Source organism: Hydrogenimonas thermophila, assembly GCF_900115615.1.
Taxonomy (GTDB): Bacteria; Campylobacterota; Campylobacteria; order Campylobacterales; family Hydrogenimonadaceae; genus Hydrogenimonas; species Hydrogenimonas thermophila.
This window is the reverse complement of the sequence record NZ_FOXB01000011.1, coordinates 1-56,709: the sequence shown is the minus strand read 5'-3', so window position 1 is coordinate 56,709 and position 56,709 is coordinate 1. Positions and strand designations below refer to the sequence as shown.

The window sequence follows — 56,709 nt, the reverse complement described above, 5'->3', positions numbered from 1 at the left end:
GAAAATGCAGGTAAGCAAGTAGTAGCAGTGGATGAGTGGGAGACAGCAGAGCGAATGGCAGAGAACATTAGAGCCATAGCAGGTGGGATTCTTAGCAATGGAGTAGCTGAACGCTCCATATTTGCTAAAGATGATCTTGGTTTTACGCGTAAATGCAGACCAGACTATTACCTGCAAAAAGCGGGAATTGTGATCGACATAAAAACGACCAAGAGCGTGGATCCTTACAGCTTTGAGAAAGCTATCTATGATTACAGATACCACCGTCAAGCTGCTTGGTACCTTGACACTCTTAAATTGGCAGGTTATCCGGCTGAAACTTTTATCATTGTAGCAGTTGAAAAGCAATCACCATACCTAGTACGTATCTATCAGCTTGAACAGGAAGCTATTGAAGCAGGAAGAGAAAACTATCTTTACCACTTGGAGCGATTAAAGAAGTTTTTGGACACTGGGGTTGGACAGGTAGCAGAGCCAATAAGTTTACCTGCTTGGTACTGGAAGCAAGAGAGCGGAGCATAAAACACTAAGAGAGAGCCAAAAAAGGCAATAAAATCAACGAAAAGCGTCAGGGGTATATCTTACTATACCTCAACGCTTAAAACGTCTTAAAATCAATTATAGGAGTAAATGAGATGAGTAACATAATGACCAGAGAGAATGAGTTAAAACAGTTAATCATACCAAAGAGAAAAATGCTTGATACTTTGATGGGCGATAAGACCAGAGGGGCTAAGTTTGCAGCAACACTATTACAAGCAGGGCTAGATTACAATCTAAGAAACTGTTCAACTAAAAGCATTGTTGAAGCAGGTATAGCGGCGGGAATGTTGAAACTTATGCCGGGTAAAGAGCTTGGATTAGCTTATTTAGTACCTTACAAAACAAAAACGGGTGAAACAGTTTGCCAGTTACAGATTGGATGGAGAGGCTATATAACAATGCTTGAACGCATTGGATGGCATCTAAAAGCGTATGCAGTCTATTCAGTAGATGAGTTTGATTACGAGATAAACGGATGGGAAGAGAAGCTTACATTCAGACCGAACTATGAGAGCCGACAGAGTAATCCGGAATGGATATATCAGAACTTGGAGAAAGTTGTAACTATCGTCAAAGCCAGAGATGGAGAGATACTTTACAACGTTATGACAAAGCAAGAGATAGAGAAGATCCGATTAAAGAGCCAGAACCAGAAAGACCACAGCAGACCATCAGGCGTATGGTTTGAATGGTACGAGCAGATGGCAATTAAGAGTGCAATTAAGCGACACATTAAACGTTTACCTATAGCAAATGATGATGTAACAGTAGCACTTGGACTTGATGATATTGCAGAAAGAGGCAGCATACCAGATTATCAAAAGTTCCAAAAAGAGGCGGTAGTTGTTGAGGTAGATGCAACAGCAGACGCACCACAGTTGGAACAGCCAAAAGATGTTAATGCAATGCTTTTAAGTGGGGCAGTAGATACTAACCAGATGACACCAGAGCAGGAACTAACAAAAGCTTTGATAGATAGAGGAGTAGCACGCTCAAAAGCTTTACAGTATGCCAAAGAGAATGCAGAACAGGCTAACTCTTTATTGAGTGATTTGGGTTCATTGGATGCAATATCAGAAGAGTTGAGAGGATAGTAATGACAAGCAAGGAGATTAAATACTACAAAAAGTTTAGGAGAAAAGTAACAAGAGCGAAATATTGTCCATTTTGTGGGAAAAAACCTTTTTTTAAGTGGAAGATATACGATAAAAGTTCTACAGGTGGAGTTTGGCATCACGCTAAGATGGGTTGTAATAAATGCAAAATATCTCCAACTGTATCTGTAGGCTTTTCAGATAATGAGGGTAAACAGAATCCAAAACTTTTATGGAGTTCAATGAGCTGGGAAATAAACGAGTGGAATAAAAGAGCGCATTGGGAGGCTAAGAGATGATAAGCAAAGAGGTACTTAGTGAGGTTTTAGGTGTTGAAGTGGTAAATCTCACTGTCAGAGAGAATAATTACATATACTGGATACCTAATGAACGTTACAAGAATGCTCCATTAATACAAAAACCAATAAACATCTATGAGCTTGTTGATAAGTGTATCAGATGGATGGTTGACAATTTTCCTGAAGATGAAACCATCAATAATGGCGACCATTTTTACATAAATGATGTAAGTGTTTCGTATATAGGGCTTACTTATAATTTTCAGTGTATTGTAGGTTATCGTGGTCTTGATAGAGACGGTGATTGGGCGGATTTAAATAAGTATTTTGATGGAGACGCACTTCAAGAGGTAGTGTTGAAAGCAACTGAATGGGTAAAGAAGCAAACTAAGGGCGACAGATGATAAGCAAACAAGAAGCACTATCAAAGGTAGCCGGAATATGTGGCGAAGATACAGAGGAGTATAACTCTATTAAAGAGTTGTTGAGTGAGATTTACAAAGACCACGAAGAGATAGCCGGTTACTGGATAGCAGGTAACAAGAAGATAGATCAACTTACAGAAGAGTTGAAAGCTAAAGAAGCAATCATACAGCACTATGAGACAAAGCTTTTTAGAGATGAAGTCATAAAATAATTTTACAAACGGGAGGGGCTATAGTGAAATGTTTTAGGCTATAGTCTCACACCGGACACACAGACAAATTTTTACAAAAACCAAAAATAAGGGGTACTTATGAGTAGCCGCTATAATTGGAAAGCTATTGAAAAAGATTACTTAGCCGGAGAGCTTACAATAGCAGATGTAGCCGAGAAACATAAGATTGACAAAGGTTATCTGCACCGAGAAGCAAAGAAGCGTAATTGGGTACGTGCAAAAGTCAAAAAGTCAACAGCACCGAAACTTATTGATAATGCCTTTATATCGGAAATAGCTAAGGAGAAATACGAGGCTATAAAGTCAAAAATGGGCGACACGTTGACCGAGCTTGACGATATAGCATTGATACCACTTTGCAACCAGTACGCAAGGATGATAAATCTTGAACAGGTAGTTTTAAAAGAGGGTGTAACTATTATCAGCTCCAAAGGCGTACCATATGCAAACCCGAATTATAACGCCCTGCTTACAACAGTCAAAACAGTGGTATCACTTAGCAAAGAGCTTGGCTTAACAGTATCGAGCAGAAAGAAAATCGGAGTTGTACCTAAAAGCGACAATAAAAAGGATGATATTTTTGACATTACAAACATAGCGGAAGAGATAGACGTTTAAGGTTTAAAAAATTGATTGTTTGAAAAGTCCACTTTTCAATACTTTTTAGAGTGGTTTTTTAACTCTTTCAGAGCGTTTAAGGTTTAGTAAGCTTAAAAAGTATGTGGATTTTTTAGGATGTGAATAAAATTGCCAATATGTGAATAACTTGATTAAGGTTAGAGTGAAAAATCTACCTATTGTATATAAACCTTAAAAGATTTAACTAATCTATAATTTAATAATAAATATGTAGTTATTAGGTATAATTCTCTACATAGTGTTGATTAACATTTTTAAAAATGTAATCATATCATAAAAAGGAGGTGAATGAAAGCTAAAGAGATGGCAGAAGCAATCAACGTGCCAGAAAATACATTCAGCAGATGGAAGCAAAGCAGACCAGAGCTATATCAACGCATTGTAAAAAGCTTTGAATGTGAAGAGCTGCTTAATAAGCTGGATGTAACAGCGGATGAACTGAAAGAGGCTATCAAGGCTTATAAAGCCAAAGATGAGTAATAAAGCAGTGGGCGTGAGTTGGAAGCCTACCCACTGCAAATAATCCACTAAAAAGGATTAGATTTGAATACTACCAAAAAAGCAGTAAGGATTCAATCCCTGCAGGACCTGCTAGACACAGCTTTGAGAGCTGAAACAGCTGAAGAGATAACCATCACTTTTGATAGTGGTGCTTTTAAAGAGTTGGCTATTAGTATTTATGATGGTGGTTATACAGAAATGGATCTGTTTAAACTATTCAAAGATGCAAAAATTCAAATTACAAAATAAAGAGAGGTGAGAGATGGCAAATAATCAAAACCTAATAACAGTAGAAAGAGAAAGACTACTTAAGTTAGCAGATGAGTTACTAGATGCAAACTTGCAATATACGGCGGCGGCTAGTACATTGGCAATGGCTGAATATATGGAGGAGAATTTAGAACCGGATGAATATGATTCATTTGATCAGATGCAGTTAATCTTAAATGGTATTGGGCGTAATATGAAACAAGCAATGGAAAGAAGCCACTTAGTATATGAAGAGCTTGACAGAATACTTTCAGGTAAATAGTACCTGCTACACCCCGATTGAATGATCGGGGATTAATGCTACCCGTTTGCTACCCTCTTTAATCCCTGCTTGACCTCATCAAAACTTTACTATTACATTGTAACACTATCATTTTATTATCTGCTTGACCTCATCAGGACTGTAAAAACCTTTACAGGGTAGCAAAAAGGTAGAAATCTAAAAGATGGGTAGCAATAGGGTAGCAATCAGTATTACATAGAAAACTTAAACACTTGATTGAAATGGTTATGAAGTCCGATTTTATGGAGTTTTGAAGTGGTGGGCCAACCAGGACTCGAACCTGGGACCATCCGGTTATGAGCCGGATGCTCTAACCAACTGAGCTATTGGCCCTTTGAAAATTAGAGGTAACTAACTTTCGAGCTGGAATTATACAAAAAATTAAATCGAAAAGCAAGTAAATTTTCCAAAATTCCAAAAAGAACCATGAAATTTATAAAACTACTTCCTCCGTGACTTAAAAGAGGAAGCGGTACACCAACCACTGGAGCTAGTCCAATAGTCATTAAAATATTTACACTTGTATATACAAAAATCAAAAAAGCTATACCATATGCAAACACTTTTATATAGTAGTCAGTGTATGGTTGCAAACCTAAACTAAAGATATGCAAAATCAGCATAGCATATAAAAGTATTAAAAGAGCGGCTCCTACAAAGCCGAATCTCTCTACAAAATATGCAAATATAAAATCACTCGATGCAATGGGTAAAAATTTTAGTTGAGTTTGTGTTGCTTCATCTTTTGGCTTTCCTGTTAAGCCTCCTGAACCTATGGCAATGATTGATTGTTGAACGTGGTAACTTGGTTTTTCTGCAAGGAAATCGTGAATACGCTTTTTTTGATAGTCGTGTAGATTACTATAGAGAAATGGTGCAGCAACAGCTAAAGTTATGATAATTCCTGCCCAAATTTTCCAGTGAACGCCAACTACAAATAAAATTCCGTACCCTATTATTAGTAGAACCATAGCTGTTCCTAGATCTGGTTCTTTTGCTATTAGAAAAAATGGAAGCAGAATTATGAATGATAATTTTAGAAAATCTTTTAGTCTATAACCATCTTTTGGTGGAGGATTTTCTTGTATAAGATAGGCAAGCATTAATATAAATGCAGGTTTAAAAAGCTCTGATGGCTGTATAGTTAAGCCTATAAATGGTATCTCAAGCCATCTTTGTGCACCCAGTTTTGTAACCCCAAAAAGATCTACACTTATTAAAAGAAATATGTTGCCCCAGTAAAAATATGGTATTAGCCAACGAATAGAACGCCAGGGTATAAGAAAAAATATGAAAAATACCAAAAAACCAAGACCAATGTAGAAAAGCTCTTTTCTAAAGAGGGCAAAGCTTATTTCGTTAACCAAAACCAGTGAAACAGTTATTATAGGCAAGATAAGTAGCAGTAAAAAAAAATCAAAGTGTGTTAAAATGCGCCTGTCAAATATAGGAGAAAATTTCATCTGTTTACCTGCAGAGTTAATTGGAGATATTTTATCGAATCAATGGAAAGAAATAGTTTAATGCAAACAATTGTTGCTACAAAATCTGAGCGTTTAGACAAATTGCTTCAAAAATCACTTTATGTATCAAGAAACCAGATAGAACAGTTGATAAAAAAAGGTTATGTCAGTGTAAATGGCAAAGTTGTTACTAAAGCAGGATTTAAAGTTCAATTAGAAGATATCATTGAATATTCATTGCCAAAAGTTGAAAAAAGAGAGAGTGAAAGAGTCGATTTTGATGTCGAAGTTCTATATGAAGATGATGATATTATGGTTATTAATAAACCATCACCTCTTGTTGTTCATCCTGCTCCAAGTGTAAAAGAGGCAACACTTGTAGATTGGTTAAGACTTAAAGGTGTTTCACTTTCTACAATCAGCGGAGATGAGCGTCATGGTATTGTTCATCGTCTTGACAAAGAGACCAGTGGTGCTATGGTCATTGCCAAAAATAATGAGTCACATGAAAAACTCTCATTGCAGTTACAAAATAAAAGTATGGGACGCTATTATGTAGCTATTATTGACTATCCTTTAAAAGAGGATATTTGTGTAGAAAAGCCTATAGCAAGAAACCCTGCAAATCGTCTAAAAATGGGGATTGTAAGTGGTGGAAAATATGCTAAAACAGCTTTTAAGAAATTAGCTGTTTGCAAGCAGGGAAATTTTGAACTTATAGCAGCTAAGCTTTATACAGGAAGAACACATCAAATAAGAGTCCATCTTTCTGCGTTGGGAAGGCATATTGTAGGTGATAGTTTATACGGTTTTAAGAGCAAAAACGATACTATCAGACGCATTATGCTCCATGCATATATACTCTATTTGAACCATCCAAAAAGCGGCGAAACGCTCTACTTTGTAGCGCCGTTTCCAGAAAATATATTTTCAGAAATTTCCATGTGTATAGATAAGGAGAAACTTCATGAAATTTTGGATTCAAACAGTTTGCTTAACGCTTTTAATGGTTGCGATGGGTGGATGTGCCGGTAAAAACCTGACATCAAAAACACCTAAAGTTGCTCCAAACTTGCCACCTGTGACATCTATTAAAACATTATCAGATCTTACAAGTGTAGGATTTGAGTGGAAAATGGTACCTTCTCAAGAAATAGAAGGTTATCATCTTTATCGTTTAGAACCTGGTAAAGAGCAAAAGCTTAAACGTGTAGCTACCATTGCAGACAGATATAGTTCACACTATGTTGATACCAAATTAAAACCTGGTCAAGAGTATGTATATCAAATGTCTACATACAATAAAGAGGGGTTTGAGTCAAAACAGTCTGAACCGGTTCGTGTTCGTACCAAGCCAGTGCCTGAGTCAGTTAGTTTTGTTCGTGCTATTGCCAATTTGCCAAAGAGGGTAAAACTCATTTGGCGACCGCATCAAAATTCTCAAGTAAGTGCATATATTATTGAAAGGGCTGTTGTTAGAGAGCCTAATAATTGGACAAAGATTGCTACAGTTGAAAATAGATTGAGTGCTGAATATATGGATAAGGATTTAAAAGATGGTGAAGTATACATATACCGCGTACGCGTTAAGTTATGTAATGGGATCATAACTGGACCAAGTACAGCAGTAAAAGCTATTACAAAACCTTTGCCACTTCCTCCTATGGGACTGCACGCAACAATAGATAAACCTAAAAAAATTCATCTTGAATGGCAGCCAAGCCCTACAAAAGATGTGGTTTATTACAAAGTATACAGAAGTCCTTTTTCAAGTGCATTTTACAGCTATCGTGCAAAAACAGATAAAATAACTTATGATGATATAGTAGATGAAGATGGAAAAATTTACTACTATAAAGTTACAGCAGTTGATAAAGATGGACTTGAAAGTCCAATATCTGAAGTTCCTGTAATGGGAAGCACTCTTTCAAAACCTGCTACTCCAACTATCACAGATGCAAGAGTAGTTGACAATCATGCTATTTTAAGATGGAACTCTAATGATAAGAGAACAAAGAGTTATGTTGTAGTCCGTAATCACTGGGAAGGTTTAATAAAGAGAAAACGAGAGTTTATCAATATATCAAAGACAGACTTTATGGATACTATGATGCAACCTGGTACTAGGTATACTTATCGTGTAATGGCAGTAGATAAGTATGGAATTCGTTCAGAGCCTTCTGAGCCTGTAGAACTATTTATTGAAGATATTCATTAACCCATGCCACACATTAGAGTAGAATCATTTAATTTTCACGAAAAGTTGCCTCTACAAAGTGGAGAGGTCTCTTTTCTTTGGTATGCAAGGAATATGGAACATCTTAATGATGGTCTGTTGGGAGTTGCAGTAGATAATATTCCATTTTTACTGCAAGTTAAACCAAAAAACAAAGAGTTGCTTTTAAAAGCAGAAAAGATTTCGCGGCCATCTCCAAATACACTGATTAAAAGAGCATTACAAGAGTATTTGAATATTACCGGTCAAAAACCAAGTTACTCAAATATTGCAAATGTTGATAATGTACCTCTTAAAAAGCCTTTACCTTCATTGAAAGAGATAGCTACATTTAATGCTGATGATTTGCCTGATAAAGAGGTTTGGATAGAGATAGGCTTTGGAAGCGGACGACATCTGCTGTATCAAGCAAAAGAGAATCAAAATGTTCATCTTATAGGTCTTGAAATTCATCGTCCTTCACTTGAGCAGGTAATGAGAAGAATAGATCTTGAAGGACTCGATAATGTATGGGTTATCGATTATGATGCAAGGCTTTTTATGGAACTTCTTCCAAGTAACAGGATTGAGAGGATCTTTGTCCACTTCCCAGTTCCTTGGGATAAAAAGCCACATCGACGTGTAATATCTGATACTTTTATGAATGAAGCAATGCGTGTTTTAAAGCCTGGTGGAAGACTTGAACTTCGTACAGACAGTGATAACTACTTTCATTACTCTATGGAGGTTTTTACCAGACCAAAGCATGTTAAGTTGACTCTGGAAAAAAATAGTGAAGCAGCTGTAAAAAGTAAATATGAAGAGAGATGGTTGCGATATGAAAAAGATATCTATGAGATACGGGTTGAATCATTGGAAGAGTCTGAACCAAAGAGTATAGATGTATGTTTTGACTTTCCGCAAAACATTGGAATCTCTTCACTATTTAAGCAAAAACCTAAAAGTGCCTGGATAGAAAATGGATGCTTTGCACATATAGAGCGTTTTTATGCAATAAATGAAAATGATGGTTTAATACGTCTATCTTTGGGAAGTTTTGACAGACCCGAGCATAAGTTTATCCTTATTGAAAATGGAAAGATGAAATATTATCCTCATAATCCTGTAAGAACTGAAACTAATCATAAAGCGCATCAAATTATTTTAAAATGGATGCAAGCATGCAAAATGTAATTGAAGCAAATGGTTTAAAACTTGCTTATCCACAGCATGAACCTGTAATAAAAAATGCTACTTTTACAGTAAAATCTAGTGAATTCGTCTTTATTACAGGTGCAAGTGGAAGTGGCAAGTCTACACTGTTGAAATCATTTTATGGTGTTATTCCTCCTTTTGGTGGAAGTTTGATTGTTGGCGGAGTTGATATGGGAAGAGTAAGGTCTTCTAAATTATATAAGCTTCGTCGCCACCTAGGAGTAGTTTTTCAAGACTATAAACTTATTAAAGAGTGGAATGTTGAAAAGAATGTAACTTTACCATTGATGATTGCCGGTTTTTCTAAAGATGTTAGTAGAACTCAAGCTAAAAAACTTCTTGCTCACGTAAAACTTTCACATAAGTCCGATCGCTATCCAATGGAGCTTAGCGGTGGTGAACAGCAGCGTGTTGCAATGGCAAGAGCTTTGGCTCATAACCCTTTTTTGATTTTAGCTGATGAACCTACCGGAAATCTTGATGAATATTCAAGTCAGGTTGTATGGGAGTTGCTTGAGCGTGCCAATCAAGATCTTAAAACAACTGTAGTAGTTGTTACACATCGCATACCAGAAGTTTTAAATATTCCTTATCGTCATTTAATGATAGAAAATGGAGCTATATATGAGATCCATTAGAAACCATTTGGGGTTGATACTACCGCTTTTTGCCATACTTTTTAGTATAGAGTATTTAATGTTTATCGATAGAATTTTAAACTTTTATGAGGATCGTTTAAATAGCGAATACTCATTGATAATAGTTTCTGATAATAATATTACCACTTCAGACATACAGCAAAGTGATACTTTGATTAAAAGTGCAGAGTTAATTAGCATTGAGAAAGTTTTAGATAAAATCCGACAACAGATAAGTTCAAAAAATATTCATAAGATAAAAGATATTGTACCATCCTTTTATACAGTAAAACTAAGACACTATACTGATGCACAAAGAATTGAGATATTAAAAAAGAATTTAATGCGCTTAAAAGGTGTTAAGAGTGTACACGCTTTTGAAAACATGCATGATAAGATGTATGAAATATTGAGCTTTTTTAAAACAAATATATCTATTTTTATAATTATAATTTCAGTTATTTCATTTCTATTAATGATAAAACAGATGACAATTTGGCAATTAGAGCATTATGAGCGTATGCAAATAATGGCACTTTTTGGTGCTCCTGTCTGGCTTAGAAGCACAATACTAATTAAATTAGCAATAGTTGATGCCACTTTGGCTTTATTGTTGACGTTAGGAGTTATTTATTACATTTTAAATCAGCCTCAAGTACTTTCATTTATTTCAGAACTTGGAATGACTGATATTCCATCGTTTTGGCAAGAAGATACATATTTACTTGCTTCTATCTCATATGGTGTAGCACTAACTAGTACTTTATGGGTTATAGTAAGATTCAAGGAACAGTAGTGCGTATATTGTTTTTATTGTTTCTTTCTATATCTTTAATATATGCCAGTTCAATTGATGTAAAGATTGCATCTTCAAAAAAGAAGTTACGAGAAACAAAAAACAGTTATGCATATATGGATAAAAAACTTGCTGGTATTGCAAAAGAGATAAAGAAAAATGAGTCAGAGTTAAAAAAACTTGACAGGATTTTAAAAGATTTAGATAGTGAGATTGAACGAAGTTCAAAAATTCTTTCATCCTCAGAAGAGCGTCTAAAAAAGATACAAAAAGAGTTGAAAATATTGGAAGAGAAAAAGAGGGCTCAAGAGAACCAATTTGCTAAGATGATTGCAAACTCTTATATATTGGAGTATATAAAAAAAGACAAAGGACTTCAAAGTCCTGATGATGTAATTGAAAATGAAGTACTTGAAGTATTGATACATAAAAGTACAGAGCAGATTGGAAATATGGAGAAGAGTTTACTTCAAACTATTAATAAAAAAGAGCAACTTGACAGCGAAGCTCAAAAGCTAATATCAATGATAGACAGGTTGAAGTCAAAAAAAGATTATGCTGCAAAGGAAAAAAAACGAAAGACAGAGCTTCTCTCATTACTAGAAACTGAGAAAAAGAAGTATCAACAACGTTTAGAGCGACTTCAAAAAGAGGAACGTGATTTAAGAAATACACTTGCTAGACTTAACATTATTAAGCGTGAAGAGATAGAGAGAAGAAAAAAGCAGAGTTTAGCTAGTAAAAATAGAAAAAAGATAGATAGAGGAAATAAATTAAAAGTTCGAAAAATAGGATCATCTTTTCAAAAACATGCTATTGGAAGGTATAGAGGACCTAAGACAATATCACCTGTTGGAAAAGCAAAGGTAGTTAAAAAGTTTGGTGTTTATACCGACCCTGTTTATAAAATAAAAATCTTTAATGAGTCTATAACATTAAAACCATATAAAAAGAATGCAAAAGTCAAAAATGTATTAAATGGTCGTGTTGTTTTTGCAAAAGACACCCCTGTATTAGGAAAAGTAGTTATTGTAGAGCATAAAAATAATCTTCATACAATATATGCAAAGATAGATAAAATAGCTCCAACAATTAAAGAGGGAAAAAAGATTAAAAAAGGATATGTAATAGGTCGGATAAAAAAAGAGTTAATGTTTGAAGTAACACAAAAAAATCGTCATATAAACCCTCTTGAATTAATAAATCTAAAATAAGTAATTAACAAAATAGTTAAAAACTTCATTTTAATCTTTAATTCAAAATTTATATTGATCGTAATAAAATAGATTTATGATTAAAATGGAGGAAAGAGATGCATATAAGTTCTAAATTTAAAATATTATTGATTGTTGTTATTGTCCAAATAGCAATTATGCTATCTTTAGGATATGTAACACATAGTAAAGTTTATGATCTTGTAATAGAAAGTAATGTTGATAAAGCTAGAAAATCTGCTCAGCAATTGATTGCAATGAGAGGATATATGGCTTCAATTGCACCATATGTAAAGTTTACAAAAGATAGTATCTCTCATTGGGCTGCAACGCCTGCTTATTCTGGTGGTAAAGTTGCTCAAAAACTCACTAAAACAGCTGGTTTTTATATAAAACAGACATCTTTAAAGTATAGAAATCCTGCAAATAAACCTGATAAATATGAAGTTGAAATTTTAAAGAAGCTTGAAAAAAATAAAATGGATGAGTTTTGGGAAATAGGTGAGTATAAAGGTGAAAGAGCAATAAGATATGCTAAACCTTTATATATAAAAAAGGTTTGTTTAAAATGTCATGGTGTTCCTTATAAAGATGTTCCTGAACATCTTTATAAAAAGCTGGTAAAAGATTATGGAAATGTTGCATTTAATTTTAAAGAGGGTGATTTAAGAGGTATTGTATCTGTTGCAGTACCTTTAAAATTTAGTGAATATGAGATAGCTCAAATTGATAATACTCTTTTAATAGCAAATATAATAGCAGCTTTACTATTTGTTGCGATACTTTATATTTCAATTACATTAATGTTTGAAAAAGAGATAATTGAACCTGCTAAAGAGTTATCCAATACATTACAGACACATGAAAATGACTTAACTATAGAACTGGAAGAAAAGGGTAGTGATGAGATTAGGGGAATTGTAAAAGCTGTAAATAACTTTATTTTCTCAATTCGAGATGTTGTAAGAAATACAAAAGAGGCTGTTTTTGGTACTAATAGAATAATTAGCAGTATAGCTAATACAACAGATGAAATTAATAAAGATATTCAAAACCAATCATATACTCTCAACTCTTCAATAAAAGGGTTAAAAGATGCTAGCAAACTCTTAAGTGATTCAAGTGAGTTATCAAATCAAACATTAGCCAATATAGAAGAGGCTCATAATAACATAATAGATGTTCAAAGTAGTACTTCAAATATAGTTGTTCAAGTACAAAACAGTAGTGAAATAGGTACAGAACTTGCTCATAAAATGGAGAGTGTAAGGGATAATGCTCAAGAGATTAAAAATATTGTAGAAGTTATTCAAGAGATTGCTGATCAAACAAATCTACTGGCACTTAATGCAGCAATAGAAGCTGCAAGAGCTGGAGAGCATGGTAGAGGTTTTGCTGTTGTTGCTGATGAGGTAAGAAAGCTAGCAGAAAGAACGCAAAAGTCACTTAATGAAATAAATTCAACAATAAATGTAGTTGTTCAGTCAGTTAATGATGTATCATCTGATGTTATAAATAATGCTCAAGATATTGAACATATTGCAGAAAAAGTTGCAGAAATCAATAGTAAAATTGCCAATACTGTCTCAATTATGAAGACTACAACAGCCATAACAAATGATGCTTCTAAGAAAGTTGAAAATGCTTCAATAGTAAATGAAAAAGCAACAGAAGATATTGAAAATGTTGGTAAATTGAGTATGGAAAATGTCTCTAAATTGAATAAGCTAAAACAGGATGTTATGCTCTTAAATGAAAGCATGAAAAATGTATTAGTTGATGTTGAAAAATTCAAATCTTAAGTTATTAAGCTGTAGAAAACTTAATTAAAGCAATTTTTAGATAAAATCCACTCAATTTCTAAGGCGAAAAAGGAGTGGCCATGTCGAAACAGCGGGTATTGGTTAAGTTTTCCGGCGAAGCTTTAGCTGGTGAAAGTGGGTATGGTGTTGATACATCTATATTAAAATTTATCGCCGAAGAGATTAAACAGCTTGTCGATAATGGAGTCGAAGTTGGTGTTGTTATTGGTGGCGGAAACATTATACGTGGAGTAACTGCTGCTAAAGATGGCATAATTAAAAGAACAAGCGGCGACTATATGGGAATGCTTGCAACAGTAATTAATGCAGTTGCTATGCAAGAAGCACTAGAGTATTTGGGAATGAAAGTAAGAGTTCAGAGTGCAATAAAAATGGAGCAGATATGTGAAACATTTATTGTACGTAAAGCAGTAAGACACCTTGAAAAAGGTCGCATTGTTATATTTGCTGCTGGAACCGGAAACCCATTTTTTACTACAGATACGGCCGCTACATTAAGAGCCATAGAAATTGGTGCAGATATGATTATCAAAGCAACAAAGGTAGATGGTGTTTATGATAAAGATCCAAATAAGTATAATGATGCAAGAAAACTTTCTCAACTTAGTTATGATGAAGCGTTGGCAGATAATATTAAGGTAATGGATGATACATCAATTGCATTGGCAAAAGAGAACAATTTACCAATCGTAGTATGCGATATGTTTAAAAAAGGAAACCTTCTTTCTATTATACAAGGTGACTATAATCGCTGTTCTATAGTGAAATAATTTTAAAAATAAAAAATAACAGGAGATAAAATGAGACTTGAAAAAGTAGCTGCACTTGCACTTGAAAAAGCAAACTTTAACAGATACCTTCTTTCATCAGCAGTTTCAAAACGTGCTAATGAACTTGCTGATGGTGCTGAGCCAAAAGTTGAAATGGATCCTAAAAAGCATAAATATGCAGATATTGCTATTGTTGAAATAGCTCAAGGATTGATTAAAATAGAGGGGATTGATAATTAAGGCTGCTCTGTGCAACAAATTTTAGAACCTCTAATAGAGAAAATCCGTAATGTTAAGAGTATTGATGAAGCTGAGAGTCTACTTTTTGAAACAATAAAGAAGAGTGAGCAGATAAAAGAGGCTTTAGAGTTTGCAAAAGAGGCTCATACAGGTCAATTTAGAAAAAGTGGTGAGCCATATATAATTCACCCGATTTTAGTTGCTGCTATTACTGCTGCTATAAGTGCAGATGAAACAATGGCTATAGCAGCACTTCTTCATGATGTTGTTGAAGATACTTCATATACAATTAAAGATATTAAAAGTAAGTTTGGTTCAGATGTATCTAATCTTGTTGAAGGATTGACAAAAATCATTGAGATTAGAGATAGTGAACTTCTTCCATCAACCTCAGATGAAAAGCTTCTGACATCAGCATTGACTTTTCGTAAAATGTTGATATGCTCAATAGAAGATGTACGGGTTTTGGTTATAAAGCTATGTGATCGTCTACACAATATGATGACACTAGATGCTCTACCAAAAGCAAAACAGCAAAGAATTGCTGAAGAGACACTTGTGGTTTATGCTCCTATAGCTCATAGATTAGGTATTGCAGCTATTAAAAATATATTGGAAGATTTAAGTTTTTACTACCTTTTCCCTGATGAATATGCAAAGATAGAGAATTTTTTAACATCACACAAGCAAGACTTTCAAATTAAGTTAAATACTTTCATTTCAAAAGTTAAAACATTAATGGTTCATGATGGATTTAAGGCTGGAAGTTTTGAAATTTTTGGTCGTCTTAAGCATCACTACTCAATATATTTGAAGATGCAGAGAAAAGGTATATCAATAGATGAAATACTTGATCTATTGGCTATTAGAGTTTTAGTTAAAGAACCTCTAGATTGCTACAGAGCACTTGGAACATTGCATCTAAATTTTAAACCTCTTATAGCAAGATTTAAAGATTATGTAGCATTGCCAAAAGAGAATGGTTACCAGACACTTCATACGACAGTCTTTGATGATACATCAATTATAGAGGCTCAAATTAGAACATTTAAAATGCATAAAACAGCTGAATATGGCATTGCTGCTCACTGGAAATATAAGTTAGGCAGTTCAAACATAAATATAGAGTGGCTTAAGAATCTGCAGTTTCAAAATGAGTCTATAGAAGAGTTTTATGAACTTGTCAAGAATGATTTATATAGCGAAGATATAAGTGTTTTTACTCCTGCAGGAGATCAAATAAGCTTGCCACGTGGTGCAACAGTATTAGATTTTGCATATGCAGTACATACGCAGGTTGGTGAGCGTGCAAGCGGTGCTTTGGTAAATAAAAAGCAAGCTTCACTGCTTACTGAACTAAAAAATGGGGATTTAGTAAGAATAATTACAGCTGATCATCCAATATACCACTGTACCTGGATTGATGCAGTTAAAACATCACGTGCAAAGAGTCATATGAGGATGAGATGCAATCAGCGTCGCAAAGAGATTGATCGTATGAGTTCAATCAATATTTTAAGTGCAACATTTTCTGTTTCTGTAAAAGAGATAGAAGAGTGGATAAAAGAAGAGGGAATTGAGTCTCAAATATATCGTGTAGCAAGAGAGCTTAGTTTCTATAAAGAGATAATTCATCGTTTTATTGATTCAAAAAAAGTTCGTTCTATATTTCCTGCATTTTTACAAAGACAGCATAGACGGCTAAAACAGTATGATTTTGAAAACTTTATAGTATATTCTGCAGATTATATTGGCAGTATAGAGTTTGATTACTGTTGTCATCCTAAAAGAAATGATCCTATTGTTGCATTCAAAATTGGCAGTAAAGCAGTTGTCCATCATAAATTTTGTGAGAAAGCATATGGGTTGATTAAAGATAATACCCCTATGCTATATATTGAGTGGAGTGATAGTAAAATGCAAGGCTATCGACTGTTAGTAACACTTAAAGATGAAAAAGGTGCATTGGCAAAATTTCTCTCTTACTTAGCAAAGATTGATTTAAATATAATTTCAATAAAACTTGGTGACGGATCATCTGTCAGCAATGTATGTGAAGTCATTTTTGAGACAAAAAGTCATGATCAAAATCGTTTAAAAGAGTTATTGGAGAAAAAATTCAAGTTGATTGAATTGGTTAGTCTTACCGATGCATATAAACAAATCTAAGAAGGGATAGGAATGCAAAAGGATTTGGATATGAAAGATTTAAAGATAGTAGAAGCTTTGAATGAGATAAAACGTGGTTCAGCCGAGATTATCACCGATGAGCAGATTGAAACACTTATCAAACGATATTTTGAAACTGGTGAACCATATTATGTTAAAGCAGGATTTGATCCGACTGCCCCGGATCTTCATTTAGGTCATACGGTATTACTTCAAAAACTTGCCACTTTCCAAAAATATGGTGCAATAGTGCAGTTTCTTATAGGTGATTTTACCGGTATGATTGGAGATCCTACAGGTAAAAGTCAAACACGTAAAAAGCTTACAAAAGAAGAGGTAAAAGAGAACGCTAAAAGTTATGAAGAGCAGGTATTTAAAATTTTAGATCCTGAAAAGACTATAGTTGTTTTTAACAGTGATTGGCTTGGAAAACTCTCTAGCTATGAGATGATAGAACTTGCATCTAAGCGTACTGTTGCAAGAATGTTAGAACGCGATGACTTTGAAAAACGTTTTAAAAATGGTCAGGATATATCTTTATATGAGTTTTTCTATCCACTGTTTCAAGGGTATGACAGTGTAGTTCTTAAGAGCGATATTGAAATCGGAGGTACAGATCAGAAGTTTAACTTGCTAATGGGTCGCCACCTTCAAAGAGCTTACAATGTTGGTAAAGAGCAGGCTGTTTTAATGATGCCTATCTTAGAAGGTCTTGATGGTGTACAGAAGATGAGTAAATCTCTTGGTAACTTCATAGGGGTTACAGAAGAGCCTAATACTATGTTTGCTAAAGTTATGAGTATTAGTGACGATCTTATGTGGAGATACTACGAACTTTTAAGCAGTCGATCTTTAACAGAGATTGAACAGATGAAAAAAGATGTTGAAAGTGGAAAACTTCATCCAAAACGTGCAAAAGAGATGCTTGGTATGGAGATTGTTGAAAGATTCCACAATAAAGATGCATCATTATCAGCTTGTGAAGAGTTCAATAAAGTATTTAAACAAAAAGACTTACCTACAGATATACCAGAGTTTCAGCTAGAAGGTCCAATTTGGATTGCTAAAGCTCTTGTTGAAACAAAGCTTGAGCCATCTACATCTCAAGCAAGACGTGATCTTCAAGCTGGCGCTGTACGGATTGATCAGGTAAAAGTTGAAGATAAAGACTTGCAATTAGAAGCTGGAGATTATATACTTCAAGTAGGAAAGAAAAAATTTGCAAAAGTGAAGGTGAAGTAGTGGAGCTTAAACCTGTAAAAATCGGAAAACATACACTTAAGTATCCGATCATCCAGGGTGGAATGGGGGTCGGAATAAGTTGGGATCAATTGGCTGGACATGTGAGTCTTGAAGGAGGACTTGGTGTCATAAGCAGTGTTGGAACAGGATACTATCAAAATAAAGAGTATGCTGAAAAACTGGTAGCCGACCGTCCTTTGGAAGTAGATAACTTCTACTCTAAAAAAGCACTTTTTAAAATATTTGAAAATGCTCGTAAAATTTGTGGCGATCAGCCTTTGGGGTGTAATGTCCTTTATGCCATAAATGATTATGGCAGAGTTGTAGAGGACTCTTGTGAAGCTGGTGCAGATATGATCATTACAGGAGCTGGCTTACCAACCAATATGCCTGAATTTACGGCAAATTTTCCTGATGTTGCGCTTATTCCTATTGTCTCTTCTGCTAAAGCTTTGCGTCTGATATGCAGACGCTGGGAGAAGCGGTATGGGCGTATTCCAGATGCAGTTGTTCTAGAAGGTCCTCTAAGTGGCGGTCACCAAGGTTTTACGTATGAACAGTGTTTTATGGAGGAGTATCAGCTTGAAAATCTGATCCCTTCTGTTGTTGAAGAAGCAAACAACTGGGGTGGCATTCCTGTCTTTGCAGCAGGCGGAATTTGGGATAAGAAAGATATAGAAAAGTGTATAGAGTTAGGTGCAGCAGGTGTTCAGATAGGTACCAGATTTATTGGGACATATGAGTGTGATGCGCATCAAAACTTTAAAGAGATTCTCATAAATGCAAAAAAAGAGGATATTCTTCTTTTGAAATCACCTGTAGGATACCCTGCAAGAGGTGTTAAAACAAATCTCATTAACCTGGTAGAGAAACGAGAAGGTCCTGCTATTAAGTGTATCAGTAACTGTGTTGCCCCTTGTAAGCGGGGTGTGGAAGCAAAAGAAGTAGGGTATTGTATTGCTGATCGTTTAAGTGATGCATATATGGGTAATAAAGAGTTAGGTCTCTTCTTTACAGGCTCAAACGGTTATAAAATAGATAAACTTATAAGTGTAAAAGAGTTGATGCAAAAATTGGTTAATGGAGAGTAGTTATACGTAAGATTGCCACTTTCTTACTATTTATATTGTCTCTATATTTGAAAGCAGGTGACTACTCTGAACAGATTAACAGAGCAAACAGAGCTATTGCATCAAATGCAAAATCGGTTATCTGGAAAGGGTATCACGACTTTCAGTCCCTTTATATGAAAGGTTTATTGGAAGGCGATAAAAAACTGCAACTACAAGCTTTAAAGGGGCTTATAAAAGCATCAAAAGCATTAGATATTGATGCAACACGCTATAAAAATGCAATTAAAGCTTTAGATACTTCAGAAGATATAAAAGAGTTTGAAAATCAAAATAGTTTTACTGCAGCACCTTCTGAATCTAAATCAATTTCAAAACAATCTTTAAATAAAAGTAGCAAAACAGTTTCAAAAAACAGAACTATTTCACTAAAGAAAACTGCTGTTGAAAACAGTAATCTGATTCTTACATTTAATACTACTTTTTCAAAAAAGAGTATACACAAAATGGTGCTTAAAAGAAGAGGGCACTACTTGTATGTATTTGATATATCTCCTGCAAAAACATACTTTTCAATTAAACGAATTAAAGGTCCAACATTTAAAGAGATAAGAATTGCACAATTTGATCCTAAAACAGTCAGAGTTGTCATTGAAGTATCGCGAAGCTATAAGCCAAAATGGAAAATAAAAGGACGAAGACTTTTTATTACATTACCAAAGGGTACTGTTAAAAGGCATCAAAAAAAAGATTCTGTACAAAAAAATGTAGTGTCAAAAACTAAAAACAGTACTAAAAAAAATAGTTTGAATTTAAGCAAATATATAGTTGTTATAGACCCAGGTCACGGTGGTAAAGATTCTGGAGCAGTTGGATATAAGAAGTTAGAAGAGAAAAAAGTAGTACTCTCTGTAGCTAAAAAAGTAAGAAATATACTGAAAAAAAGAGGTTTTAAAGTATATTTGACACGAAGCAGAGATAAATTTGTTCCTTTGAAAAAAAGAACAAGATTTGCAAATCTTAAAGATGCAGACTTTTTTATATCTATTCATGCTAATGCTGTAGCTGGAAGAAAAAACAGATACAGAAGTAAAGGTATTGAAACATTTTTTCTATCTCCTGCTAGAAGTGATCGTGCCAAGCGTGTTGCTGCACTTGAAAACAGTGCAGATGTAAGTGACCTTGACCGTTATACAAAAGAGACATATTTGAGTGTACTGAATAGAGAGAAGATAATCGAATCAAATAAATTGGCAATTGACCTTCAAAAGCAGATTTTAAGCTCTTTAAGAAGCAAATATAGAGGTGTAGTTGACAATGGTGTTAGAGAAGGTCCTTTTTGGGTTCTTGTAGGTGCTCAGATGCCAGCAGTGTTAATAGAAATTGGTTATATTACACACCCTACTGAATCAAAACGTCTTTTTAATCCTTACTATCAGAAGCTTTTAGCAGAAGGCATAGCTAATGGTATTGAGAGTTATATTAGACACAATAGATAGTTTTATAATACAATATGCAAAAAGCATATTGTATTAGTGTAGATTACTTGTAGTTTTTGATAGATACTTCAAGCAGTTTTGCTGCTTCCTCTTTTCCTTGGAACTCTTTTACTTTAACCCATTTGTTTGGCTCAAGCATTTTGTATGTCTCAAAGAAGTTTTTAATTTTGTTTAGTGTTGCTTTTGGAAGATCTTCATAGCTGTCAATTCCATCATAAGATGGGTCTATTTTGCTTACAGGAACAGCAAGAAGTTTTTCATCCATACCCGCTTCATCTTCCATAATAAGTACACCAATCAAACGACACTTAATAACTGAACCAGCTTGAACAGGATAGTCATTAAGAACTAAAATGTCAATTGGATCGCCATCATCAGCTAGTGTATTTGGAACAAAACCATAGTTTGCAGGGTAGAACATTGCAGAGTAAAGAACTCTATCAACTACAACAGCACCGCTATCTTTATCAAGTTCATATTTAACGTTTGATCCGTAAGGGATTTCTATTAATGCATTAACTTTGTCAGGGCATTCACCACTGCCGATTTTTGAAATATCCATATTTGCTTTCTCCTTGGAAAATAGATGGTGTTATTTTACCAAAACTATATGATACAATTTTGAAAAATTTAAAATGTGAGTTATGAATGCAAAATTTCTATCTAACTGATCTTGATAAAACTTTTCTACGAACAGACTTAAGTGTTAGTGATTTTAGTCGTAATGTATTCAATGTTGCAGTTTCAAATGGAGTAAAACTTTCTGTAGCAACTGCAAGAAGTTATACTGGAGTTTGTAAGCTTCTTAAAGGGTTGCATTTAAAAGAGCCATTAATAGTTTTAGATGGTGTAATGATTACATCTGCTGATGGTGATATCATTTATGTTAGTGCACTAGATCGTGATATTGGTGATGAAATCATAGAAATAGGCAAACAGCAAGCAGATATTTTTCCTTTACTTGTCGGGCTTGATAGTAATGGAGTAGAGAGATTTATCTATCCTAAACAAAGAAACAGGTATCAAGAGGAGTTGTTAAGAACATATCATAATGACCGTAGACTTCTTGATGCAGATCCTTTAAAAGCTATGGAAAAAAACCTCAAAATTGTTTATATGGAGAGCGAGGAGGTAACTGCCCAAATAGAGTTAGCTTTAAAAGAGAAGTTTAAAGATGAGATAGAGATTAAAAGGTCTAAAGATCCTTATATGGATTGCTGGTTTATGACTGTAATGCATGCAAAAGGTGACAAAGCTCATGCACTAAAAAAACTTGAAGAGATTGAAGGTGTTAATAGAGAGCATACTACTGTATTTGGTGACAGTCACAATGATTTGGGTCTTTTTAATGCTGCCGGACGAAAGATTGCTGTTGCCAATGCTATAGATGAACTAAAAGCTGTAGCAGATATAGTACTACCTTGGACCAATGATGAAGATGCAGTAGCAAGGTTTTTAAAAGATGAACTTAAGGGGTGACCTATATAAAATCGTAAGTCAGCACTGCTTCAATTTCTGGAAATTTTGTTTCAAGCAGAGTTTCTATTTTTTCAATTTTAGAGATTGCACTCTGCTCATTTGGAGATAAAAATGAGATAGCAATTTCTGCCTCTTTAGGGTATTCTCCTGAAATATCAAGCAGTGAGCAGTTTAATTTGCTTAAACGCTCTTTTATAGAGTTGATTATAGCTCGTCGCCCTTTTTTTGAAGAGACAAATGGCAAATCAATTCTTAGGTTTGCATATGTCAGGGTCATTATGCCTGTCTCCATCTACCCAGACAATCTTTTGTTTCTTCATAAACTCTATGAATTTTTCATACCATACTTCTACCAAGGCACTATCTTTGTTGCAAAGGCTAATAACAGCTATTCGTTTGTCACCACAAAAAGCTGGCAGTGATGATAGTTCAATCTCTTTAGGAACTTTTTGCATCATTTCGATTAAATCATTTTCACTTACCAATGCTGTGAAGGTTTTTCTGCAAACTGGTTTAGTTTCGTGTAAAATTTTAGATAGAGCCTGTTTTATCATAGGATGTGCCATTTGTGGAAATCCAGGAACGAAGAAAAATCGATTTTCAAGACTAAATCCTGGTACATTGTTTACAGGATTATCTAGCAAATCTGCATTTTCAGGGAGTTCAGCCATATGGATACGATGAGGGTAGGCATCATCTCCAAATTGCTCTAAAATACGCTTTTTTGCTTCCTGATGTGTTGTAAGCGGTTTACCTGTAAAGACTTTTGCAGCTATCTCTCTTGTTAAATCATCTGGGGTAGAACCAATCCCTCCAAAACTAAACATTATGCTTTTTGGATCACTCTTAATAATAGTAAAAACATTTTCTATGAGTTGTCTGTTATCTTCTATAATAAAGGAGGCTGACAGCTTCTCTCCAAGAGCTGTAAGCTCTGTAGAGAGAAATTCGAAGTGTTTATCTTTTCTGCGACGGTTTAGTATTTCAGATCCAATTATGACCTGGTAAAAATTCATTAGATTTTACTTTTAATAAAGCTTTCCATTTCATCAACAATCTCTTCGATTGTTCTTTCACCATTGATTACATGAAGAAGGTTTTTATCTTTATAGAAATTTCTGATTGCATCAATAGGCTCAGTATAAACTTTCATACGGTTCTTAAATACCTCTTCATTATCATCTGCACCTCTAGCTCGACCTAAAACACGCTCTTTTGCTACTTCTTCGCTTACATCTACTTCGATTACTGCTTTTAGCTCAACATAAGGTTCATCTTTTAATATTTTATCAAGTGCTTCCATCTGCTCAACACTGCGAGGAAAACCATCGATTAAAATAACAGGTTTGTCACTCTTTTTAATAGCACTTACAATTGTATCTATTACAATTTCTAGTGGAACAAGATTTCCTTGGCTGATAAATCTATCTATAGTCTGTCCCAAAGTTGAACCGCTTGCAACTTCAGCGCGAAGCAGTTCTCCTGTTGAAAAGTGTGCTACAGTGTCAGTATTGTTTGCAGCAATAATTTCTGCATCTGTTGTTTTACCACTGCCTGGGGCACCGATGATTAGAAACAGTTTTTTCATTATGGTCTCCTAAGTTTAATTGGCTTTATTATAATCTTCTCTGCCTGACCCCGACATAAAGCGAGGTCTATATCTTCATTTTTAATCTCTATAGGACCTAAAAAGGCTTTGGATTTAATTTCTACTATATCTCCTACTCGAATTCCAAGAGAGTCTAGACGACATTTAAAGTCATCACATCCTCCCTCGAATCCTTTGATCTTGACTATATCTCCGGGTTTAGCATCACTGAGCCGCATCTGTCTTTGGCTGCTTCCTGATTCTGATTCCCAATTCTTTAAGTTGAGCTTCATCTACTTGGCTAGGTGCTTGTGTTAATAAACAGGTTGCACTTTGTGTTTTAGGGAAGGCAATGACATCACGAATGCTCTCTTTTTTGGTTAGAAGCATCATTAGACGATCAAATCCAAGAGCAAATCCGCCATGTGGAGGCGCACCAAACTTAAGAGCATCAAGCAAGAAGCCAAACTTCTCATTTGCCTCTTCTTCATCAATGCCTAACATTTCAAATACTTTACGTTGAATATCAAGCTTGTGAATACGAATACTTCCTCCCCCAAGCTCGATACCGTTAAGAACAACATCGTAAGCAATTGAGTCAATCTCTTCAACATCATCTTCATCTATATTTTTAGGCATTGTAAATGGATGGTGTAGAGCTTTTACCTCTCCATCTTCAACTTCAAACATTGGGAAGTCTACAACCCAGACAAACTCCAAGCGATTTTCATCAATCAAATTCATTCGCTTGGCAACTTCTGTACGCAAACGTCCCATATAATCTAAAACAGTTTTTTTGTTACCTGCTCCAAAGAAGACAATATCACCAACTTCCATCTCAAGCCGTGATTTCATTGTCTCAATTGCTTCTTCACTCAAGAATTTTAAGATAGGCCCTTTAAGACCATCTTCTTTAACTTGAATATATGCCAATCCTTTAGCACCAAACTTGCTTACAAAGCTTTCAAGCTCTTTAATTATTTTTCTAGAAAATGCTTTGTCTCCACCTGGGACTTTAAGTGCTTTAATACGGTTAAGTTTTTTGTATTGAGCTATTTCAGCAAAAATTGGACTATCGCAGTTTTCAAAAAGATCAATTACATCTACAAGCTCAAGTCCAAATCTAAGGTCAGGTCGATCGTTACCATATTTTTCCATAGAGTCACGATATGTTATTCGGTTAAATGGTGTTTTTATCTCGTAACCGCAAGCACCAAACATTGCTTTTAGAAGATCTTCAGCTACTTTCATTACATCTTCTTGTGTACAGAAGCTCATCTCTACGTCAATCTGTGTAAATTCAGGCTGACGATCTGCTCTTAAGTCTTCATCACGGAAACATTTTGCAATCTGGAAGTAGCGATCAAAGCCACTGACCATTAATAGCTGCTTAAAAAGTTGTGGAGATTGAGGTAGAGCATAAAATTCACCATTATGAACACGGCTTGGAACCAAGTAGTCACGTGCACCTTCAGGTGTAGATTTTGTAAGAATTGGTGTCTCTACTTCAAGGAATCCAAGAGAGTCCAGCAAATTACGTGCAGCTATTGCAGCTTTTGATCGCAGCTGGAATGTTTCAAACATCTCTTTTTGACGTAAGTCAAGATACCTATACTTTAGTCGGATATCTTCTCCAACATTTTCATCACCTAAAGTAAATGGCATCGGTTCACTTCGGTTTTCGATGGTCAATTCATCGATAACAATTTCGATTTTACCTGTTTTTAGACGAGGGTTTTCAAGACCTTCGCCTCGTTTTCTGACTTTCCCTTTTGCAATGAGAACAAATTCGTCTCTTACTTGGGAAGCAACTTTATGTGCCTGCTCATTATCAGCAGGGTCACATACAAGCTGAATAAGTCCTGTTTTGTCACGTAGGTCAATAAAGATAACACCGCCATGATCACGATAGCTATTGACCCAGCCGGCTAAAGTTACATCTTCACCAACATTATTTTCATTTAAATCGGTACAGTAGTGTGTTCGCAAATCGAATCTCCGTTGAGTTAGTTGCGCGATTATATCAAAACCAAACTTATTTTTTGTTAGAATCAAATTTAAAAATTTAAGATGGAAAATTAAAGTATGGAAGCTGAGTTAGATATTAAGCGTGTCGGTATTGTCCTTCGCCCTTCAACTCCTGAACTTAAAACACTTTTTTTTCAGGTTAAGGGAATATTTGAAAGATATGGAGCAGAGGTTCTTATTGATTCCATAAGTGCTGGAATGATTGGAGTTCTTGGGCAAGATTTCACCTCTATGTGTGAAGCTAGTGATATATTAGTTTGCATAGGAGGAGACGGGACGCTTATCTCTCTTGCTCGCAGAAGTTATAAGTATCATAAACCAATTCTTGGGATTAATGCTGGTACATTAGGGTTTTTAGCAGATATAAATCCATCAGAAATAGAAGGTTTTATAGATAAATTATATTCTGGTGAATATAGAATAGATGAAAGAATGATGATAAAAGGTATTTTGAAAGGGAAAGCTGATGAGAAAGTTTTTTACTCTTTCAATGACATTGTTATTAGTCGTCCTTCAATCTCAAAGATGGTAAAAGTTGATGCATATATTGATAAAAAGTGGTTTAACACATATTATGGAGATGGATTGATAATATCCACACCTACCGGATCAACTGCATATAATCTTGCATCAGGAGGACCTGTTACATTTCCTTTAACAGATGCTTTTATACTTACACCTATATGTCCACACTCTTTAACTCAGCGTCCATTGGTAATGCCGGCTAATTTTGAGATAGAGATTAAGACACCAGAGAAGATATCTTTGGTTATTATTGATGGTCAGGAGAAGTATGAGTTTGGACCAAATGATACTCTTATAATACAAAAAGCCTCAATTGGTGCACGTTTGATTCATAGAATTGAAAGAAACTATTTTGATGTTCTTCGTGACAAACTATCTTGGGGACAATGTAGATGATAGAACGTTTCTATGCAAAAAATCTTGTAGGCTTTGATACACTTGATTTAGAGTTAGAACCGGGTCTTATTGCCATTACAGGACCTAGTGGAGCTGGTAAGTCAGTCTTTATGGGCTCACTTTTGGCTCTTTTTGGTTTATCTAATGTACAGGCAGATATTTCTGAAGTAGTATTAAAAAAAAGTGTTAATTTAAACCTTGAGAGTTTTGATAATGATGAAGCTGAAATTACTATTAGAGCAATAAAAAAAGAGAAGATAAGGTACTTTCTTAATGATTTGACAATATCAAAAAAAAGATTGAGTAATCTTGTTTCACCACTGGTTAGACATATAGCACAAAGAAGTAATAATGAACTCTCAAGCGAACTTTTACTTGAACTTTTAGATGCAGAGGCTGCAAAAAATAGTAAAGATTATGCTGAAACTTTAAAAAACTATAAAAATATGTACGATTTGTACAGGCGTAAACTGCTTAGATTGCAAGAGATGAAAGCTGATGAGAAGAGAGTAAAAGAGTTAATAGAGTTTGCTGAGTTTGAAATTTCAAAGATAGATGAAGTATCTCCAAAGATAGGAGAAGATGAAGAGTTAATGGCTATTAAGCGTAAACTCTCAAAGCGTGAAAAGATAAGTGAAGCTATTTCTAAAGCTTCAAGAATTTTTGAGAGTGAAGATGATGTTTTAGAAGCATTAACTCTTATAGAGAGTGACAGTGTACTTTTTAATGAAGCTATGAATATGTTGCGTAATGAGTTTGAACGCGCTCAGGCAATGCTTGAAGAGTTAGATGAGATTAATGTTGAAGAGGTACTTAACAGGATAGAAGCAATTGCATCTCTAAAAAGGCGTTACGGCTCTATAGAGGAGGCTTTAAGCTATCGTGATGAAAAGATAAAAGAGTTGGAGTATTATAAAAATATAGATCACGAACTTGGAGGACTTGAGCAAGAGGTAGAAGAACTTTTTGACAAAATAGAAAAAGATGCTAAAAAAATAAGCAGTATCAGACAAAATGCAGCTAAAGGTGTTGAAGAGTTTGTTAACAAGCTTCTTTTAGATCTGAGAATGGGAAACATTTCATTTACATTCTCTGTAAAACCTATTGATAAAACAGGTATTGACAGTGTAAATATAGACCTTCAAGGATCAAACATAGCAACTCTAAGCGGAGGAGAGTTTAACCGTATTCGTCTTGCTCTATTGCTTTGTAAAAGTGAACTAGCAGGTGGTAAGGGTATTTTGCTTATAGATGAAATTGATGCAAATGTAAGCGGTGATGAGTCAATTGCAATAGCAAAGCTTTTAAAAAGCTTGTCAAAAAGTTATCAAATTATTGCCATATCTCATCAGCCACACTTAAGTGCTGCAGCAAAACAGCATATAATTGTGACTAAAGAGAGTGGTAAAAGTATTGCAAAAGTTTTAAACAGTGATGAAAGAGTTACTGAAATTTCCAGAATGATAGCTGGTGAGAATAAAATGCTAGAGGCAAGAACTCTTGCTGAGAAAATTTTAGAGGAGTTTTCAAGTTGATTATAGATACACATTGCCATCTTGATGACAGCAGATATGATGAAGATCTTGAAGAGGTTATTTTAAGAGCCAAAGAGAATGGTGTAAAAGCTTTTATTATTCCAGGAGCAGATCCTGACACTTTGCCAAAAGCACAAAAGATTGCACATAAATTTGAAGATGTCTACTATGCGGCAGGAGTACACCCATATGACATAGATAAATATGATGAATCTTTTTTGCGTCAATATTTGAATGATCCTAAATGTATTGCTGTAGGTGAGTGTGGGCTTGATTACTACAGGTTGCCTGAGGATGAGGTAGAAAAAGAGAGAGTAATTGCTAAACAAAAAGAGGTTTTTGCCAGTCAAATAGAGTTGGCAAAGGAGTTTAAAAAGCCTATTATAGTCCATATTCGTGAAGCTAGCAGTGATTCTATGAGTATATTGATAGAGCATAATGCAAAAGAGGTTGGAGGTGTACTGCATTGTTATAATGCTGATGAGCAACTACTAAAGCTTACAGAGCATGGTTTTTACTATGGAATTGGTGGAGTTCTTACTTTTAAAAATGCAAGAAAATTGCCGCAAGTTTTACCTAAAGTACCTTTAAGTCGTCTTGTAATTGAGACCGATGCACCATATTTGACACCGCATCCTCACAGAGGAAAGCGCAATGAGCCATACTATACTGTTTTTGTCGCTGAAAAAATTGCAGAGGTTTTAAAAATGGAAGTTAAAGATGTTGAAAATATAACTACTAAAAATAGTTGTGAGCTTTTTGGGATAGAAATCTTATAAATGGTATACTATCGATTAAAAAATGGAGCAGTATTGAGACAATTACTATTTGTTTGGTTCATGTTATGTGGATTGGCATATGGATCACTATATGTTCAACCTCTTTATCGTGATGATATTGCTGTATTGCAGAGTTTGGATATAAACCCATCTTTTTTACGTGATCCATTATTTATTCAACTTAAAAATGGTTTAGCAACAACAAAAAAGAGGCACTATCTTCAAATGCTTGAGAGAGGATCTCTTTATATTCCTACTCTTAGAAAAATGATCCATGATAATAATATTCCTCAAGTATTTCTTTATATGGCAATGGCAGAGTCTAACTTTAAGACAAATGCTTACTCTAGAGCAAAAGCTTCAGGTTTATGGCAGTTTATGCCTAAAACAGCAAAAATTTACGGTTTAAAGATAGATGAATATATTGATGAACGAAGAGATCCTGTTCGTTCTACAGAAGCTGCTATTGCATATTTGAAAAAACTTCATAAACTTTTTGGAAAGTGGTATCTTGCAGCACTTGCTTATAACTCCGGAGAGGGTCGTGTACTTAGAGCAATAAAAAGAGCCGGTAGCGATGAGTTGCAAGTTTTGTTGGATGAGAAAAAACGTTATCTTCCAAAAGAGAGCCGTAACTACATAAGAAAAATAGTTTCACTGGCATTGATAGCAAATGATCCAGATATGTTTACAACAAAATCACACACTCATATGTTTAACAGAGGCGAAGGTAAAACTTTGGTTCGAGTAAAAGTAAGTGGTGGGGAAACTTTGGAGCATATTGCATCTCAAATTGGTATGAGTGTAAGTGATATGAAAAAACTCAATCCACAATTTAATTATGGTTTCACTCCACCGCAAAAAGGTGCTTATATTAATATACCATACGAAAAACTGGCTTATTTTAAACAGTTTTATAAACCGGGCAAGCAGAATAAAATGTTTTTTGTACATACAGTAAAAAAGGGAGATACTCTTGGAGCAATTGCTCGTAAATATGGAATTTCTTATAAAATGATTCAACGTTTTAACAAAATGAGAAATGCTGTGATATATCCAAAGCAGACATTGGTTATTCCTGTTCCGCGTAGAGAATCGATTCATTATAGAGTCAAAAAAGGTGACTCTATATATAAAATTGCTCGTCTTTTTAATGTTAAAGTAGAACGTATTAAAGAGAGAAATGGACTTAAAAGCAATGTTATTCATGTAGGAGACAAACTTGTTATACCAAATTAAGTTTTTTATATCTGTTTTAGCTATATCCTTTTTTATAATCGGTTGCAGCTCAAGAAGCCAATTTTATCCTGATTATGGATATAGTGTAAGTACACCAGTTAAAACAACCCCAAGATCTTCAGCTGCCATTCACAGAGCTACTTTGCGTCCATACACAATCAATGGAAAAACATACTATCCTACTGTTGTTTCAGTTGGTTGGACACAAGATGGTATTGCAAGCTGGTATGGTCCAAATTTTCATGGTGGAAAAACATCTAACGGTGAACAATACAATATGTATGCTATGACGGCTGCTCACAAAACTTTGCCTATGAATACAATGGTTCGTGTGACAAACAAAAATAATGGAAAGTCTGTTGTTGTAAGAATTAATGACAGGGGACCATTTGTAAAGGGACGAATAATTGATCTTTCATATATTGCAGGTAAAAAGATAGGTATTGACAGAACAGGAACAGCACCGGTACATTTGGAAGTACTTGGATTTGACTCTCTTATAGCTAAAATGGCTAAAAAAGGTGGAACAAAACCTGTTCAAAGAGTAGTACTTGGTGGTTTTGGCGTGCAAGTTGGTTCATTTAGAAGACACCAGGGAGCCATGATCTACAAAAAACGTTACGATAATTTTGAGGGACGGTATAATGCAAAAGTTGTTAAATTTATTGTAGGTGGACGACCTCTGTACAGAGTTTGGCTAATGGGATTTCAAAGTGAGGAAGAGGCGCGTGACTTTATTAGAGCTTGGAATATTCCAGGAGCATTTGTTATTAGGAGCAGTGAATGATTGAGATAAAACGAACAACAAAAGAGACAGATATTTTTTTAAAGTTAGATATAAATGGAAATGGTAAGTCTGAGATAGATACAGGGGTTGGTTTTTTTAACCATATGCTTGAGAGTTTTTCAAAGCATTCTCAGATAGATCTTTTTGTTGAGTGTAAAGGTGATACTCATGTTGATGATCATCATACAGTAGAAGACATAGGTATTGTACTTGGGCAGGCTATAAATAGAGCTATATATCCAATTAAAGAGGTTGAGCGTTTTTCCAATACTGTTATTGTAATGGATGAAGCAGCAGTCAGTTGTGCTATGGATTTGAGCAACAGACCATTTTTGGTTTATGAAATTGATTGTGATGGAAAAATAGGTACATTTGATGTAGAGCTTGCAGAAGAGTTTTTTAGAGCATTGACTTTTAATGCAGCACTCAGTGTACATCTTGTAAAAGAGCGGGGTAAAAATCGCCATCATATTATAGAAGCAGCATTTAAAGCATATGCTGTTGCGTTAAGACGGGCATTGGCTCCTAATGTAAAAGCAGGTGTGCCAAGTACAAAAGGTGTGTTATGATTGAATTGGTAGTTTTAGATATTGACGGTTGTATGACTGATGGAAAAATCATATATACAGCATCAGGTGATGAGTTAAAAGCATTTAATGTCAAAGATGGGTTTGCTATTGTTCAGTGGATTCGTATGGGGAAAAAAGCTGCCATTATAACAGGAAGAAACTCTACAATTGTAGCCAGGCGTGCAAAAGAGTTGGGAATAGAGCACTGTTATCAAGGAGTTAAAGATAAATTAGCTACACTTACATCTTTATGTGAGTCATTGCAAATATCTTTTGAGAATGTTGCAGCTATTGGTGATGATTTGAATGATGCAAGACTTCTTAAATCTGTAGGAATCTCTTTTACTCCGGCAGATGCTATGCATTATGTAACAGAGATAGCAGATGTAGTTTTAAGTAAGAAAGGCGGAGATGGGGCTGTCCGTGAAATGATTGAACTACTTATTAAACAAGAAGGTTTGCAAGAGGAGTATCTTTCACGGTGGCTTTAAATGTAAAGTATTTTTTTATTACACTATTGTTTGGGTCAATTGTAGCAGCTGTTTTGTTAAAGCCTTTTGAAACTATTAAAGTTAAAAAAGAGAATATCCCACAGCTTAAGTTTGTCTCTTTTGAAAGTTTTGAGATAACAAAAAAAGGGGTTGAGTCTATAGGTTTTGGAAGTGAAGCACTTAAATATGAGAAAAGACTTACTATCAAATTTCCAAAATTTATGAGACAAACCAAAAAAGGTATAGAGACAGTTTCTGCAAATAATGGTGTAATTGTTGAAGACTCTTATGTCAGGCTTTATGATTTTGTAGAGCTTAGTCGTGATGATAATTTGACAATAAAATCTTCAAAAATGCTATACGATATGAAAACAAAGCTCTATTCAACAGAAGGGAATAGATTTGAAGCCTATTATGGAAAAAATGTTGTAACTGGAGAGTCTCTGAAATATTATCAAAAAAGTGGTAAAATCTTTGCCGATAAAATATATGCAAAAATCTTTGAAGAGGATAGATAATTGAAAAAGTATTTATTATTACCGCTTTTAGCTATTAGTACACTTTTCTCTTCTCAACAAGTTGAGATTACGGCAGATCATTTTGAAGCTAGTGATGTAAAAAAAGTTACAAAGTTTATTGGTAATGTTCATATGATAAAAGGTGTAGATGAGTTAAATGCATCTAAAGTTTATGTCTATTTTGATGCTAATAAAAAGCCTATAAAATATGAAGCAATCGGAAATGTTAAATTTACTATTACTATGAATGATGGTAAGAAGGTATATAAAGGAGAATCTGGACGACTTGTATACATCCCTAAAACAGAAATTTATGAACTTTATGAGAATGTCAAACTTTTTGATACCAAGTTGGATAGGATATTGATTGGGGAAAAGGTTTTTGTCGATAAGCAAAGCGCCAAAGCAAGAGTTGAGGGCAGTAAAGAGAAGCCTGTTAAATTTATATTTAAGATAGAAGAGAACAATGCCAGTAAGAATCGTTGATGCATCGTTTGTCACTTCGGCAAGCAAGTTGGATGAAGCTCCTCCTGAGGGGATAGGTGAAGTTGCCTTTTTGGGGCGAAGTAATGTTGGAAAGAGTTCACTGTTAAATTCTCTGACACATAGAAAGAGTCTTGCAAAAAGCTCTTCCACTCCAGGTAAAACAAGACTAATTAACTACTTTGAAGTCATCTATAAAGATGATGAGAATGAAGAAAAATATACTTTGCATTTTGTTGATTTACCTGGTTTTGGATATGCAAAAGTTTCAAAGAGTATGAAGTATGAGTGGCAAAAAAGTTTAAATGAGTTTATTAAAAAGCGTCGTACTATCAGACTTTTTATACATCTTCGTGATGCAAGGCATCCAGATGAACCGATTGATGAAGCAGTAAAAGAGTATATTAATGGGTTTATAGGTCCTGATCAGTGTTACATAGAAGTGTTTACCAAGTCTGATAAACTTAAGCAAAAAGATATTGCAAAGATTCGTGCTAAAAATCCAAATGCTCTTTTGGTGTCTAACTTGAAAAAAAGAGGAATAGAACGATTAGAAGAGTTGATTTTTGATATTGTTATAAGAGGAGAGTCGTGCCTGTAAGCAATGAATCGATTGAGTATATCAAGCCTGTTTTGCAAGATATACCAAATATGCAAAAACTTGTCAAAAAAGAGGTAGAAGAGGGCATTATACTACCTAGAAGTGATGATGAAGTAGCTACTAACATTCGTTCATATATTATTGCCAGATTGAAAGAGAGTAAAGAGATTGTTGGTTATGTTGCATTGCACATTCACTCTCAAAGATTGGCTGAAATTCGCAGTTTGGTTGTTGATGCAAAATGTAGAAACAGAGCAATAGGTTCAAATCTTGTTGAGTGTGCTGTTGAAGAGGGACGAAAACTTGGTGTTGAAGAGGTGTTAACTCTAACATATATGGGCAGTTTTTTTCAAAAGCTAGGGTTTGTTGAAATTCCAAAAGAGACAATTCCTGAGCATAAAATTTGGGCGGACTGCATCAAGTGCAAATATTTTCCTGTATGCAACGAGATATCTTTAGTCAAAAAACTTTAAAAATATTTTTGATCGCTTTAGCAGTGATGGTTTATCCATCACTGGGATCAATTTTTCCACTATTTCCTCCGCTTATTGGTGTAGTCTATATACTATGGGCAAATGCAATAAAGGAAAAAGAGTATATCTTTGTATTTCTTTGGATACTTTATACTATTGTATTTGAGTCAATTTGGGGATTGCCACTATATTTTTTAATGGTGACAATGTTAGTTATGTATACTGTTATTGAACCGAAAATATACCATTTATTACATGCTAACATATTTCTTAAGTTAATTAGAGTTGCTATTTTTGATATCTTATATTTCATTTTTATTGAAGGGTATGAGATTTTAATGGGTAAAGATATTATTAGTGAGTCATTTGTGTTGATATATTATCTACTTATAGATTTAGCCGGAGTCATACTGTTGTGAGAACCCGTATTGTATTTGCATTTTTTCTTTTAGTTTGGATTATACTTCTTGTTAGAATTTATCAGATAAGTATTAAGTCAAATACATATTATGAAACATTGGCAAAACAAAATATTGTCAAAAAAGAGTGGATACTTCCGGTACGTGGAGAGATTTTAGATGTTAACGGTAAACCTTTGGCAATTAATAAAATAGGCTTTCAAATTTTAATAGATCCACATCTTAGTTCAAAAAAGATGTTGCCAGAACTAAAAAAAGCTCTTAATAATATAAAAGAGAAGTTTCCAGATGTAAATGTTACTAAGCTGATGCGTCGTTATAAACGTTATGATTCTCCATATAGGCATGAGCCAATAAGGATGATCAAATTTCTTCCATATGAAAAAGTTTTACCTCATTTTACTGGGTTGTCACGTAAACCTCATATTACAATCAAACCTACTACCAAACGATACTACCCATACGGAGAAATAACAGCTCACGTTGTTGGATATGTTGGAAAAGCAAATGAGAAGGATATAAACGAAGATCCTGTAGTTAAACTCATCAAAGTAGCAGGCAAAAGTGGATTGGAGAAAAAATATAATGTCTTTCTAGAAGGAAAGCCTGGTTATAAAAATGTTAAAGTAAGTGCTTTTAATAAGTGCATAGATACACTTGAAGTAATACCTCCTATTGAAGATAGAGATTTAAAACTGTATCTTGACATAGAGTTGCAGTCATATATCTCTAATTTATTTAAAGGCAAGGCTGGTGTAGCCATTGTGATGCGGACAGATGGAGCCATTATCAGTGCAGGAAGTTATCCATCATTTGATCCAAATATTTTTGTAGGTGGAATAAGCCGAACAGCATGGAAAAACCTTATTGATGATTTGAATCACCCATTTACTAACAAGTTCATTCATGGGCTTTATCCACCAGGATCTATTATAAAACCTGGAGTTGCAGAGGCGTTCCTTGATAGTGGAAAAATTTCACCATATACAAAATTCTATTGTAATGGAGCAGTAGAGTTAGGGAGTCATAAATTTCGTTGCTGGAAAAATGTGGGGCATTTAAAAACTGATATGGTTAAAGCCATTAGAGAGAGTTGTGATGTATATTTTTATAAAGGCAGTCTGCTTGTTGGTATCGATAAGATTGCAGCTGACTTAAGAAAAATGGGTCTTGGTGTAAAAACTGGAATTGATATGCCAAATGAATTTATTGGTGTAGTGCCTGACAAATCTTGGAAAGCCTCTAAATACAGACAGCCGTGGTATATGGGTGAAACTTTAAATGCTTCTATTGGACAAGGATATGTACTTATAACACCTATGCAAGCAGCAAGATATACTGCACTTTTGGCAAAAGGCAAGCTACCTGTACCAAGATTGGTTTCATATATAGGAGATAAAAAGGTTGAACCTATTATAAAAGATGTTTTAACTCCTGTACAGAAAAAGTATTTGCCAAATGTTCAAAAATCAATGTATGAAGTTTGTAATCATCCAAAAGGTACAGCAACACACTATCTTAAAGGAATAAAACTAAAAATTGCAGGAAAAACAGGTACTGCACAGGTTATTGGAATTCCTCAGGAAGAGAAGAGGCGTATGAAAGAGCACGAGTTGGCTTATTTTCACCGTTCTCATGCATGGATGACAACATATGGACCATATAATGATCCACAATATGTTGTTACTGTTTTAGTTGAACATGGTGGACACGGTGGTGCTGCTACAGGAAAGATTATAAAAAATATATATAACTGGTTAGTTGATCATAAATATATAAAATAAAATCAAGCCCCTAATGCATGTTGCAAGAATATTGCAAGTACTATTAAAAGCATTACTCCAGAAGCTTTTGCATACAGCTTATTTGCAGTTATAAAAACAAGCATTAAGGTAACGCCTATCATTAAAAATACATCAAAAGAGCTTGATGATAAATTTATTGCAAGGGGCTTTGTCATAGCAGCTGAGCCAAGTACTACAGATGTGTTTGCCATATTTGAGCCTATAATATTTCCTATACTCATATCTGCTTTTCCTTGTCTTGCAGCTTGTATACTGACAACAAGTTCAGGTAAACTGGTTCCAAAAGCGATAAGAATTAATCCAATAATCCATTCACTTATGCCAAATTCTCTTGCAATATTTGCAGCACTCTCTATTGCATAATCTGCTCCTATGACAACAAGAATAAACCCTACTAATAGTAATGCTATTGTTTTAGTCCAGTTAAATTTTTCCTTTTTTAGCTCTTCATCTATTTCAATTACCTGTTCACTTTTATTTGATTGCATTAAAAACATAACATATGCGCCCATCATTGCAAATAGAAGAAAACCATCCAATCTTGAAAGGTGTCCATCAAGAATCATTAATGGAAAAATTATAACAGGGAAAAGAAGCCAGGCACTATCTTTAAAAAAAAGGTCTCTTCCTGGTGTAATTTTAGATGCAATTAAAAAGACAAGTCCAAGAACTAGTGATATATTCATTATATTTGAGCCAAGAACATTTGCAACGGCCATATCACTTTGACCTTTAATGCTTGCACTTATACTAGCAGCCATTTCAGGAAGACTTGTTCCAAGAGCTATTAGTGTAGCACCGATTATAAATTCACTTATATTAAAGTGCAGAGCAATTCGTTCAGACTCTTTAATGATAAAGTCAGCTCCCCATATAAGTGCTCCCATACTTATAATAAAAATGATAAAATCCATTAAGATTCTCCTTCTGTACGTACTATTAGACTCTTTGGCAGTCCAAAATGTTTTATAAGATCTTCCTCTTTTTGTCTCATTTCTCCATCATCAGTTTCATGATCGTAACCTAAAAGATGCAAAAGACCATGAATAAAGAGTAGGGCAATTTCATCATCAAGAGAGTTTTGGTATAGGCTTGCTTGATTTTTTGCATACTCTACGCTAATGACAAGTTCTCCTAAGGGAGCATAAGGTACAGGTTCAAGTGGAAAACTCAATACATCTGTAGGTGCATCAATCCCACGCTGCTCTCTGTTTATTTCTCGCATTGTCGCATTATTGGTCAAAGTGACTTCAATATGACGATTAGTAAGATATTGTGCAATTGTTTTTAGCAAGTTTACATTAGGTTGGTAATCTGTTTCATTTATAATTTCAATCATAGGCGCGATTTTACCTAAACTTTGATAAAATTTTATACTTTTTAAGTAAAAGGTAATATTTTTTTCTTGCCCGATAGGGTAAAGCTTCAGTGAGAGGAGTTTTTGCTGAAGCTTTGCTTTAGTAATAAGGAGATTTTTATATGAAAAAAGCGGTAGTCATTTTAAGTGGAGGGATGGATTCTACAACAGCAGCTTATATAGCAAAGTCAGAAGGTTATGAGATAGTAGCTTTGCATTTTGATTATAGGCAACGTACACAAAAAAGAGAGCATGAAGCTTTTGATGCCATTTGTAATTCTCTTAAAGTTGTAAATAGATATGTAATAGATTTGCCTTTTTTTGAGCATATTGGTGCATCAGCTTTGACAGATGAGAGTATAGATGTTCCAACAGGTGGAATAGAAGCAGGCGTACCTGTTACATATGTACCATTTCGTAATGGTATTTTTTTAAGTATTGCTGCTGCGGTTGCAGAGAAAGAGGGTGCTGAAGCACTATATATAGGAGTTGTTGAAGAAGATAGCAGTGGTTATCCTGATTGTCGGGAAAATTTTATAGATGCAATAGAAAGAGCTATTGATTTAGGTACAAAAGATGATACAAAAATAGCTATTAAAACACCACTTGTACATCTGAAAAAAGAGGATATAGTTAAAACAGCCATAGAGTATGGAGTACCGCTTGAACTTACTTGGAGCTGCTATAAGAACGAAGATGAAGCATGTGGAGTTTGCGACAGTTGCCGTTTACGTCTCAAAGGCTTTGAAAAGGCTGGGCTGAAAGATCCTATTCCTTATAAGGTAAACTAATGGAACAGAATAAAAATCTTGACTTAAGTGTAGAATACATTAAATCACTGCATAAAAAAATCCAAGCACAAGATGATGATATCTATACATTCTTGCAAAAAGAGTTTCCAGATATGGTGGTTGAAGATAGGCTTAAATATTTAGCTACCATTTTAAATGATTTTTTTGATGATTATACTTTTGATGAAAATGATGAAATGCGTAGAGATGGATATATTATTAAAAGATTTTTTCCAAATAAAAAGGAGATTTAAAAATGAAAAAGATTTTACTTGTACCTTTTATGATTATATCACTTTTTGGAAGTAAAGATCATACTTTTTCTTTAAAAGAATTAAGTAGTATTCAACCAGGTATGGGAACAGTGATGATGGAGTATGGATACCGTTTTTATGTTATCTACTATGCAGCTAAGGCCAATAATTGGGATTTAGCAAAATATCAGCTTAATGAACAATTAGAAATTCAAGAAGTTGGTGAAACTACACGCCCTGAATATGCTGAAAAGTTAAAAAAGTTTGAGTCAAAATATCTTACAAAATTAGAGAAAGATATTGAAGTAAAAGATTGGATTAGATTTAAAAAAGATTATAATGAAGCAAGTGAAGCTTGTAATCAATGTCATTATGAAACTGGTCACAAATTTATTCAGTATAAATTACCTGCACATCCACCAACTTTATTAAAAATGAGTTTGTAAACTTTTATAGCAATAGTAGTCTACTAATTGAGATAATAAACTCATCTAAAAAAAATCAATAAATTTCAAGTTTTTTAGTATAAAAAGTTTATTTCTTAATACTTTTAATTATCTATTTTAAGTTTAAACTTGTTAATATATTTGTGTAGATTAATAAAATATATTCAGGCAAAAATATGTCTATAAAATTAAGAATACAACTTATTATTCTTGCAACTATTGTTATTGCTTCATTTATACTTTTGGCAATCAGTACTTTATCTATAAACAATTTATCAGAAAAGAATATTGAAATATATAAAGCAGATATTATAAAAAATAAAAAAGAGATGCTTTATGATAATGTTACTCTTGCTGAAGAGATTATTTACTCTTATTACTCAGAATTAGGAGAATATGGTGATCACTATTTGAAAAAAAGAGTTGATATTTTATTTAATATTATTGAGGAGCAATTTAATAAATATAAAAATAAGATAAGTAAAGATGAAATGAAAAAATTAATTATTAATATAGTTACATCTGCAAAATATGACGGTAATGGATACTTTTGGATAAATGATTTTAATTATAAAATGATTGTTAATCCTGTAAATAAAGAATTAAATGGCAAGTTTTTAGAAGATAATCAAATAGCTCCATATGTAAAACTTGCAGTAGATAAGTTAAAAAATAGTTCTAAAGATATAGTTTTTGATGGGTATACATTTTATTCTAAAGATACAAAAAGATACTTATATAAAAGGTTTGTAGTAAAAGTATTTAAACCATTTAATTGGATTATAGGAACAGAAATTAATCCAAGTAAAATAGAGGAAAAATTAAAAAAAGAGGCTCTCAAAAAAATTTCTGAATTAAGATATGGTAAAAATGGATATTTTTGGATAAATGATACAACTCCTAAAATGATAATGCATCCTTTTAAACTTGAGTTAAATGGACAAAATTTATGTAAAATCAAAGACCCAAATGGTGTATATCTTTTTGTTGAAATGGTAAAGGTAGTATCTAAGATGGGAGAAGGAATAGTTGAGTACCATTGGCCAAAACCAGGAGCTGATAAACCTGTTATGAAAATATCATATGTAAAAATTTTTAAACCATGGGATTGGATAATAGGAGCAGGTGTATATACTGATGATATTGAATCCCAAGTTATTAAAATGAAAGAATTAAGTTCAAAAGTAGTAAAAAGTACAATTGTAAAAATTGTTATTATATCTTTGATTGTTGCTGTTTTATTATTAACAATTATATCTTTTATGGTTAAATATAATATAATACATAAAATAGAGAATGAGAAGAAAAAAATATATTCTATGGCAATTACTGACAGTTTGACAGGATTGTATAATAGACACTATTTGAATGAAATTTCAACTCCATTATTTATAAAATGTCAGCGTTATAATTATCCTATCTCTGTTGCTTATCTTGATATAGACCATTTTAAAAAAGTAAATGATACATATGGTCATGATAAAGGGGATTTAGTATTACAACAGTTTGCTGATATTATTAAAGGTTTAATAAGAGAAAGTGATCTAATTTTTAGACTTGGAGGAGAAGAATTTTTTATTATAATGCCCTATATTGATAAAGAGAGTGCTTATGATATTGTTAAAAGAATACATCAATCTGTTAAAAAACAAGGTTGTATATATTTAGAAAAAGGAAAAATATGCTATACATTTAGCGCAGGTGTTTCTGACACTATAGAGAGTGATTACAGTCTTGATAGTTTAATTAAAACTGCTGACAAAAAATTGTATCAGGCAAAAACTAAGGGACGAGATAAAATTATTTTTTAAAATAGAGGATAAAAATTAATATTTCTTAGGTTTGTAAGCTCTTTTTATGAAGTTTAATATAAAAATTATCAATATTTTTTTTATAAATATAAAGCTCAATATTTGATAGAACCTTTTCCAAAATTAGCTCATCTTTTATACTTTCTGTAAAATTTATGGTTGCTTCTCTTTTTTTATTAAAGTTTTCTAATCTTTTGTGGTAGAAATTGGATGAAATTTCATTTTTGGAAGCTAAAAACATACCTTGATTCCCAACTGCTTTGCAAGATAGATCTACTAAAATATCATCAAAATATGGAGAAATAGGGTAGAGTCTGCACCCTGGAGGTCTTTTGTTATAGATAGTGCATATATTGTTTTTGAAATATTTACATGCTGAATTTTCTTCTGCTAATTGAATAACTGGCACAAATTCATTGCCTAATTTTGCAAAGTAGATATTAAAATTATTAAACACCTCTATGAAATCATCCAGAATCAGGGGCATAAGTTTAAAATTTATGCCACTGCAACAACTTATTTCACATCCAGAACAATTGTCAAAATAGAGCTCTTTGTCAATATCTTTTATAGAAATATAGTTATGCATTCTTTTTATCTAATCGATAGGTATTTACTTTCGCTTATATCACTCCAAGGTTTAATTTGTTTATAGTAACTTTCCATAGAGTCAAATACACGTTTAAAATCACTACTCTTTTTGCTCTGCTCTTCAACAACTTCTACAAGAGCTTTTTTAGCTCTCTCTATAATCTCTTTAGGAAAATCTTTTATCTCTATATTCATCTCTTTTAATTTTTTAAGAGCTTTGGAGTTTTCATCCATAAATTCATGGTACATTTGAGAACTTAGTGCCTCAGCAGCATATTTAATGATTGCTTGATGCTCTGAGCTTAAGCTATTGAAACGAGTTTTATTAAATGTTAGCTCAAGAATCGAGCCTGGTTCATGCCAACCAGTATAGTAGTAGCGTGCTACTTTGTAAAAGCCCATGCGAATATCAAGGGCAGGTCCTACCCACTCAGTTGCATCAATTGTTCCACGCTCTAATGCTGTAAATATTTCACCGGCTGGAAGGAGAATAGGGTTAACACCTAGTTTTGCCATAACTTCTCCTCCCATTCCAGGAATGCGCATTTTAAGCCCTTTTAAGTCGTCAAGTTTCTCAATGGGTTTTCTAAACCATCCTCCCATCTGCACACCTGTATTGCCACCTATAAATGGATAGAGATTGAATTTGCCATAAAGTTCACGCCATAGCTCATAACCTCCACCATAATTCATCCAGCAGTTTAACTCATTGGCATTCATACGCAGTGGCAAACCACTAAATAGTGAGAATGCCGGATTTTTTCCTTTCCAGTAGTATGGACCAGAGTGGAAGGCATCAATCTGACCTCTGCTTGTTGCATCAAATACAGCTAGAGCTGGAACAAGTATATTTTTAGGATATACTTTAATCTCAAGACTCCCGCCACTCATAGCTTTAACCATTTCAGCAAAACGGTCAACACCAGTTCCCATAATTGGGAAGTGTGCCGGCCAACTTGTTGCAAGTTTTAGTTTGACTTTACGCTGTCTGTTTATATTGACACTCTTTTTACCCTCTATCTGCTCTCTAGTACATCCACCGAGTGTTGCAGCTGCTCCAACTACTGCGGCAGATTTTAAAAAATCTCTACGTTTCATTTGAAAATTCCTCTCACTAAAGCTTTGCTCTTCGAGCAAGAATAAAATATTTTAATAATCCTCTTTAATGATAAAATGCTGCTATAACTGCATAAGCTAGGAAAAACATTAAATGAGATATACCTTCAACATAGTTTGTTTCACCATTATCTGTAGTTTTCCAAGCCAGTATAACAGTTAAAATGAGAGCTCCTATTTGTAATGAGTTAAAGTCTAGTGCTAATTCAATACCGGCAAGAGGAGAGAGCATCATTAGAATAGGAACTGTTAACAGTATTGATACAGTAGATGCTCCCATAGCAATGTTTACAACTCTTTGAATCTGATCGGATTTAGCAGCTTTTATTGCTGTAAAGAGTTCAGGAGAGACACTAATAATAGCAATAACAAGACCGGCAAGAGCAGGTGAGATACCATAGTTTTTAGCTATTTGCATACCATCACTTGCAAAAATTTCTGCAATTACACCTATGATAAAAATTAATCCAAAAATTGCAAAGAAGTTGGCAATATTTGGAAGTTTTTCGAAAATATAATTTTCTTCTTCTTCATCCTCTTCATCTTGATCTGCTTTTTTTCGTCTGAGGCGAAAAATACGGCTTCTAGCTGTAGCTTTAAAGAAGTGAATATGTGTCTTTGTTTGAAAAATAAATATTGTTATATAGTAGATCATTAATAAAAAAGAAATTATATAGCTTGCTGTCATTATAGACTCACCACTGCCTTTTGAGTATTGTAAAAGGCTAGGAACCAGTAAGGCTACAGATGCTACTAGTAAAATTGTAGTGTATGTGCTTGATGTATCTTCATTATGTTCTTGCTCTTTAAATCTTAAACCACCAATAAATACTGCAATACCAAGCAGTACATTCATATCTACAATAACAGCAGAGATAATACCACCCTTGACTGTTTCAAGCGCACTTGATCCATGACTGCTTTCAAGCAAAATCATAAATAGAAGCAAAATTTCAACTGCAACTGCACTGAAAGTAAGAACAAAGCTAGCATATGGTTCTTGTAGTCTTTCGGCAAGAATCTCTGCAATTTCAGATACGGTAAATGAGAATGCGGCTATGCCAAGTCCTGCAAATAGTGTTGATAGGTAGATGTGTCCAGTTTTGTGTAGAATAAAAGCAATAATTGCAAAAATAGTTCCTGCAATCAAATCCCAGTAGTTTTCCATAAAGTCTTGGAAATATGATGCTGGTTCCGACGACGAGTCATTCATAAAAAATTCTCCTTTTATTAAAAAAGCCCTTGATTTAAGATAGGCCTATTATTTAAGTTAAAGTTCTCTATCTCTTTAAAAAATATTTCACTTTTTTGTGCAAAAATCAGTATATAACTTCTCTTTTTGATCTGTTGTGTAACTATTTCAAAAAACTCTTTTTTTGATTCCCAAGTAAAATATGGTAATTTTATATCACAATAAAACTTAATTTGGCTTGGCAAAAGAAGTCTAAAATCTATCCATTTGACATTTTCAAATATTTTTAGATGTTTACACTTTAAATCATTTGATGCAAAGATTAAAACCTTGTCACTCTCTCCAAAACCAACCCTTTCACAAGATGAGTTTACAAATATAGGTTCAAGTGATGGTGTAAAATCAATGTGATTCATGGAAAAATTATGATTTAAAGATTTTAATACTCCTATTGCCTCTATTAAAAAAGTAACCATACTTGGAATTAATGGAAGGCGATTATAGTATGTTTCATCTATGATAATCGATGTTTCAAAAGTCCTAGAGTCGACAATTTCATATTTTACTTGACTTATTTCAGGTACAACTTCGTTAGCTCCAATATGATCAAGAAAAATCTTGTCATCACAAAAGATTATATGGTTTTGTGATGAAGATAAAATTTGTTTGCTTTTTTCTTCATCATCCCCATTTAATAGTACGATTGATGAATTTGATTGTATTATTTCTAAAAATTCTAGAACTTGTGTAGAAACATAAAATATGTTTCTTGGAGATTTAAGAAGCCAAAGTCTTAGGAGTTTTACAAGACTCTTTTTGATGTCTTTTACGTAAACCCAGGCTACTTCTTCATCTGTAGTTGTAATGTATAGATCATCAGTTACAATTCCATATGCACCACGACTTAATGCTTTATCTATCTCTTCTGGTGATTCAGCTATAAATAGTGATCCACGAGTTACTTTGGATGCAGTTAATTCAATAGAATCAAATCTTGATATTGAAGGGTTGTTTAGTAGCTTGCCGCCTGTAACGGCAAGCAAATTTTCAAGAAGCATTTAACCGATTGAACTACCAGGTTTTCTAGATTTTTCAGGGCGTATTAGACATAGCCCATCATCATCTTTTGCCGCAAGAAGCATACCCTCTGAGAGCATACCCATCAGTTTGGCAGGTTTCAAGTTTGCTACTACACAAACTTGAGTTCCCTTAAGATCTTCAGGTGAGTACCACTCTTTTATTCCTGCAATGATTTGTCTTGGTTTCTCTTCTCCAAGGTCAACTTGTAGCTTTAGCAATTTTTTAGATTTTGGAACCTCCTCAGCTTCAACAACAGTTCCTACTTTCAGTTGTGTTTGGAAGAATTGATCGATAGTAATAAGATTTGCACCGCTTTCATTTTCATTTTGTTTTTTATTTTCTTCCATTTTTACCTTTTTCTCCTCTTTTACTGTTTCACTTTTTTGAGTTGAAGTCTCTAATAGTTGTTGTTCTTCAATTCTAGGAAAGAGAGGCGGGATTTTTTCTATTTTAAAGTCACCTAAAAGCTCATTATTTTTAATAATTTTATTGTAGCTTTCGGTATTAATTTCAAATCCAATTGCACTTGCAATCTTTTGTGTTGTTTTTGGCATAAAAGGATGCAACAGTACAGCTACTTTTGCCAATATATTGGCAACAAGTGCAATTGTTGCCATTGCTTCATCCTCTTTTCCTTCTTTCATCTTTGCCCAAGGCATACCAGTATCTATTGCTTTATTGGCAATGCGCAAAGTTTTCCACAACTCTTCTAAATATCTGTTTGTTTGAATTTCATAAAGATACTCTTCAATATTGCTTAAAATAGATTCAACCTCTTCAAGTTCAGTAGAGTGATAAGTTTTAACTCCATCACTTTTTACATTAAAATCAAAATATTTTCCACTCATACCGATGATTCGGTTAAGAAGGTTGCCTAAATCATTTCCAAGGTCGGAGTTAATACGATCAATAAGAGCTTTTTGACTAAAATCTCCATCTTGACCAAAAGGTACTTCTCTTAGCATAAAGTAGCGGAAGTTTTCTAGTCCGTATGCATCTGAAATCTCTTTTGGATTGACAACATTACCTTTTGATTTACTCATCTTTTCACCGTTTCTTGTCCACCATCCATGTGCTGCAATGTGTTTTGGCAATTCAAGACCAAGACTCATTAAAAATGCAGGCCAGTAGATAGCATGGAAACGAAGAATGTCTTTACCGATTAGATGAACTTTAGCAGGCCAAAAATCCATAAGTTTTTCATCATTACCATAGCCAAGTGCAGTTACGTAGTTCATTAGTGCATCAAGCCAGACATACATTACGTGTTTAGGGTCATTTATACTTTCAGGCAGTTTTACACCCCAGTCAAAGCTTGTACGGGTAATAGAGAGATCTTCAAGACCATTTTTTACAAAGTTAATGACTTCATTTCGCTTTGATTTTGGCAAAATGCATTCAGGATTATTTTCATACCATTCAAGAAGTTTGTCTTGATATTTTGAGAGTCTAAAGAAGTAGCTCTCTTCCTCTACCATTGTAGTGCTTCTGCCACATTCAGGGCAAAATTCATTATCTATAAGTTGAGTTTCAGGGAAAAAAGTTTCGCAACTTACGCAGTAGTGACCACGGTAGACATCTTTATAGATATCTCCATTGTTATACATCACTTCAAACGCTTTTTGAACACCCCTCATATGATCTTCATCGGTTGTTCTTATGAACTTATCATAGCTTATCTCAAACTCATCCCAAAGCTCTTTGAATCGACCCGATATCTCATCAGCATACTCTTGTGGAGATTTGCCTCTTGCTTTAGCTGCCTGTTCTATCTTTTGTCCATGCTCATCTGTTCCTGTAAGGAAGAAAACATCATCTATATGTCCAACCAAGCGAGAATATCTTGCCAATGTATCTGCAATTATAGTTGTGTAGGCATGACCTATATGAGGTACATCATTAACATAGTAGATAGGAGTAGTTATATATACTTTTTTACACTTATCGCTCATTTAAAAATCCTGTTCTTAAATTTAGAATTCAAAGCCACCACCTTGGCCTTTGTTCATACTTTCATAAACTTTTCTAACATACTCATTTCTTATTTGGCATCCAATTACTTTTTCACACTTTAAGCAACTTTGTACTTGCATCTCTTTTTGGCAGGCAAGAAGTTTCTCTTTTGCTTCATTTCTTGCTAACTCCCATTTGTCTAACTCTTTTTCGTTAGACACCATAAGCCTCTTTTACCTTAGAAATCTCATATTTACTTCCAAAGAAACAAGGAGTAGTTTCATGCGGGTCGTCACAAGGGAGTTCTAAAAGTCGGTGCCCTTTATTGTCAATTGCTTCACCACCTGCTGTTTCATAGACAAATGCAAAAGGGAATACTTCAAATAGTTTGCGAAGTTTGCCTTCTGGTTTATCTGTAGTACCGGGATAGCTAAAAAGTCCACCACCTTTTAGAAGTATCTGATGAAGATCTGGAACCATTCCTCCAGAGTATCTAAGGCGATAACCCTCATTAAAAAGAGAATCTACCATCTGTTTGTGATGCTTTGGCCAGTGTTGCTGTGTTCCACCTGGAGCGTTAAGCTTACCTTTTTCTTTTAGTTTAATTGTCTCTTGCTCCATAAATTTACCATGACGGAAGATAAAGTGACGTACACTTCCTTTGTATGCAGTAACCATCTCTAACCGTGGTCCATACACAACATAGACACTAGCTAACATTTTTTTTGCTTGGAATTCACCATCATATATACCAAAGATTGATCCTACGCTAAGGTTGACATCAATAAGGCTTGATCCATCAAGAGGATCGTAAGCTATCATATACTTACCATTTTCATGCAGTATTTCAGCTTCCTCTTTCTCTTCACTTGCTATCGCTTTTATTGCACTTATTTTAGAGAACTCTTCTGCAATAATCAGATCGCTTTGAATGTCAAGTTTAAGCTGCATATCTCCAGTTGCATTGCACTGTTCTGAGTAGCATAAATCTTCATTTGTTATAGCATCACGAATGCGATGTGCTGACTTTTCTATGGCATCAAATATCGGTTTAAGAGTCATTAAACTGCCTTTGCATTGGTTTTTATCCAGTTTATTATTTGTTCTGTATTATTTAAATCAAGTATATCGATATTTGAGGGTACATTATAGTTACTCAAATCAATTGAGTCATCAATTGCAATCGCTTCAGAACACCTGAAATAACTCTCATCAATACTATTGCGGAAAATTGCTATTCTAGGAAGTGGAAGAGTCTTTAACCCCTCTACAAGAAGGTAGTCAAAATCATCTACCATCTCTATAATCTCATCTATCTGTTTTTGTCGATGAGAAAAGTATGTTGTACGTGTAGGAGAAGTTACGACAACTTCAGCACCTGTGTTGAAAAATTTCCAGCTATCTTTACCTTCTACATCGAATTTTGCTTTATCTTTTGGGTCGTTTTTTACAATAGCCACTTTATGGTTGGTAATTAAAACCCTAGCAATTTTTTCAATGAGAGTGGTTTTTCCACTGTTAGATGGTCCTGTGAATGCAATAGCTAATCGTTTCTTCATTTTTTAACTTATTCCAAAATTTATATAGCTCGGATTATAGCTAAAAAATGATAAGGTTAATGTAAAATGTGATAGAATTAAAACATAGATGATGTTATATGTAAAATAATCAAAAGGTTGTTTAAGTGAGAAGTAAATTTGCATTTTTATTTTTAGGATTGGCAATAGTTTTATCTGGATGTTCAGAAAAAAATGAAGTGACTGAAATTATTCAAAAAGATCTAATTCATGAAAAAGCATTGGTCCATACAAAAGAGAATCAGCTTGTTAAATCTTTAGAGACAAAAGCAACAGTAACAGCTACTCTTTTAAATGAAGTATTTCCAAAGCGTTTTTCGTATGATAAAGGTATATCATTTTTTGTTGGAGTAATAACTGATATCCCTTTGGATATAAGCAAAAATATAATTCTTGATGGAAATTCGCCTATTAGTGTAAAAAATGTAGGGCAAAAAGATTTTCTTTATGTTTTAATGCCAGGTGTAAATAGATGGGGCAGTTACTATATTGTCACATTCCCTTCAATGAAAGATAAATCATTTACTTTGAAGCTCGAAATCGATCCGTACGGTCCGGTTTCGTTAAACTTTCAACGCTCGACACTACGTCGATAGGTTCTCCTAACAGATTTTTATAGACGATATAGTTGGCAAGTACCTTTTTGCCATATCGTCTACTTTCATCATAATATACAAGCTCCATACTTAGCCAAGGTTCAAACTTCCCTTTTTTAAATAATCCTCTTTTTTTTAGAAGCCTTTTTGTAAAACCTATTCCACCATTATATGCATATGCAATAAACAGAGGATGATATAGTGAGCGTTTTAGGAATTTAAGATGCTGTTTAGCGTATGAGATATTTATTATTGGATCAAACATTTTATCTAAGTCAAATGGTTCTTTAAGCTCTTTTGCAAGTGATTTTACTAAAAAAGGCATTATTTGCATCATCCCCAATGCATATGAAGTAGAGATTGATGATGGTATAAAACGGCTCTCTTGTCTTGCAAGTGCCAATATCAGAGCTTGATCGTTTTTAGGTAGATCTTTGTATGCATTTTTGTATGGCATAGGAAAGTATTCTGTTCTATATCTAGCAGCTCTTTCCATTAAAAATGAGTAGTGTCCTTCTGTTTCATCGCAACTAAATTTTTTTGCAAGTTTAGTTAGTTTATCTGATGAGTAATTTTTTATTTGTCGTAAAACCGGTATCCATTCAAATGGATTTGAGATATTGAAATCACAGCCACTTTTTTTAAAGTCAGGTGTAACAACCTTTGGCAGTGGCAATTTTTTCAACTCTCTAGCATAAAGGGTATATATATTGATATCAAAACTTTTTAAAAGTTCGTCTAAATGTTTACCTTTTGGATCAACTTGAGCTAACCAAAACAGAGTTTTATCTAAATCGAAGCGGTAATACGCTTTTTTGTATGCACTCTCTAGATACTTTTTTGCTTGATTGATTCTTCCAAAGTTTATAGCATTCATTGCAAGAAAAAATGTGCTTTGATGATTCAGCTTTTTACTATCAACTTTAAAAAGTGATTTTTGTGCATCAATCATATTGTTGTCAGTTACAATCAACTTGATTGTTTGTGCAAACTCTTTTCTTGTTGCTAATTGATCTATAAGTTTTTGGGGTAAAGGGTGATTTAGAAATTTATTACGCCAAACTCTTCCACATTGATTGTATATTTTAAAAAAGGTATCTGAATCTGCTTCAATCAATGTTAAAAATGGATCATTTGAAGCCATTACTCTCATCCACTTAACTATATTTGGAAAATTTTTGAGCTGTTTTATCAGTTCTGACTGTTTTGAGGATGAGAGTTTGGAAAATTTATATGGAGTTATTGCAATGGCTGAACAGGATGGATCTTTTGCGGGAAGGTCTTTAGGTTTTAAAAAGTGACATTTGTCAGCCATCTTAAACCTAGGTTTTTTTGTCTTTTTAGCGTATCTGTGTAGTAAAGACCAGTTTACAGAATTAATTAAATAGAATGCCTTGTCAGCTGACTTTGCAGATATGTTTTGATCTAAATATCTCCAGATAAAAAAATCTCTGGAATAACTTTTTGGCCACTGCTCCAACTGTTTTAGAGTTATCTCATCTGCTTGTAGCATAGAAATAGCCACAAGCAAAAGAGAAATAAATTTAATTTTCAACTTTCAGTTCTTTAACTTTTAGTTTACAAGCTTGCTGAAAGTTGAAACAGCAGTTTAACAAAGAAAAGATCAATAAACTGCAATCCAAAAATAATTATAAGTGGAGCTAAATCTATTCCTCCAACAGTAGTTGGAATGTATCGTCTCACCCAAGCATATACCGGTTCAGTCAATCTATATAGTGTTTGAACAATCGGATTGAATGGATCAGGTCGTACCCATGTGATAAGGGCAGCGATAATAACAACCCAAATATAGATACTTATAACCATATGCAATATTTGTGCAATAGCTTGAATTAGTGTTGACAGTATCATTTTACAATCTCCATAAGATAAGATTTAAGATGCGGATATAGGTTTGAAAGCTCTGGACCATGCTCTGCACTTGTTAAGAGCAGTCGTAAAGGCTTGAAAAAGTTTTTACCTTTTAAACCTGTCTCTTTCATCAGATAGCTTTTTAATTCATCAAAAGTTTCAAAAGTAGATGTTTTGTTTAGAGCATCACGTAACTTTTCCATCTGCTCTTTCCACTCATTATCATAAGGTTTAGCAGCAAAAATAGCTTCTATTTTAGGCTTAATCTCTTTAATAGTGCTTCCCTCTTCAAGGTAGCATTTTACCAATTCACCAATACTGGCATCAGCAAATCCAAAGGCGCGGGACAACTCTTTGGAATCCATACGCTTCATATGTTCACGATTTAAAAATCTTAGTTTATCAATATCAAATTTAGCTGAAGCCTTGGACAATTTTGCAAGATCAAACCACTCTATAGCCTCTTGTAAGCAAAAGACTTCACAAGGTGTTTTATTGCCTAAAAGAATCAGGTAATTAGCTATAGCTTCAGGAAGAAATCCCTCTTCAAGCAACCATTTAACGCTTGATGCATCATCACGCTTGGACATCTTTTTACCTTCCGTGTTAAGAATAATAGGAAGGTGTGCATAAGTTATCTCTTTATCATATCCAAGCTGGTTTCTAATGTGTATCTGTTTAGGTGTATTGCTTACATGATCTTCACCTCTGATTACAAGGCTAATGTCATGAATCATATCATCAAGAGCGCATGCAAAGTTGTATGTTGGGGTTTTATCAGCACGCATTATGACAAAACTATCTATGTCATCAGGTGCAAAGCTTTGTTCACCTTTGATTAAGTCATTGAACTCTACATTGTTTTCAGGTTTTTTAAGACGTACGGTAAATGGTTTTTCATTAGCTAAAACCTCTGCATCGCTTAACTTTATACACTTTCCGCTGTATCTATACGCTTTTTTTGCACTCTTGGCTGCTTCACGCTCACGCTCAAGCTCTTCTGGTGTACAAAAACATGCAAATGCTTTACGCTCTTCAAGAAGTTTGATTGCCATATGCTGGTGAATAGTTAAGTTGTGACTTTGGTAGTAAACATCATCAGGATGAAGATTAAAAAGTTGAAGAATTTCAAGAATCTCTCTATCTTTCCCCTCAATATTTCGCTCTTTATCGGTATCTTCAATCCTGACTATAAAACGCTCTTTTTTCTGTTTTGCGACTATATAGTTGAAAATTGCTACACGAAGATTTCCGATATGCATATCCCCTGTTGGACTGGGTGCGAAACGAAGCATTTAATCCCTTTTTATATAAATTTTAAAAGAGATTATACCAAAAATGATATAATCTGCTTTTCTTATTACTATCAATGGGTTTATTTATATACCCTTAAGTTAACGGATGGAATGGATCTATGGATAAAAACGAGCTTTACGATGTTACAATGGATCATATGATGAATCCAAGAAACTATGGCAAACTAGAGTCTCCAAGTGCTCAGGGAATTGGTAAAAATCCTGAAAATGGAGAGATGGTGATTGTCTATCTTTCAATTTCAGATGGCAAGATAGAAGATATCCGTTTTCAAGCTAAAGCTTGTATGACGACAATTATTGCAGGTTCTATTTTTACAGAAACCATCAAAGGTGTTACAATTGAAGAATCAATTGAGTTGGCAAAGATAATGCTTGATAAATTAGACCAGATGCCACCAGAAGAGGCTGCATGCTCAGAGATGGTAGCTGAAGCTTTTTTAGCAGCATTGGAACACTTTGAAGCAAAAAAGAGTGACACGCAAGCACTGGTACCAACGCATATGATAAGCAAAGCATGTGTAGTGCCTAAAGAAGGAGAATAATTAATGCAAAAACGTCTATTTGTATCGGTTCATGAAGCGTGGCTTAGATTGCTCTTTTCATCATTTGCAGTAAATGACAGAGAGTGGGCTGAAAAACTGTATGACTACTCAGAAATCATATACAGACACTTACGCTTTATAGAGACAATCTATGTGGCTAAAAATATAGAGTATAGTTATGAGCGTCCAGCAATAGAGCTTAACTTTAAAACAGAAGGTGAAGCAGCTTTATTTTGTGATGAAGCACTTGAGCGTGTAGAGAAGCAGCTGAGTGATAATGGTGATCCATTGGCTAAGAGAATGTTAAATGATTTAGGCTTTATTCGTTCAACACTAAAACGTGAATTTGAACGAAGCGAAAAGGTAACTGCTTTTAACAAATCTTTAACTCTTGATGGTTATGAGCTTGAAAAAAGCTCACTTGATGCACTCGTTATGTTTCTATTTGAAGAGAGTTATAAAGAGTATGAGTTGATTGTTATCTACTCTTATGCGGGGACGGTTGTTGAAGATAAACGTCTTAGTGAAATTTTTCAAATCTTGATAGATGAGTCAAAGTTTCATCTCAAATCTTTTGCAAGAATGATGGCAAAGATGGGAATTTTAGCAGTTCCTCGTATGGTAACGCAAGAGATTTACAAGTTTGAATCACTTAAAAAGTTTTTAGAAGATGGCATAGAAGAAGAAAAAGGTGCAAAAGAGCAGTGCAGGGCATTGGCTGAAGCAGTAGATAATGAAGAGCTTCAAAACTTTTTTAATTTCATAAATTTTCAGGAAGATTATCATATTACCCTCATGCAAGAGGCTTTGGAGAGAATAGAGTAAAATGGTAAAAAGAGACATAAAAAACACAATATCTCAGTTATTTGGACGTTTTGCCAATCATGAGTTTCCAAGCGGTGTACAGTCGTTTATAAATAGTGCATATGTAAACCTATTAGGTCTTGATATGTCTGAATTTGCTCCTCCTTCAACATATCCTACACTCAATAAACTCTTTACAAGAGAGCTTAGAAAAAGAAGAGCTATAGATTATCGTAAAAGCTCTTTTATCTCTCCTGTTGATGGATTGGTAACTGAGTGTGGAAAGTTGGACCAGAATAAGGCTCTTCAGATAAAAGGTATGAGTTATTGCATAGATGAGCTTTTGACCCAGCAGTACAGCAATGAGGTTAAGGCTCTTTATAATGGAACATATATAAACTTCTATCTTTCACCAAAAGATTACCATCGTTACCATATGCCATATAAACTAAGAGTTGCATCCATATTGCATCAACCTGGAAAACTCTATCCTGTAAACTTTCCTTCATTACGCAGAACAAAAAATCTTTTTGTAGAGAATGAGCGGGTAATTGTTGAGTGCTTTACAGAGTCAAACAGACGCATATTTATTGTTTTAGTAGGTGCATTAAATGTTGGTAAGATGACTATTAGCTTTGATCATCGCATTAAGACAAATGCACAAAAGCTTGAACCAACCTATTATAGATATGATGATAAAGAGCGTTGGCTAAATAAAGGTGATTTGCTTGGTATGTTTATGATGGGCTCTACAGTTTTGGTTTTTGCAGAGCCTGGTTTAATAGATTTAAGAGTTGGTACCGGGGCAAAAGTACGTTTTGGTGAAAAAGTTGCATTGATTCGTGATTGAAATTGATGTATAATTGTTTAAAGTGACAAACTATAAGAAGGATTTAAAATGACTGTTCAAAACTCTCTTACAAGTCAGATGCCGCAAATGCAAGATGTACAGATGCAAAAAAGAGCTGAAAATAGTACAATGGATAATCAAAACAATATAATGCAAAAACAACAAGAGATGGTACAGCAACAGCAACAACAGCAGCAACAGCAACAGATTGCAGCTATGACTGGTTTAGGTATGCAGTTGGATATAAAGGGGTAAATATATGCAAGTCAGTTCAAACTGGCTTACTACATATAGTAATTCAAACTGGAGAGAAAACAATTTTCTCCAGTCAAATACTTCTATATCACAAAACGACAATAACACTTTAGTTGCAGATAACTCTTCTAAAACTTCAAACAATTCTACAGAAAATAGAGATGATAATACAAAACCTAAAAGTATAAATGAACTGGATAGTGAAGAGAAAACTCTGCTTGCTCAGTTGCAAGCCAGTGATTCTAAAGTCAGAGCTCATGAGAGTGCACATTTATCTGCTGCAGCAGGCATAGCTGCAGGAGGAGCAAGTTTTACATATGAGCGTGGTCCAGATGGACGTATGTATGCTGTAGCAGGAGAGGTTCCTATTTCGATTAGTGAAGGAAAAGATCCTCAAGATACATTAGAGAAGATGCGACAAGTTGAAGCTGCTGCTATGGCTCCTGCTGATCCAAGTCCTCAAGATCATGCTGTTGCAGCAAGTGCAAGAAGTGGAGAGTTAAAAGCTCTTATGGATCTTCAAAAAGAAAAGAGTGAAATTCAAAGGGAAGAGGGGTTAAAACAGTATAGTTCTACAGCTTTGCAACCTATAGAACAAAGAAATAGTCTATCTATAACCGCCTAAAAGGGCAGTTATAGATTAAACATTAAATCTAAAGTGCATTATATCGCCATCTTGGACTATGTAATCTTTTCCTTCTAGTCTCATTTTACCAGCCTCTTTTGCACCTTGTTCGCCACCATACTGAATAAAATCTTCATATGCAATTACTTCAGCACGTATAAAACCTCTTTCAAAATCATTATGAATGACACTTGCTGCTTTAGGTGCTTTCCACCCTTTGTGGATTGTCCAGGCTCTTACCTCTTTGACTCCGGCAGTAAAGTAACTTATGAGTCCTAGTCTATCAAAAGCTGTGCGAATTATTTTATCTAGTCCTGACTCTTCTATGCCAAGTTCTGCAAGAAACTCTTTAGCTTCCTCTTCTTCAAGCTGAACCAACTCTTCTTCTATTTTTGCACAGAGTTTGATTACATCAGCTCCTACCTCTTTGGCATGTTGTTTAACAGCTTTTACATGTTCATTATCTTCAAGCAGTCCATCTTCATCTACATTTGCACCGTAAATAATAGGTTTATTGCTCAAAAATCTAAGCTCTTTGTCAAGTTGAATGAAGTTTTCATCATCTCTATTTTCAAAAGTGCTTACAGGTTTAATCTCTTCAAGATGTTTCATAAGCTCTTGCGCTATCTCAAGCTGTGCCCTTACTTTTTTATCACCTGTTTTTGATTGTCGTGCAAGACGATCAATCTTCTTTTCAAGCTGCTGAATATCGGCAAAAATCAGTTCGCTTTCTATAATTTCAATATCTCTAAGCGGGTCTATACTTCCCTCAACGTGTGTAATATTTCCATCTTCAAAGCAGCGTACCATATGTAAAATCATATCTGTTTCACGGATGTTGCTTAGAAACTGGTTTCCAAGACCTTCACCTTTACTAGCACCTTTTACAAGTCCGGCAATATCGACAAAATCGATTGTAGAGTGCTGTATTCTTTGCGGATTGACAATTTTTGCCAACTCGTCTAGCCTTGGATCAGGAACAGGAACGACCGCTTTATTTGGTTCGATTGTACAGAAAGGATAGTTGGCTGATTCTGCATTTTGTGCTTTTGTAAGTGCGTTAAATGTGGTAGACTTACCTACATTTGGCAAACCTACAATTCCTACGGGAAGACCCATATAATGACTCCTTGAGTTTCTTTAATCTTCTGTTTTTAAGGGAAGTTTTGAAGTTGAATAAAAAGAAATTATACCAAAGATAGAAAAAGAAAATCAATATTAATTTTAAATTAAAACCCCAATAAATCCATACCAAATTAGACAACAAGCCAAATTGCTCTATAATTAGGTATTTACAAACGAAAAAGTTACACCTAAAACTTTCA

67 protein-coding genes and 1 tRNA gene (1 of these 68 only partly in view) are annotated in these 56,709 nt (G+C 34.2%); 46 read left to right on the top strand and 22 right to left on the bottom strand.

The window, feature by feature from the left end; all coding sequences use genetic code 11:
* The 9 genes from BM227_RS05395 to BM227_RS05355 form a co-directional block, all read left to right on the top strand.
* A protein-coding gene (locus tag BM227_RS05395; RefSeq protein WP_092911924.1) for a PD-(D/E)XK nuclease-like domain-containing protein crosses the window boundary here: on the top strand, positions 1-522 show its 3' portion. It extends 267 nt beyond the left edge of the window; 522 of the gene's 789 nt are visible here — the last part of the coding sequence; its start codon lies off the left edge, out of view; it ends in the stop codon at positions 520-522.
* Between the two features lie 113 nt (positions 523-635).
* Positions 636-1,637, top strand: a complete 1,002-nt coding sequence (locus BM227_RS05390) for a recombinase RecT (protein WP_092911922.1) — start codon at positions 636-638, stop codon at positions 1,635-1,637.
* A gap of 2 nt (positions 1,638-1,639) precedes the next feature.
* The gene (locus BM227_RS05385) at positions 1,640-1,936 is read left to right on the top strand and encodes a hypothetical protein (protein ID WP_092911921.1); all 297 of its coding nucleotides are present in this window, start codon (positions 1,640-1,642) and stop codon (positions 1,934-1,936) included.
* Positions 1,933-2,340 (top strand): hypothetical protein, encoded by a 408-nt coding sequence (locus tag BM227_RS05380; RefSeq protein WP_092911919.1) that lies wholly within the window; start codon positions 1,933-1,935, stop codon positions 2,338-2,340. Before BM227_RS05385 ends, BM227_RS05380 begins: the two co-directional genes overlap by 4 nt.
* On the top strand, positions 2,337-2,573 hold the full coding sequence (locus BM227_RS05375; protein ID WP_092911917.1) for a hypothetical protein: 237 nt from the start codon (positions 2,337-2,339) through the stop codon (positions 2,571-2,573). Before BM227_RS05380 ends, BM227_RS05375 begins: the two co-directional genes overlap by 4 nt.
* Before the next feature lie 99 nt (positions 2,574-2,672).
* On the top strand, positions 2,673-3,212 hold the full coding sequence (locus BM227_RS05370) for a phage terminase small subunit P27 family (RefSeq protein ID WP_092911915.1): 540 nt from the start codon (positions 2,673-2,675) through the stop codon (positions 3,210-3,212).
* 309 nt (positions 3,213-3,521) lie between these two features.
* Entirely contained in the window at positions 3,522-3,713 is a 192-nt protein-coding gene (locus tag BM227_RS05365) for a hypothetical protein (protein ID WP_092911913.1), read from the top strand.
* A 63-nt stretch (positions 3,714-3,776) separates the two neighbouring features.
* Positions 3,777-3,983, top strand: coding sequence for a hypothetical protein (locus BM227_RS05360; protein ID WP_092911911.1), 207 nt, complete (start codon positions 3,777-3,779; stop codon positions 3,981-3,983).
* 13 nt (positions 3,984-3,996) lie between these two features.
* Positions 3,997-4,266, top strand: a complete 270-nt coding sequence (locus tag BM227_RS05355) for a hypothetical protein (protein ID WP_092911909.1) — start codon at positions 3,997-3,999, stop codon at positions 4,264-4,266.
* 277 nt (positions 4,267-4,543) lie between these two features.
* Here the strand turns inward: BM227_RS05355 and BM227_RS05350 are convergent.
* Positions 4,544-4,620: transfer RNA gene (locus BM227_RS05350), tRNA-Ile, on the bottom strand.
* Between the two features lie 8 nt (positions 4,621-4,628).
* A complete protein-coding gene (locus BM227_RS05345; RefSeq protein WP_092911908.1) occupies positions 4,629-5,750 on the bottom strand; it encodes an FtsW/RodA/SpoVE family cell cycle protein in 1,122 nt (373 codons plus the stop codon).
* A gap of 60 nt (positions 5,751-5,810) precedes the next feature.
* Here BM227_RS05345 and BM227_RS05340 point away from each other — a divergent pair, with 60 nt between their 5' ends.
* From BM227_RS05340 to BM227_RS05280, 13 genes are all read left to right on the top strand, one after another.
* Positions 5,811-6,785 (top strand): RluA family pseudouridine synthase, encoded by a 975-nt coding sequence (locus tag BM227_RS05340; RefSeq protein ID WP_092911906.1) that lies wholly within the window; start codon positions 5,811-5,813, stop codon positions 6,783-6,785.
* Positions 6,718-7,968 carry a fibronectin type III domain-containing protein gene (locus BM227_RS05335; protein ID WP_092911905.1) on the top strand — a complete coding sequence of 417 codons (1,251 nt, stop codon included), beginning with the start codon at positions 6,718-6,720 and terminating at the stop codon, positions 7,966-7,968. The genes BM227_RS05340 and BM227_RS05335 overlap by 68 nt, the downstream gene beginning before the upstream one ends.
* 3 nt (positions 7,969-7,971) lie before the next feature.
* Positions 7,972-9,159: a tRNA (guanosine(46)-N7)-methyltransferase TrmB gene (trmB, locus tag BM227_RS05330; RefSeq protein WP_092911903.1), complete on the top strand. Its 1,188-nt coding sequence runs from the start codon at positions 7,972-7,974 to the stop codon at positions 9,157-9,159.
* Entirely contained in the window at positions 9,147-9,818 is a 672-nt protein-coding gene (locus BM227_RS05325; RefSeq protein ID WP_092911902.1) for a cell division ATP-binding protein FtsE, read from the top strand. The genes trmB and BM227_RS05325 overlap by 13 nt, the downstream gene beginning before the upstream one ends.
* Positions 9,805-10,614, top strand: a complete 810-nt coding sequence (locus BM227_RS05320) for a hypothetical protein (protein WP_092911900.1) — start codon at positions 9,805-9,807, stop codon at positions 10,612-10,614. The genes BM227_RS05325 and BM227_RS05320 overlap by 14 nt, the downstream gene beginning before the upstream one ends.
* Complete coding sequence (locus tag BM227_RS05315) at positions 10,614-11,828, top strand: murein hydrolase activator EnvC family protein (protein WP_177202000.1); 1,215 nt, start codon at positions 10,614-10,616, stop codon at positions 11,826-11,828. Before BM227_RS05320 ends, BM227_RS05315 begins: the two co-directional genes overlap by 1 nt.
* Before the next feature lie 98 nt (positions 11,829-11,926).
* Positions 11,927-13,630 carry a methyl-accepting chemotaxis protein gene (locus tag BM227_RS13160; RefSeq protein WP_092911897.1) on the top strand — a complete coding sequence of 568 codons (1,704 nt, stop codon included), beginning with the start codon at positions 11,927-11,929 and terminating at the stop codon, positions 13,628-13,630.
* An 80-nt stretch (positions 13,631-13,710) separates the two neighbouring features.
* The gene (gene pyrH / locus BM227_RS05305) at positions 13,711-14,421 is read left to right on the top strand and encodes a UMP kinase (protein WP_092911895.1); all 711 of its coding nucleotides are present in this window, start codon (positions 13,711-13,713) and stop codon (positions 14,419-14,421) included.
* Positions 14,422-14,451: 30 nt separating this feature from the next.
* On the top strand, positions 14,452-14,661 hold the full coding sequence (locus BM227_RS05300) for a DNA-directed RNA polymerase subunit omega (protein ID WP_092911893.1): 210 nt from the start codon (positions 14,452-14,454) through the stop codon (positions 14,659-14,661).
* Positions 14,662-14,670: 9 nt separating this feature from the next.
* Complete coding sequence (locus BM227_RS05295) at positions 14,671-16,830, top strand: RelA/SpoT family protein (protein WP_342707886.1); 2,160 nt, start codon at positions 14,671-14,673, stop codon at positions 16,828-16,830.
* A 12-nt stretch (positions 16,831-16,842) separates the two neighbouring features.
* Positions 16,843-18,072, top strand: a complete 1,230-nt coding sequence (gene tyrS / locus BM227_RS05290) for a tyrosine--tRNA ligase (RefSeq protein ID WP_092911892.1) — start codon at positions 16,843-16,845, stop codon at positions 18,070-18,072.
* Positions 18,072-19,163: a nitronate monooxygenase gene (locus BM227_RS05285; protein ID WP_092911891.1), complete on the top strand. Its 1,092-nt coding sequence runs from the start codon at positions 18,072-18,074 to the stop codon at positions 19,161-19,163. Before tyrS ends, BM227_RS05285 begins: the two co-directional genes overlap by 1 nt.
* Before the next feature lie 35 nt (positions 19,164-19,198).
* The gene (locus tag BM227_RS05280; RefSeq protein WP_218147916.1) at positions 19,199-20,641 is read left to right on the top strand and encodes an N-acetylmuramoyl-L-alanine amidase; all 1,443 of its coding nucleotides are present in this window, start codon (positions 19,199-19,201) and stop codon (positions 20,639-20,641) included.
* Between the two features lie 43 nt (positions 20,642-20,684).
* Here the strand turns inward: BM227_RS05280 and ppa are convergent, their stop codons facing one another.
* The gene (gene ppa, locus BM227_RS05275; RefSeq protein WP_092911887.1) at positions 20,685-21,203 is read right to left on the bottom strand and encodes an inorganic diphosphatase; all 519 of its coding nucleotides are present in this window, start codon (positions 21,201-21,203) and stop codon (positions 20,685-20,687) included.
* Positions 21,204-21,289: 86 nt separating this feature from the next.
* Here ppa and BM227_RS05270 point away from each other — a divergent pair, with 86 nt between their 5' ends.
* The gene (locus tag BM227_RS05270; protein ID WP_092911885.1) at positions 21,290-22,120 is read left to right on the top strand and encodes an HAD family hydrolase; all 831 of its coding nucleotides are present in this window, start codon (positions 21,290-21,292) and stop codon (positions 22,118-22,120) included.
* A 1-nt stretch (position 22,121) separates the two neighbouring features.
* On the opposite strand, the gene BM227_RS05265 is transcribed toward BM227_RS05270, so the two are convergent.
* From BM227_RS05265 to aspS, 5 genes are read right to left on the bottom strand one after another with little or no spacing between them, the layout of a single operon-like run.
* The gene (locus BM227_RS05265) at positions 22,122-22,397 is read right to left on the bottom strand and encodes a DUF503 family protein (protein ID WP_092911883.1); all 276 of its coding nucleotides are present in this window, start codon (positions 22,395-22,397) and stop codon (positions 22,122-22,124) included.
* Entirely contained in the window at positions 22,366-23,136 is a 771-nt protein-coding gene (locus tag BM227_RS05260; protein WP_092911882.1) for a competence/damage-inducible protein A, read from the bottom strand. The genes BM227_RS05265 and BM227_RS05260 overlap by 32 nt, the downstream gene beginning before the upstream one ends.
* The gene (locus BM227_RS05255; RefSeq protein ID WP_092911880.1) at positions 23,136-23,708 is read right to left on the bottom strand and encodes an adenylate kinase; all 573 of its coding nucleotides are present in this window, start codon (positions 23,706-23,708) and stop codon (positions 23,136-23,138) included. The genes BM227_RS05260 and BM227_RS05255 overlap by 1 nt, the downstream gene beginning before the upstream one ends.
* Positions 23,708-23,947 carry a FeoA family protein gene (locus tag BM227_RS05250; RefSeq protein ID WP_177201999.1) on the bottom strand — a complete coding sequence of 80 codons (240 nt, stop codon included), beginning with the start codon at positions 23,945-23,947 and terminating at the stop codon, positions 23,708-23,710. Before BM227_RS05250 ends, BM227_RS05255 begins: the two co-directional genes overlap by 1 nt.
* Positions 23,934-25,697 carry an aspartate--tRNA ligase gene (aspS, locus tag BM227_RS05245; protein ID WP_092911876.1) on the bottom strand — a complete coding sequence of 588 codons (1,764 nt, stop codon included), beginning with the start codon at positions 25,695-25,697 and terminating at the stop codon, positions 23,934-23,936. The genes BM227_RS05250 and aspS overlap by 14 nt, the downstream gene beginning before the upstream one ends.
* A gap of 96 nt (positions 25,698-25,793) precedes the next feature.
* On the opposite strand from aspS, the gene BM227_RS05240 reads away from it, so the two are divergent.
* Genes BM227_RS05240 through mrdA form a run of 13 tightly spaced genes read left to right on the top strand, consistent with a single transcriptional unit; the run spans position 25,794 to position 36,335 of the window.
* Positions 25,794-26,657: an NAD(+)/NADH kinase gene (locus BM227_RS05240; RefSeq protein ID WP_092911874.1), complete on the top strand. Its 864-nt coding sequence runs from the start codon at positions 25,794-25,796 to the stop codon at positions 26,655-26,657.
* A complete protein-coding gene (locus BM227_RS05235) occupies positions 26,654-28,192 on the top strand; it encodes a DNA repair protein RecN (RefSeq protein ID WP_092911872.1) in 1,539 nt (512 codons plus the stop codon). The genes BM227_RS05240 and BM227_RS05235 overlap by 4 nt, the downstream gene beginning before the upstream one ends.
* Positions 28,189-28,971 carry a TatD family hydrolase gene (locus tag BM227_RS05230; protein ID WP_092911870.1) on the top strand — a complete coding sequence of 261 codons (783 nt, stop codon included), beginning with the start codon at positions 28,189-28,191 and terminating at the stop codon, positions 28,969-28,971. Before BM227_RS05235 ends, BM227_RS05230 begins: the two co-directional genes overlap by 4 nt.
* A gap of 33 nt (positions 28,972-29,004) precedes the next feature.
* The gene (locus BM227_RS05225) at positions 29,005-30,210 is read left to right on the top strand and encodes a lytic transglycosylase domain-containing protein (protein WP_177201998.1); all 1,206 of its coding nucleotides are present in this window, start codon (positions 29,005-29,007) and stop codon (positions 30,208-30,210) included.
* On the top strand, positions 30,194-30,997 hold the full coding sequence (locus BM227_RS05220) for a septal ring lytic transglycosylase RlpA family protein (protein ID WP_092911867.1): 804 nt from the start codon (positions 30,194-30,196) through the stop codon (positions 30,995-30,997). Before BM227_RS05225 ends, BM227_RS05220 begins: the two co-directional genes overlap by 17 nt.
* Positions 30,994-31,566, top strand: coding sequence for an imidazoleglycerol-phosphate dehydratase HisB (hisB, locus tag BM227_RS05215; RefSeq protein WP_092911864.1), 573 nt, complete (start codon positions 30,994-30,996; stop codon positions 31,564-31,566). The genes BM227_RS05220 and hisB overlap by 4 nt, the downstream gene beginning before the upstream one ends.
* Positions 31,563-32,057 (top strand): KdsC family phosphatase, encoded by a 495-nt coding sequence (locus BM227_RS05210; protein WP_092911862.1) that lies wholly within the window; start codon positions 31,563-31,565, stop codon positions 32,055-32,057. Before hisB ends, BM227_RS05210 begins: the two co-directional genes overlap by 4 nt.
* Positions 32,048-32,575 (top strand): LPS export ABC transporter periplasmic protein LptC, encoded by a 528-nt coding sequence (gene lptC / locus BM227_RS05205; RefSeq protein ID WP_092911860.1) that lies wholly within the window; start codon positions 32,048-32,050, stop codon positions 32,573-32,575. The genes BM227_RS05210 and lptC overlap by 10 nt, the downstream gene beginning before the upstream one ends.
* Positions 32,576-33,061, top strand: a complete 486-nt coding sequence (gene lptA, locus BM227_RS05200) for a lipopolysaccharide transport periplasmic protein LptA (RefSeq protein ID WP_092911858.1) — start codon at positions 32,576-32,578, stop codon at positions 33,059-33,061.
* A complete protein-coding gene (gene yihA / locus BM227_RS05195; protein ID WP_092911856.1) occupies positions 33,042-33,659 on the top strand; it encodes a ribosome biogenesis GTP-binding protein YihA/YsxC in 618 nt (205 codons plus the stop codon). Before lptA ends, yihA begins: the two co-directional genes overlap by 20 nt.
* A 50-nt stretch (positions 33,660-33,709) precedes the next feature.
* Positions 33,710-34,132 (top strand): N-acetyltransferase, encoded by a 423-nt coding sequence (locus tag BM227_RS05190; protein WP_092911932.1) that lies wholly within the window; start codon positions 33,710-33,712, stop codon positions 34,130-34,132.
* Positions 34,099-34,551: a hypothetical protein gene (locus BM227_RS05185; RefSeq protein WP_092911854.1), complete on the top strand. Its 453-nt coding sequence runs from the start codon at positions 34,099-34,101 to the stop codon at positions 34,549-34,551. Before BM227_RS05190 ends, BM227_RS05185 begins: the two co-directional genes overlap by 34 nt.
* Positions 34,548-36,335 (top strand): penicillin-binding protein 2, encoded by a 1,788-nt coding sequence (gene mrdA, locus BM227_RS05180; protein WP_092911852.1) that lies wholly within the window; start codon positions 34,548-34,550, stop codon positions 36,333-36,335. The genes BM227_RS05185 and mrdA overlap by 4 nt, the downstream gene beginning before the upstream one ends.
* Before the next feature lie 2 nt (positions 36,336-36,337).
* Here mrdA and BM227_RS05175 read toward each other — a convergent pair whose 3' ends face one another.
* The gene (locus BM227_RS05175; protein ID WP_092911850.1) at positions 36,338-37,270 is read right to left on the bottom strand and encodes a calcium/sodium antiporter; all 933 of its coding nucleotides are present in this window, start codon (positions 37,268-37,270) and stop codon (positions 36,338-36,340) included.
* Positions 37,270-37,695 (bottom strand): rRNA maturation RNase YbeY, encoded by a 426-nt coding sequence (ybeY, locus tag BM227_RS05170; protein ID WP_092911848.1) that lies wholly within the window; start codon positions 37,693-37,695, stop codon positions 37,270-37,272. Before ybeY ends, BM227_RS05175 begins: the two co-directional genes overlap by 1 nt.
* Positions 37,696-37,835: 140 nt before the next feature.
* Here ybeY and queC point away from each other — a divergent pair, with 140 nt between their 5' ends.
* The 4 genes from queC to BM227_RS05150 all read left to right on the top strand — a co-directional run bounded on the left by queC (position 37,836) and on the right by BM227_RS05150 (position 41,015).
* Positions 37,836-38,504, top strand: a complete 669-nt coding sequence (gene queC / locus BM227_RS05165) for a 7-cyano-7-deazaguanine synthase QueC (RefSeq protein ID WP_092911846.1) — start codon at positions 37,836-37,838, stop codon at positions 38,502-38,504.
* A complete protein-coding gene (locus BM227_RS05160; protein WP_092911845.1) occupies positions 38,504-38,758 on the top strand; it encodes a hypothetical protein in 255 nt (84 codons plus the stop codon). The genes queC and BM227_RS05160 overlap by 1 nt, the downstream gene beginning before the upstream one ends.
* Positions 38,759-38,760: 2 nt before the next feature.
* Positions 38,761-39,204 carry a hypothetical protein gene (locus tag BM227_RS05155; RefSeq protein ID WP_092911843.1) on the top strand — a complete coding sequence of 148 codons (444 nt, stop codon included), beginning with the start codon at positions 38,761-38,763 and terminating at the stop codon, positions 39,202-39,204.
* A 176-nt stretch (positions 39,205-39,380) separates the two neighbouring features.
* Entirely contained in the window at positions 39,381-41,015 is a 1,635-nt protein-coding gene (locus tag BM227_RS05150) for a sensor domain-containing diguanylate cyclase (protein WP_092911841.1), read from the top strand.
* A 25-nt stretch (positions 41,016-41,040) separates the two neighbouring features.
* Here the strand turns inward: BM227_RS05150 and BM227_RS05145 are convergent, their stop codons facing one another.
* From BM227_RS05145 to mobB, 8 genes are all read right to left on the bottom strand, one after another.
* Positions 41,041-41,604, bottom strand: coding sequence for a YkgJ family cysteine cluster protein (locus BM227_RS05145; protein ID WP_092911840.1), 564 nt, complete (start codon positions 41,602-41,604; stop codon positions 41,041-41,043).
* A gap of 5 nt (positions 41,605-41,609) precedes the next feature.
* Positions 41,610-42,704 carry a TRAP transporter substrate-binding protein gene (locus BM227_RS05140; protein ID WP_092911838.1) on the bottom strand — a complete coding sequence of 365 codons (1,095 nt, stop codon included), beginning with the start codon at positions 42,702-42,704 and terminating at the stop codon, positions 41,610-41,612.
* 64 nt (positions 42,705-42,768) lie between these two features.
* A complete protein-coding gene (locus tag BM227_RS05135; RefSeq protein WP_092911837.1) occupies positions 42,769-43,935 on the bottom strand; it encodes a calcium:cation antiporter in 1,167 nt (388 codons plus the stop codon).
* Positions 43,936-43,952: 17 nt separating this feature from the next.
* Positions 43,953-44,972 (bottom strand): hypothetical protein, encoded by a 1,020-nt coding sequence (locus BM227_RS05130; protein WP_092911835.1) that lies wholly within the window; start codon positions 44,970-44,972, stop codon positions 43,953-43,955.
* A complete protein-coding gene (gene metG, locus BM227_RS05125) occupies positions 44,973-46,946 on the bottom strand; it encodes a methionine--tRNA ligase (RefSeq protein ID WP_092911834.1) in 1,974 nt (657 codons plus the stop codon). It lies immediately after the preceding gene.
* Between the two features lie 21 nt (positions 46,947-46,967).
* Positions 46,968-47,171: a hypothetical protein gene (locus BM227_RS05120; protein WP_092911832.1), complete on the bottom strand. Its 204-nt coding sequence runs from the start codon at positions 47,169-47,171 to the stop codon at positions 46,968-46,970.
* The gene (locus BM227_RS05115; protein WP_092911830.1) at positions 47,161-48,009 is read right to left on the bottom strand and encodes a class 1 fructose-bisphosphatase; all 849 of its coding nucleotides are present in this window, start codon (positions 48,007-48,009) and stop codon (positions 47,161-47,163) included. The genes BM227_RS05120 and BM227_RS05115 overlap by 11 nt, the downstream gene beginning before the upstream one ends.
* Complete coding sequence (mobB, locus tag BM227_RS05110) at positions 48,009-48,506, bottom strand: molybdopterin-guanine dinucleotide biosynthesis protein B (protein WP_092911828.1); 498 nt, start codon at positions 48,504-48,506, stop codon at positions 48,009-48,011. Before mobB ends, BM227_RS05115 begins: the two co-directional genes overlap by 1 nt.
* 125 nt (positions 48,507-48,631) lie before the next feature.
* Here mobB and BM227_RS12630 point away from each other — a divergent pair, with 125 nt between their 5' ends.
* Positions 48,632-49,120, top strand: a complete 489-nt coding sequence (locus tag BM227_RS12630; RefSeq protein ID WP_143089693.1) for a hypothetical protein — start codon at positions 48,632-48,634, stop codon at positions 49,118-49,120.
* Here BM227_RS12630 and BM227_RS05105 read toward each other — a convergent pair.
* The 3 genes from BM227_RS05105 to gltX are packed head-to-tail and all read right to left on the bottom strand — an operon-like array spanning position 49,047 to position 52,287.
* Positions 49,047-50,675, bottom strand: coding sequence for a lytic transglycosylase domain-containing protein (locus BM227_RS05105; RefSeq protein WP_092911826.1), 1,629 nt, complete (start codon positions 50,673-50,675; stop codon positions 49,047-49,049). The two genes, BM227_RS12630 and BM227_RS05105, sit on opposite strands and share 74 nt — an antisense overlap.
* A gap of 23 nt (positions 50,676-50,698) precedes the next feature.
* Positions 50,699-50,992, bottom strand: a complete 294-nt coding sequence (locus BM227_RS05100; RefSeq protein WP_092911824.1) for a YggT family protein — start codon at positions 50,990-50,992, stop codon at positions 50,699-50,701.
* Positions 50,989-52,287, bottom strand: coding sequence for a glutamate--tRNA ligase (gltX, locus tag BM227_RS05095; RefSeq protein WP_092911822.1), 1,299 nt, complete (start codon positions 52,285-52,287; stop codon positions 50,989-50,991). Before gltX ends, BM227_RS05100 begins: the two co-directional genes overlap by 4 nt.
* Positions 52,288-52,406: 119 nt before the next feature.
* Between gltX and BM227_RS05090 the strand changes: the two genes are divergently transcribed.
* The 5 genes from BM227_RS05090 to BM227_RS05070 are packed head-to-tail and all read left to right on the top strand — an operon-like array spanning position 52,407 to position 55,384.
* Positions 52,407-52,850: an iron-sulfur cluster assembly scaffold protein gene (locus BM227_RS05090; protein WP_092911821.1), complete on the top strand. Its 444-nt coding sequence runs from the start codon at positions 52,407-52,409 to the stop codon at positions 52,848-52,850.
* Between the two features lie 3 nt (positions 52,851-52,853).
* Positions 52,854-53,675, top strand: a complete 822-nt coding sequence (locus BM227_RS05085) for a ferritin family protein (protein ID WP_092911819.1) — start codon at positions 52,854-52,856, stop codon at positions 53,673-53,675.
* Position 53,676: 1 nt separating this feature from the next.
* Entirely contained in the window at positions 53,677-54,504 is an 828-nt protein-coding gene (locus tag BM227_RS05080) for a phosphatidylserine decarboxylase (RefSeq protein WP_092911817.1), read from the top strand.
* Positions 54,505-54,552: 48 nt separating this feature from the next.
* Positions 54,553-54,759 (top strand): hypothetical protein, encoded by a 207-nt coding sequence (locus BM227_RS05075; protein WP_092911816.1) that lies wholly within the window; start codon positions 54,553-54,555, stop codon positions 54,757-54,759.
* Positions 54,760-54,763: 4 nt separating this feature from the next.
* A complete protein-coding gene (locus tag BM227_RS05070; RefSeq protein WP_092911814.1) occupies positions 54,764-55,384 on the top strand; it encodes a putative metalloprotease CJM1_0395 family protein in 621 nt (206 codons plus the stop codon).
* A gap of 15 nt (positions 55,385-55,399) precedes the next feature.
* Here BM227_RS05070 and ychF read toward each other — a convergent pair whose 3' ends face one another.
* Positions 55,400-56,503: a redox-regulated ATPase YchF gene (ychF, locus tag BM227_RS05065; RefSeq protein ID WP_092911813.1), complete on the bottom strand. Its 1,104-nt coding sequence runs from the start codon at positions 56,501-56,503 to the stop codon at positions 55,400-55,402.
* Between the last annotated feature and the right edge of the window lie 206 nt (positions 56,504-56,709).

Bases quoted from the DNA above. Each gene is read 5' to 3' on its own strand.
- BM227_RS05390 (WP_092911922.1), top strand. From the start codon at position 636: ATGAGTAACATAATGACCAGAGAGAATGAGTTAAAACAGTTAATCATA.
- BM227_RS05385 (WP_092911921.1), top strand. From the start codon at position 1,640: ATGACAAGCAAGGAGATTAAATACTACAAAAAGTTTAGGAGAAAAGTA.
- BM227_RS05380 (WP_092911919.1), top strand. From the start codon at position 1,933: ATGATAAGCAAAGAGGTACTTAGTGAGGTTTTAGGTGTTGAAGTGGTA.
- BM227_RS05375 (WP_092911917.1), top strand. From the start codon at position 2,337: ATGATAAGCAAACAAGAAGCACTATCAAAGGTAGCCGGAATATGTGGC.
- BM227_RS05370 (WP_092911915.1), top strand. From the start codon at position 2,673: ATGAGTAGCCGCTATAATTGGAAAGCTATTGAAAAAGATTACTTAGCC.
- BM227_RS05365 (WP_092911913.1), top strand. From the start codon at position 3,522: ATGAAAGCTAAAGAGATGGCAGAAGCAATCAACGTGCCAGAAAATACA.
- BM227_RS05355 (WP_092911909.1), top strand. From the start codon at position 3,997: ATGGCAAATAATCAAAACCTAATAACAGTAGAAAGAGAAAGACTACTT.
- BM227_RS05345 (WP_092911908.1), bottom strand. From the start codon at position 5,750: ATGAAATTTTCTCCTATATTTGACAGGCGCATTTTAACACACTTTGAT.
- BM227_RS05340 (WP_092911906.1), top strand. From the start codon at position 5,811: ATGCAAACAATTGTTGCTACAAAATCTGAGCGTTTAGACAAATTGCTT.
- BM227_RS05335 (WP_092911905.1), top strand. From the start codon at position 6,718: ATGAAATTTTGGATTCAAACAGTTTGCTTAACGCTTTTAATGGTTGCG.
- trmB (WP_092911903.1), top strand. From the start codon at position 7,972: ATGCCACACATTAGAGTAGAATCATTTAATTTTCACGAAAAGTTGCCT.
- BM227_RS05325 (WP_092911902.1), top strand. From the start codon at position 9,147: ATGCAAAATGTAATTGAAGCAAATGGTTTAAAACTTGCTTATCCACAG.
- BM227_RS05320 (WP_092911900.1), top strand. From the start codon at position 9,805: ATGAGATCCATTAGAAACCATTTGGGGTTGATACTACCGCTTTTTGCC.
- BM227_RS13160 (WP_092911897.1), top strand. From the start codon at position 11,927: ATGCATATAAGTTCTAAATTTAAAATATTATTGATTGTTGTTATTGTC.
- pyrH (WP_092911895.1), top strand. From the start codon at position 13,711: ATGTCGAAACAGCGGGTATTGGTTAAGTTTTCCGGCGAAGCTTTAGCT.
- BM227_RS05300 (WP_092911893.1), top strand. From the start codon at position 14,452: ATGAGACTTGAAAAAGTAGCTGCACTTGCACTTGAAAAAGCAAACTTT.
- tyrS (WP_092911892.1), top strand. From the start codon at position 16,843: ATGCAAAAGGATTTGGATATGAAAGATTTAAAGATAGTAGAAGCTTTG.
- ppa (WP_092911887.1), bottom strand. From the start codon at position 21,203: ATGGATATTTCAAAAATCGGCAGTGGTGAATGCCCTGACAAAGTTAAT.
- BM227_RS05270 (WP_092911885.1), top strand. From the start codon at position 21,290: ATGCAAAATTTCTATCTAACTGATCTTGATAAAACTTTTCTACGAACA.
- BM227_RS05265 (WP_092911883.1), bottom strand. From the start codon at position 22,397: ATGACCCTGACATATGCAAACCTAAGAATTGATTTGCCATTTGTCTCT.
- BM227_RS05260 (WP_092911882.1), bottom strand. From the start codon at position 23,136: ATGAATTTTTACCAGGTCATAATTGGATCTGAAATACTAAACCGTCGC.
- BM227_RS05255 (WP_092911880.1), bottom strand. From the start codon at position 23,708: ATGAAAAAACTGTTTCTAATCATCGGTGCCCCAGGCAGTGGTAAAACA.
- BM227_RS05250 (WP_177201999.1), bottom strand. From the start codon at position 23,947: ATGCGGCTCAGTGATGCTAAACCCGGAGATATAGTCAAGATCAAAGGA.
- BM227_RS05240 (WP_092911874.1), top strand. From the start codon at position 25,794: ATGGAAGCTGAGTTAGATATTAAGCGTGTCGGTATTGTCCTTCGCCCT.
- BM227_RS05235 (WP_092911872.1), top strand. From the start codon at position 26,654: ATGATAGAACGTTTCTATGCAAAAAATCTTGTAGGCTTTGATACACTT.
- hisB (WP_092911864.1), top strand. From the start codon at position 30,994: ATGATTGAGATAAAACGAACAACAAAAGAGACAGATATTTTTTTAAAG.
- BM227_RS05210 (WP_092911862.1), top strand. From the start codon at position 31,563: ATGATTGAATTGGTAGTTTTAGATATTGACGGTTGTATGACTGATGGA.
- yihA (WP_092911856.1), top strand. From the start codon at position 33,042: ATGCCAGTAAGAATCGTTGATGCATCGTTTGTCACTTCGGCAAGCAAG.
- BM227_RS05190 (WP_092911932.1), top strand. From the start codon at position 33,710: ATGCAAAAACTTGTCAAAAAAGAGGTAGAAGAGGGCATTATACTACCT.
- BM227_RS05185 (WP_092911854.1), top strand. From the start codon at position 34,099: ATGCAACGAGATATCTTTAGTCAAAAAACTTTAAAAATATTTTTGATC.
- BM227_RS05175 (WP_092911850.1), bottom strand. From the start codon at position 37,270: ATGGATTTTATCATTTTTATTATAAGTATGGGAGCACTTATATGGGGA.
- ybeY (WP_092911848.1), bottom strand. From the start codon at position 37,695: ATGATTGAAATTATAAATGAAACAGATTACCAACCTAATGTAAACTTG.
- queC (WP_092911846.1), top strand. From the start codon at position 37,836: ATGAAAAAAGCGGTAGTCATTTTAAGTGGAGGGATGGATTCTACAACA.
- BM227_RS05160 (WP_092911845.1), top strand. From the start codon at position 38,504: ATGGAACAGAATAAAAATCTTGACTTAAGTGTAGAATACATTAAATCA.
- BM227_RS05155 (WP_092911843.1), top strand. From the start codon at position 38,761: ATGAAAAAGATTTTACTTGTACCTTTTATGATTATATCACTTTTTGGA.
- BM227_RS05150 (WP_092911841.1), top strand. From the start codon at position 39,381: ATGTCTATAAAATTAAGAATACAACTTATTATTCTTGCAACTATTGTT.
- BM227_RS05145 (WP_092911840.1), bottom strand. From the start codon at position 41,604: ATGCATAACTATATTTCTATAAAAGATATTGACAAAGAGCTCTATTTT.
- BM227_RS05140 (WP_092911838.1), bottom strand. From the start codon at position 42,704: ATGAAACGTAGAGATTTTTTAAAATCTGCCGCAGTAGTTGGAGCAGCT.
- BM227_RS05135 (WP_092911837.1), bottom strand. From the start codon at position 43,935: ATGAATGACTCGTCGTCGGAACCAGCATCATATTTCCAAGACTTTATG.
- BM227_RS05130 (WP_092911835.1), bottom strand. From the start codon at position 44,972: ATGCTTCTTGAAAATTTGCTTGCCGTTACAGGCGGCAAGCTACTAAAC.
- metG (WP_092911834.1), bottom strand. From the start codon at position 46,946: ATGAGCGATAAGTGTAAAAAAGTATATATAACTACTCCTATCTACTAT.
- BM227_RS05120 (WP_092911832.1), bottom strand. From the start codon at position 47,171: ATGGTGTCTAACGAAAAAGAGTTAGACAAATGGGAGTTAGCAAGAAAT.
- BM227_RS05115 (WP_092911830.1), bottom strand. From the start codon at position 48,009: ATGACTCTTAAACCGATATTTGATGCCATAGAAAAGTCAGCACATCGC.
- mobB (WP_092911828.1), bottom strand. From the start codon at position 48,506: ATGAAGAAACGATTAGCTATTGCATTCACAGGACCATCTAACAGTGGA.
- BM227_RS05100 (WP_092911824.1), bottom strand. From the start codon at position 50,992: ATGATACTGTCAACACTAATTCAAGCTATTGCACAAATATTGCATATG.
- gltX (WP_092911822.1), bottom strand. From the start codon at position 52,287: ATGCTTCGTTTCGCACCCAGTCCAACAGGGGATATGCATATCGGAAAT.
- BM227_RS05090 (WP_092911821.1), top strand. From the start codon at position 52,407: ATGGATAAAAACGAGCTTTACGATGTTACAATGGATCATATGATGAAT.
- BM227_RS05085 (WP_092911819.1), top strand. From the start codon at position 52,854: ATGCAAAAACGTCTATTTGTATCGGTTCATGAAGCGTGGCTTAGATTG.
- BM227_RS05080 (WP_092911817.1), top strand. From the start codon at position 53,677: ATGGTAAAAAGAGACATAAAAAACACAATATCTCAGTTATTTGGACGT.
- BM227_RS05075 (WP_092911816.1), top strand. From the start codon at position 54,553: ATGACTGTTCAAAACTCTCTTACAAGTCAGATGCCGCAAATGCAAGAT.
- BM227_RS05070 (WP_092911814.1), top strand. From the start codon at position 54,764: ATGCAAGTCAGTTCAAACTGGCTTACTACATATAGTAATTCAAACTGG.
- ychF (WP_092911813.1), bottom strand. From the start codon at position 56,503: ATGGGTCTTCCCGTAGGAATTGTAGGTTTGCCAAATGTAGGTAAGTCT.